The following is a 55,311-nucleotide window of genomic DNA, read 5'->3' as shown; positions in this document are numbered from 1 at the left end:
GCAGACTGCATCATCCAATCCGCGGGGCGAGGGAGGCCAGAAGGACATTCGGCTCCCGGGAGAGCGCGGCATAAGCCGTCCGACCATCGCGCAGGGAAGGCCGAGTGATCGGCACCCACCTGTATGCTGCTGTGCGGTTCTTCTGCGTGTGCATTTTGCGCAGCAGACCGCGGGTGCGTTGTCAGCACCCGGCCTTCCCTGCGCCCTCTTGGATTTGAGGGTGGAGACGCAAGCAAAGCTCGGGCGAAACGCGCCGCGAGAATGCGAAGGCGCGTCTGCGAGTTCAGATGCAGTTGGAAGAGCGATGTCGTTTCCTCATACTCCGTCATTGCGAGCGCAGCGAAGCAATCCAGAGTTTTTCCGCGGAGGGATTCTGGATTGCTTCGCTGCGCTCGCAATGACGACTGAGACAGCGCGCCGCCCACCGCTCTCGTGCCCCGGACGCAGCGCAGCGCTTCCCCGGCGATGCGAGCATCGTCCGGTGCGCTGCGCTGCAGAGCCGGGGTCCATGTCGCGGCGTGTCGCCCTGGGTCCCGGCTCTGCGCCGCAACGCTCGCGCGCTGCGGCTTGTCCGGGACACGACAGGGCGGCAGAGGGGCCACTCACTTGCAGATGACGTCGTCGGGAGAGCGTAAGCTCGGCGGGGGACGTTGTTAACCCGCCAGGATCCGCCGGCAGGCATCGACGAAGACCTCTGCGCCGGTGACGATATCGGCGTCGGCGGTGTTCTCGGTCCAGTGATGGCTGATGCCGCCGATCGATGGCACGAACAGCATGCCCGCGGGCATCACGGTCGCGAGCATCTGCGCATCGTGGCCGGCGCCACTGGGCATGCGAACGCATCGTCCACCGGCCATGGCCTTGGTTGCGGCTTCGATCGCATCCTGAAAGCCTGCGTTCATCATGGCGGGCGCGCCGGTGCGCAGCTTCTCGACGGTGACGGTGCACGGGCCGCTCGCGCTGGCATCATTCGCCATGGTCCGCAGCAGCTGCTCCAGCCTGGCAATTACGGCGGGATCGTCGTCGCGGATCTGGAACAGCATCTCGGCGCCGCCCGGAATGATGCTCGGCGCGCCCGGATCGAGCGTAATCCGCCCGGTGGTCCAGACCGTGCGCGGACCGCAGGCGGCCGGAAAACGTTCGTCGATCGCCACGCAGAACTTGGCGAGCGCGAGCCCCGCATCCTTGCGCACCGCCATGCGCGTGGTGCCGGCGTGGTTTTGCTCGCCGACAAAGTTGATCTGGTACTGCCAGATGCCGACGATGGACGTCACGACGCCAATCGCGAGCTTGCCGCTTTCGAGCGTGTCGCCCTGCTCGATGTGAGCTTCCAGATATCCGACGTGCCGTCCCGGTTCGGTGGTGATGCGCCGGCGTCCCGCGAGGCCCATGTCGGCAAGTGCTTCGCGCATGGTGCGGCCGCTGGTGCGGTCGCGCGCGGCGTCGATGTCGGCTTCGGTGACCTGGCCGACATAGGAGCGCGAGCCGAGGAAATGGCCGAAATGTCCCTCCTCGTCGCACCAGGCGGCGACTTCCACCGCGCCATTGAAGGAAGGATCGGTGTTCAGCACGCGCGCAGCTTCCAGCGCGTAGACGACGCCAAGCGGGCCGTCGAGCCAGCCGGCGTAATTCTGGCTTTCCAGATGCGAGCCTGCCAGCAGCTTCGGCCCGGGCTTGGCGCTGGTGCCGAAGACATTGCCGATGCCGTCCACGGCCGCGGAGAGATTGGCCTCTGGCAGCTTCTGCACGAGCCATTCCAGCGAAAGCCTGTGCGGCTCGGAGAAGGTCGGCTTGTGCACGCCACTCTTGTAGGCGCCAAAGGCGCGCAGCGCATGGAGATCGGCAAGCACGCGATGTCCGTCGGCGCGAGTGTCAGGCATGTTCGGCAACCCTGAGCGCTTCGGTGCGGATCTCCTCGACCAGCCGTTCCTTGAGCTGGACGAATTCCGGCGTCGTCTTGATCTTGTAGGAGCGCGGATGCGGCAGGTCCACATCGATTTCGGCCTTGATGCGGCCGGGGCGCGCGCTCATGACGATGACGCGGCTGCCGAGGAAGATGGCTTCCTCGATGTCGTGGGTGACGAACAGCACCGTTTTCTGGTCGCGTTCCCAGATCCCCAGCAGCATCTCCTGCATCAAGGCGCGGGTCTGGTTGTCGAGCGCGCCGAACGGCTCGTCGAGCAGCAGGATCTTGGGATCGTTGGCGAGCGCACGCGCGATCGCCGTGCGCTGCTGCATGCCGCCGGAGAGCTGTTTCGGCCAATGATTCTCGAAGCCGGACAGCCCGACCTGGCGGATGAAGGCATCGGCGATCCCATGGCGCTCCGCCTCGGCCACGCCGCGCTCGCGCAGGCCGAAGGCGATGTTCTCGCGCACGGTGAGCCAGGGAAACAGCGTGTAGGACTGGAACACCATGCCGCGATCGGCACCGGGGCCGGCCACCTCGCGCCCGTCGAGCGTGACGCGCCCGCTGGTCGGACGGTCGAGGCCGGCGACGATGCGCAGCAGGGTGGACTTGCCGCAGCCGGAGGGGCCGAGGATGGTGACGAAGTCATTGTTGCCGATGACGAGGTCGGTCGGCTCCAGCGCCCTGGTCGGCGCGTTGCCGTGGCGCGCCGGGAAGGTGCGCGAGACCTGCTCGATCTTGAGGATCGTCATGCCAGCCTCCACGGAAACAGCCAGGCGTTGAAGGCCTTGAACAGGAAGTCCGAGAGCAGGCCGATCAGCCCGATCACGATGATCCCGAAGATGATCTGACCGGTGTTGAGCAAGGCCTGGCTGTCGGTGATCATGTGCCCGATGCCCGAGGAGGAGCCGATCAGCTCGGCGACGATGACATAGGTCCAGGCCCAGCCCAGCACCAGCCGCAGGATCTCGGCGATCTCGGGCGCGGAGGAGGGCAGCAGCACGCGGCGGATGATGCCGCGATCGCTCGCTCCAAGCGTATAGGCGGCCTCGACCAAATCGCGCCGCGTCGCGCCGACGGTCACGGCGACCATCAGGATGACCTGAAACACCGAGCCGATGAAGATGACGAGCAGCTTCTGCAATTCGCCGATCCCGGCCCACAGGATCAGCAGCGGGATGAAGGCGGAAGCGGGCAAATAGCGGGCGAACGAGACGAACGGCTCGAGGAAGGCTTCGACCGGCTTGTAGGCGCCCATCAGCACGCCGAGCGGCACCGCGATGACCGCGGCGAGCGCAAAACCGCCGACGACGCGCCAGATCGTCATGCCGATGTCGTAGACGAAGCCTTGCTTGGCGAGGAGGTCATAGCCTTCCTGCACCATGGTCAGGGGATTGGCGAGGAAGGTCTTCGAGACGTAGCCGCCGAGCGTCGCCCATGACCACAGGGCAACGAACAGCACGAAGAACGCAAGGCCATAGGCCACGCGCTGCTTCGATGTAACAGGATCCAGGGGACGCATCGACGATTATCCGGGCAGTGAACGGATCTGCCGGCCCCGCCGCGAGACGGAGCCGGCAGCTCCTGAAGCGACTTACTTGATGAAGCTGGCGTCGTAGAGGTCCTCGACCTTCGGCGCGGACTTGATGATGCCGATCTCGAGCAGAAGCTCGGCGGCCTCCTTGTTGAAGGTCAGGAAGTCGCCGGCGAAGAACTTCTGGTTGGCGGCCTTGTCCTGCCAGCGCAGATATTTCGCCGAATTGCCGAACTGCTCGCCGGTCTGCTTCACGTCGGCGCCCATGATCTCATAGGACTTGGCCTGGTCCTTGGCGATCATGTCGAGCGCCTCGAAATAGCTGTCGGCGAGCGCCTTGGCGGCCTTGGGATTCTCGGTGAGGAATTTCGGCGTGCAGCCGAAGGTGTCCATGACCATCGGATAGTCCAGCGTGGTGGCGATGATCTTGCCCTTGTCGGGGGCGGCGCGCACCGTCGACAGATAGGGCTCGTAGGTCATCGCGGCGTCGTTCTGGCCGGAGACGAAGGCCTGTGCGGCGGCGGCCGGCTCCAGATTCACGACGGTGACGTCCTTCACCGACAGGCCGTTTTTCTTGAGCATCCAGGCCAGCGCGAAATAGGGCGAGGTGCCGGGCGCGGAGGCGGCGACGGTCTTGCCCTTCAGGTCCTTGATCGCGGCGACGTCGTTGCGCACGGCCATGCCGTCGGCACCGTAGCTCTTGTCGAGCTGGAAGATCTGCTTGGTCGCAACGCCGTTGGCGTTCCAGGAGATCCAGGTCTCGACGGTCGTCGCCGCGCACTGGATGTCGCCGGAAGCGATGGCGAGATGACGGTCCTTCTGCGGAATCTTCTTGATGGTGACGTCGAGGCCGTTCTTCTTGAAGATGCCGGCCTCCTTCGCCAGCGTCAGCGGCGCAAAGCCGGTCCATCCGGAGATGCCGACGCCGACCTTGACGTCGTCGGCGAGCACGGGCGTGGCGGCCGCAAGAGCAATGATTGTCGCAAATATCGTCGAATTACGCATGATTGTCGTCCTCTGCCGATCGGTGGATTGACGTCCTGTTGATCTTCATATCGGCCCCGATGGGCCGTTGCTCGAAGCGTTGCACGATTTGTGCCGACATGTTCTCTCAGCCTCCCTTGAACCGTGCGACAAGGCGGTGAGAGTCACCGGGATAGAGCAGGCGCACGGCGGTGATCGTGCGCGCGCTGCGCCAGGTGTAACGGTCGATCACCAGACAGGGCGCGCCGACGGCGATCGCGAGCGCGGCCGCCATATGATCGTCGGCAATGATGGCGCTGATTGTGTGCTCGGCCTCCGTCCACGGGACGTGGTGAAGCAGCCACGAGCCGGGCGGCTCGCGCGAGAAATCCGCGGTCGCGGCGTCAGGCACGGACGACAGGTCAATCAGCCGGTCCTCGACGGCGAACGGCACGTTGTCGGCGCTGTGCCGGCAGGTGACCGCAACCACCTTGCCGGCCTTCTTCACGCCCAGACGATCACGGTCGGCAGCGGTCGCGGGGCGCAGCTTGCGCTGGATCAGCTCATAGCCATAAGCGCGCCCCAGCGCGGTGATCTCGGCGCGGATGTCGGCGATCTTGAGCACAGCCGACATGTGCTGCGGCCGGCGCACGAACGAGCCGGCGCGCCGCCGCCGCTCGATCAGATCTGCCTGCGCGAGCTCCGACAGCGCCTTGTTCACCGTCATGCGCGAGCAGCCGTAACGCGCCACCAGCTCATGCTCGAACGGAATGCGATGGCCGGGCGGCCATTCCCCGGTCAGGATGCGCTTTTCGATGTCGGCGCGAATCCGCTTGTAGAGCGTCGGCTTGTCCGCGGCATCGGTGACGAGGCTCATGCAACGAGCCTCCGCACCGCTGCGTTGAAGCGCTCGCGCGCCGCCTGACGCAGCCTGTGCCGGCCGCCCTCGACAACCTTTTCGCCGCCGGAAAAGACGCAGTCGATCGCGCCGCTGCCCGCCGCGAAGATCCAGCCGTCGATAGCCGCATCGCCCTGGCGTCCCGCCAGCGAGGGATGTGCGGCGTCGAGCGTGACGATGTCGGCGCGCGCGCCGGGCACGAGGCCGATCGTCGTCTGCGCCAGCGCCTGGGCGCCGCCCGCGATCGCATGATCGTACAGCGTGCGTCCGGTCGAGCGGCCGGCGCCGGCAGACAGCACGTTGCGTTCGTGGTGCTTGAGCCGCTGGCCGTATTCGAGCTGACGCAATTCGTCGGCGACGCCGACCAGCACGTTGGAATCGGTGCCAATGCCGAATGCGCCGCCGGCGTCGAGAAATTCGCGGCCGGGAAAGATGCCGTCGCCAAGACTGGCTTCGGTGATCGGGCAGAGCCCCGCGACCGCGCCGGTCGCCGCGAACGCGCTCACTTCCGCATCCGTCATGTGGGTCGCGTGAATGAGGCACCAGCGCCGGTCCAGCGGCGCGTGCTCCAGCAGCCACTGCACCGGGCGGCGGCCCGCCCAGGCCAGGCAATCCTCGACTTCCTTCACCTGTTCGGCGGCGTGAATGTGCACCGGTCCGCCGTTCGCGAGTGGAACGATGGCCGCGAGCTCGTCCGGCGTCACCGCGCGCAGGCTGTGCGGCGCGATGCCGATGTTGGCGCCGGGCAACGTGCTGATCGCCTTGCGCGACGCCGTCATCAGCGCCGCGTACTGATCGACCGAGCAGACGAAGCGGCGCTGGCCGGCCTGCGGCGCAGCGCCGCCGAAGGAGCCGTGCGCATAGAAACTCGGCAGCAGCGTCAGCGCAATGCTCGATGCCTCGGCAGCCTCTGCGATCCGCGCGGCCATCTCCGCGATATCGGCATAGGGAGAGCCGTCGCGGTCGTGGTGCAGATAGTGGAATTCGCCGACGCGGGTAAAACCGCGCTCCAGCATCTCGACATAAAGCAGCGTCGCAACGGCCGCGACGTCGTCCGGCGTCATGGCCAGCGCAAAGCGATACATCGTCTCGCGCCAGGTCCAGAACGTATCGGTGCTGTCGCCGCGCAGCTCCGCAAGCCCTGCCATGCCGCGCTGGAAGGCGTGGCTGTGCAGGCTCGCCAAACCCGGAAGTGCGATGGCGTGGCGCTCGTCGCCGGCGGCAGGGGGCACGCCCGCGGTCACCGCCGCGATCGCGCCGGCGGTGATCACCACCTGCACGTCATTGGCCCAGCCCGAGGGCAGGAGCGCGGAGGCGAAATGCAGTCGGGTCATGATCAATACACGCCGGCTGGACAGAACCACCTTACGATTATATGTCTAGACATATAAGTCAAGCATCCCACCCCAGGGGAAGTGGCATGGCAGAGCGCTTCGACCGGATCTGGCACAATGCCCGTCTCGTCACGATGCGGGCCGACCGTCCTGATCTCGGCGAGATCGAGCACGGTGTCATCGCCGCGCGCGGCGGCCGTATCGTCTACGCCGGTGCGGCGACGGACTTTCCCGCGGATGCGGATGCGAACGAGCGGATCGACTGCGAGGGGCGCTGGATCACGCCCGGCCTCGTCGATTGCCACACCCATCTCGTCTATGGTAGCAACCGCGCGCACGAGTTCGAGCTACGCCTGAAAGGTGCGAGCTACGAGGAGATCGCGCGCGCCGGCGGCGGCATCGTCTCCACGGTGGCGGCGACGCGCAAGGCGAGCGAGGCAGAGCTCGTCGCGAGCGCGCTGCCGCGGCTCGATGCGTTGATTGGCGAGGGCGCTACCACCGTCGAGATCAAATCCGGCTATGGCCTCGATACCGAGACCGAGATGCGGCAATTGGCGGCCGCGCGCAGCCTCGGTCGCCAGCGGCCGGTTGCGATACGCACGTCCTTTCTCGGCGCCCACGCGCTCCCGCCGGAGGCTGATGGCGACAAGGATCGCTATATCGATCTCGTCTGCAAACAGATGCTGCCCACCGTTGCGGAGGCGGGCCTCGCCGACGCTGTCGACGCCTTCATGGAGGGCATTGCGTTCTCGGCCGCGCAGACGGCGCATGTGTTCGAGACGGCGGGAGCGCTCGGGCTACCGGTCAAGCTCCACGCCGATCAGCTGTCGAATCTCGGCGGCGCGGCACTTGCTGCAAGATTCTCGGCGCTATCGGCCGATCATTTGGAGCATACCGACGAGACCGGCGCCGCCGCGATGGCGAAAGCCGGAACTGTCGCGGTGCTGCTGCCCGGCGCGTTCTACTTCATTCGCGAGACGCAGAAGCCGCCGGTTGAGGCTTTCCGCAAACATGGAGTGCCCATGGCGCTAGCGACCGATTGCAATCCCGGCAGCTCGCCGCTGACCTCGCTGCTGCTCACCATGAACATGGGCGCAACGCTGTTTCGGATGAATGTGGCCGAGTGCCTTGCCGGGATCACCCGCGAAGGCGCGCGTGCACTCGGCGTGCTCGATGAGACCGGGACGCTGGAAGCAGGCAAATGGTGCGATCTCGCGATCTGGGACGTCGAGCGGCCCGCCGAGCTCGTCTACCGCATCGGCTTCAATCCGCTGCATCGCCGGGTATGGAGGGGCCAGTGACGGAGCAGGGCGGAGCGATCGTCGTCACGCCGGGAACGGTCAGCCTCGCCGATCTCGCGGGCGTGATTGCGGGCGCTCCCGTCGTGCTCGACCCATCGTTCTGGCCGCGCGTGGAGGCGGCTGCCGAAATCGTCGCAAAGGCCGCGCAAGCCGCTGCGCCGGTCTACGGTATCAACACGGGGTTCGGGAAGCTCGCCTCGAAGCGCATTGCGCCCGGCCAGACCGCGCTGCTCCAGCGCAATCTGATCGTGTCGCATTGCTGCGGCGTCGGCCCCGCGACTCCGGAGCCGATCGTTCGCCTGATGATGACTCTGAAGATCGTCTCGCTCGGCCGTGGCGCCTCCGGTGTACGCCGCGCGGTGATCGAGCAGCTGCAGGCCATGATGGCGCGGGGCGTCACTCCGCTGGTGCCGCAGCAGGGCTCGGTCGGCGCCTCCGGCGATCTCGCCCCGCTCGCGCACATGACGGCGGTGATGATCGGCGAGGGACAGGCCATCGTTGACGGACAAGTCGTGCCGGGCGGCGAGGCGCTGGCATCCGCCGGCCTCGTGCCGCTGACGCTGGGCCCCAAGGAGGGCCTCGCGCTGATCAACGGCACGCAGTTCTCGACCGCCTACGCCGTCTCCGGCGTCCTGCGCGCCTTCGGCCTGGTGCGCGCCGCGCTCGTCACCGGTGCATTGTCGGTCGATGCGGCGATGGCGTCGACGGCGCCGTTCCGTCCCGAAATTCAGGCGCTGCGCGGCCATGCCGGCCAGATCGCCGCGGCCGCCACGCTGACTGCACTGCTCGACGGCAGCGACATCCGCCTGTCGCATCTCGAAGGTGACGAGCGCGTGCAGGACCCCTATTGCCTGCGTTGCCAGCCGCAGGTCGCGGGCGCCGCGCTCGATCTGATCACGCAGGCCGCGCGGACGCTGATCGTCGAGGCCAACGCCGTCACCGACAATCCGCTGGTGCTGGTCGAAACCGGTGAGATCGTCTCTGGCGGCAACTTCCACGCCGAGCCGGTGGCATTCGCCGCCGATGCCATTGCGCTGGCGCTGTCGGAGATCGGCGCCATCAGCGAGCGGCGCATTGCGACGCTGGTCGATCCCGCGCTCAATTTCGGCCTGCCGCCGTTCCTCACTCCCGATCCCGGCATCAATTCCGGCTTCATGATCGCCGAGGTGACGGCCGCCGCACTCTATGCCGAGAACAAGCAGCGCGCAGCTGCCTGCTCGATCGATTCGACGCCGACCAGCGCCAACCAGGAAGACCACGTCTCGATGGCGGCGCACGCGGCGCGGCGGCTGTCCGACATGGCCGACAATCTCGCCGCCATCCTCGGCATCGAGCTTCTGGTCGCCGCCCAAGGCATCACGCTGCGCGCGCCGCATGCGACGAGCAGGCCGCTGGCTGCTGTCATCGCCGTATTGCGCGAGCAGGTGCCCGCGCTGGGTGCCGATCGCTACATGGCCGGTGATCTCGCCAAGGCCGCTGCGCTGGTCGAGGCCGACACTCTGCCTGCTACCGCGCTCACAGCGCTTCCATCCGATCCGTTTCCGAGACTTGATGAGAGGTCCGCATGAACCGCCGACTGGACAATGACCGCACCATCCGCGCGCCGCGCGGCAGCGAGATCAGCGCCAAGAGCTGGCTGACGGAAGCCCCCTTGCGCATGCTGATGAACAATCTCGATCCTGACGTCGCGGAACGTCCGAGCGAGCTCGTCGTCTATGGCGGCATCGGCCGTGCCGCGCGCGACTGGGAGAGTTTCGACCGGATCGTTGTGGCCTTGCGCAAGCTCGAAGCCGACCAGACGCTGCTGGTCCAATCCGGCAAGCCGGTCGGCGTGTTCCGCACCCACACCGACGCGCCGCGGGTACTGATCGCGAACTCCAACATCGTGCCGCACTGGGCGACGCTCGATCATTTCAACGAGCTCGATCGCCAGGGCCTGATGATGTACGGCCAGATGACGGCGGGCTCGTGGATCTATATCGGCAGCCAGGGCATCGTGCAGGGCACCTACGAGACCTTCGTCGAGGTCGGGCGGCGCCATTATGGCGGCAGCCTCGCCGGCAAATGGATTCTCACCGCCGGCCTGGGCGGCATGGGCGGCGCACAGCCGCTGGCCGCGACCATGGCGGGGGCCTCGATGCTCGCGGTTGAATGCCAGCCAAGCCGCATCGAGATGCGCCTGCGCACCGGCTATCTCGACCGCCAGGCCGCAAATCTCGACGACGCGCTGACGATCATGGCGGATGCCGCGAAGACGAAGAAGGCAATCTCGGTTGGCCTGCTCGGCAATGCCGCGGAGATCTTCCCTGAGCTGGTGCGCCGTGGCGTCAAGCCTGATATCGTTACCGACCAGACCAGCGCGCATGATCCGATCAACGGGTACTTGCCAAAGGGTTGGACGCTCGCGCAGTGGGAAGCCAAGCGCGCGTCCGATCCAAAGGCGGTCGAGCGTGCCTCCAAGACCTCGATGGTCGAGCACGTCCAGGCCATGCTGGATTTCCACGCGCAGGGCATTCCGACGCTCGACTACGGCAACAATATCCGCCAGATGGCGCAGGACATGGGCCTGAAGAACGCCTTCGATTTCCCGGGCTTCGTGCCCGCCTATATCCGCCCTCTGTTCTGCCGCGGCGTCGGACCGTTCCGCTGGGCCGCGTTGTCGGGCGATCCCGAGGACATCTTCAAGACCGATGCCAAGGTCAAGGAGCTGATGCCGGATGACAAGCATCTTCACAATTGGCTCGACATGGCCAAGGCGCGCATCAAATTCCAGGGCCTGCCGGCGCGGATCTGCTGGGTCGGCCTTGGCGATCGTCACCGCCTCGGCCTTGCCTTCAACGAGATGGTGGCGCGCGGCGAGTTGAAAGCGCCGATCGTGATCGGCCGCGATCATCTCGACAGCGGTTCGGTCGCGAGCCCCAACCGCGAGACCGAGGCGATGAAGGACGGTTCGGATGCGGTGTCGGACTGGCCGCTGCTGAACGCGCTGCTCAATTGCGCCAGCGGTGCGACCTGGGTTTCGCTGCATCACGGCGGCGGCGTCGGCATCGGCTATTCGCAGCACGCCGGCATGGTGATCGTCGCCGACGGCACGGCCGAGGCTGCGAAGCGCATCGAACGCGTGCTGTGGAACGATCCCGCCAGCGGCGTCATGCGCCACGCCGACGCCGGTTACGACATCGCGATCGACTGCGCGCGCGACAAGGGCCTCGATCTGCCAAGCCTTGCGAAGTAGCGGCGCCTCAGGCCACGACCCTGGCTCCGCGGCCGTCGAGACGCTGGCGTTCGTTCGCCAGGTACTCGGCGATCGCATCAGCCGGCATGGGTTTCGCGAAATAGTAGCCCTGGATGAAATCGCACCCGAGCCGGCGCAGGCTGTCGAGCTGGGCGCGGGTCTCGACGCCCTCGACGACGCAGGCGATCTCCATGTCGTCACAGAGGCCCGCAAGCGATTTGATGATCTTGTGGCTGACCGGGTTCTCGTTGATCTCGGCGACGAAGCTGCGGTCGACCTTGATCTTGTCGAGCGGCAACCGGTGCACGTGGCTCAACGACGAATAGCCGGTGCCGAAATCGTCCAGCGAAATGCCGCAACCCATCGCCTTCAGCGTGGCGATCGACTGCTGCGCGCGGACGAAATCGAAGGTGACGGCAGTCTCGGTGATCTCGAAGTCGATCCGGCGGGGCGACAGACCGCTTTTCTCGATGATCGAGATCAGCGGCAATATGCCCTCGGCGGCACAGACGTCGTGAGCGGACAGGTTGAACGACAGGCGGAGGTCGTCGGGCCAGGTTTTGGCCGTGGCGAGGGCGCGCGCCAGCAGCGCCTGTGTCAAAGGACGGATCAGACCGATGCGCTCAGCGGCGGGAATGAAGTCGGCCGGAGAGACCCAGCCCAGACGGGGACTGTGCCAGCGGGCCAGCGTCTCGAAACCCGCGGTGTGCTCGCTCATGGCATCGACGATGGGCTGGAAAACCAGCTCCATCTCGGCGCCGAAATCGGAGGTGCGCAACAGATTCTCGATCACGCCACGGCTGCGGATCTCGGCCTCGAGCTCGCTCGAGAAGATCACGGTGCGGCCGCGCTGATGGCGCTTGGCGTGATAGAGCGCGTAGTCGGCGCATTCATAGAGCGCTTCCGAGGTCGTCGCGGAGTCCGGGAACGACGCGAAACCAATCGAGCAGGACAGACCGGTATGAGCGGTGTCGAGCTGGTAGGGCAACTTAATCTGACTGGCGATCCGTTCGCCGAGGCGCGTCAGGTCCGCGTCCTCGGGGTCGCCGCAGACGATGAGGCCGAACTCGTCGCCGCCGAGCCGGGCGAATTCCACGCGCTGCGGGCCAAAGCCCTCGCAGACCTCGCGGATGCGCCGGCCCGCCTCGATCAGGACGCGGTCGCCGACCGAGTGACCGTAATTGTCGTTGATCGGCTTGAAGCCGTCGAGGTCGATGATCCCGACCGCGACGCGGACGTGCCTGCGCTCGGCGTCGGCAAAGGCGCTCGACAGCTCGGCGAAGAAGCGGCGGCGGTTCGGCAGCTCGGTGAGGGAATCGAGATTGGCGAGGCGGAAGTTCTCGTCCGAGAGCGCCTGCGTCGCCGCCTGTTGCGCGAGCAGCGACTTGCGGCTGGCGACGAGATCGGCGAAATCGCGGTAATAGATGAACAGCACCGTTACCATCGCGCCGGAAACCAGGAGATTGTTGACGGCCGTCGCCTTCAGCGTCGGCTCGCCCGTGGCGAAGAAGAACAGCACATAAGGCACGTCGACGATCAGCGTCACGATCAGCGCCGCCGAGCGCAGATGCATCAGCGAGAAGATGCAGCCGATCACCGTGACTGCCATGTAGAAGGCGACCTGGCTCTTGGCGAAGGGATCGCCGTAGGGATAGAGCGCGAAGGACCAGGCGGTGAATCCGGCGCTGATCGGCAGGGTCAGCCAGTTGGTCGCGCGCAGATTGCGCAGGATGTCGGCGTCGCTGCGCACCTGGTGACGCTGGCGTAGCCACCAATAGCCGCGCAACCCTGCGAGCACAGTCAGCACGCCGGGCACGATCATCGTCAGCCAGTCCGGCGCCACGTTCACGTAGGTGTAGGCCACCGCGATCGTGTTGCTCATGAGGATGAAGTAGAGCAGCGGGACCTGCTTGGAGAAGGCGCCGAACTGCGCGCGCATCAGATCCGGATTGTCGGCCGGAACGCGAAACAGCCGAACTGCGGCGGCGAGAAGAGACTTCAAATCTGCAACAGGCATTGAAAATACGAGCCCCGGCTACCCTGAAAACGCCGGCGATCTTGCATGATGGGGGTAAAGGGCGCGTTAGATTGATGCGCACCGACGGACCGGATCGGGTCGGGGGCCACAGCATCTCTTCCGTTTGCAGGCGTCGGTGAGGCCGCGTTAACGATAAGGGGCCGCAGAAGCGGGCGCATCGGCTGCAAATTCCGGCAAGAAGCCGCTGCTACGTTCTGCTAACCATGCGTGGCGGCGCAACGTGATGCCCCACCTCACCTCGCTGGGGCGGGTAATCGCATAGGGGCGATCTCCCATGTCGGAATATCAGCCGAGCAGATCGCGGCTTTCGTTGCAGCAGTCAAGGATCAGGCCAGAGCGGCCTGGCGCTCCCGGGCCGGTTCGCGGACTCGTTCGAGTTTCGCAGGCTCGGCGAGCCGCGTGAAACTGCGCTGGCTCGCCTGCGCGGGGCCCTCGACGATGACGCCCTCGCAGACGATCTGTCCGCCGAGCATCCTGAATTCCAGCTTGTCATAGCGCGGCATCGTCTCGCCGGGGGCGGGCGGCAGCAGCCCAACGCTTCCCTGGATGTTCAGCGTGGCTTCGCCGGTGCCGTGAAGCCGCGGATTCCACATCCTGATTCCGCTTTCCGCCCAGCGTTGCCGGATCAGCGCGGTACGATCGAGGGGCTCCGCGGCTCTCGCGCGAACCTGCGGCGCGCTGCGGACTTCCGGAGCAGGCGACACGAGCGCCGGAGCAGGCGCGATCTCGGTGATGACGCTGGCCGTGTCGGCGGGGTCGTGCTCTGCGGAGACCGCTGCGACGGGCGCAGCACTTTCCGCAACTACCGGCGCGATGGCAGCCGCATCGTCCGGCGAGGGACCGCTGTCGAAATCGATCTCGGAGACAGGCTCTGCCAGAACTTCGGCATCGGCAGATGTGACGCACGGCGCGTCTCCGCTTCGCTCGACGTCCACGATCGCATCAGAGGGGCGATCGTCGTCTACAGCAAGGGCGGGGCCATCAAGCGGATCACGCCCGACCGCGACGGGCGACGGCGATGTCTCCACCGCGGCGACGGCCTCGGCCGCGACCGGATCGTTGCTGATGGCTGGCTCGGGAGCATCTTCCGCCGTGGTTTCGATCTCGGCGGCCGAAGCCTTCTCATCGACGACCGGCTCAATGTCGGACGGCGTGTGCCGGGCGGAATCGTCGCCGGCGACGGCCTCGGTCGGCGCTGCCGGTGGGCTCTCCGCGATGACGGAGATCGCGGCATCATCCTCGGCGGACGGAGCCGCGGCCTCGCTCACGGCCTCATCGAGCCGCGAGGCCGTGCTAATTTCGGCGACCTGAGTCGAAGGGGCTTCTGCGATGCCTTGAGCCGCGACATCCTGGGCCGCGGTGTCTCGGACGATGACGGACGAGACGTCTGCCACGGCCGGCGTTGCATCAATGCTACCGCCCTGCGGCACGGGCCGAAGCCGGGTGAACGCCCATTTCACCGCAGGGATACGGCGCAGCAACGATATCAGTCTCGAAAGCACTAGGCGTTGTCCAAGAGATACTCGGCGTGAGGCAATCGCTGATTCGCCAGCAATGTGAAAAACTGCCCCGGCCGTCACACCTCTGTCAATGTAGCCGAGATCAATTGCAGAACATCAACAGGGTGGTCGGTGCCGGTGGGTGACCTGATGAAGTGCCAGTCATCACCGACAGACCAATCGCCGTGAAGTCCGAGCGTCATCGGCCGCCACCGACGTGACGCGACCACGATATGTCCGCGCCGTGTCAAGCACTCGCCTTCAAGGAAGGACGGCGAAGCGGGATTTCGATCTTCCGACTATTTGCCGGCGCCCGCGCTGCCGCCGGTCTGGCTGCCAGTGCTGTTGGTGTTGGTGCCGCCGGCTGATGGTTGCTGCGCACCCTTGCCGTCGCTGGCCTCGTTCTGCATGTTCGACGAGCGTCCGGTCGTCATGCCCTTGGTGGCGGGACCTCGCGAGGAGGGGCCGACGTCGCTCTGGCCCGAGGCGCCCGGGGCGGGTTGTGTCTGCGCGACGGCGCTACCGGTCGCCAGCGCCATGATGCATGCCGATGCCAAGACGAGCTTCTTCATGGGATTCTCCTTGACTTTACATCCCAGACAATCCGCCTGCGCCGGCGACGTTCCTGCCGAATTGCGGCCATCGCTTCAACCCTGAGCGGTTGAACGTTGCTGGTTCCCGTCAACGTCCCAAGCGGCTATTGAGGGACCGTCATTGCTTGCTAGGAACGCCGCATGAGGAAGATTGCCACCCTTGGAGCGCTGCTGCTCTGGTCCACCATCGCGGTCGCGCAGGATCGCGCCATCACGGTCGCCTCGACCACCTCGACGGAACAATCAGGCCTGTTCGGCCATCTGCTGCCGCTGTTCGAGAAAGCCGAAGGCATCAGGGTGAAGGTCGTCGCCGTCGGCACCGGCCAGGCGCTCGACATCGGCCGGCGTGGCGATGCCGACGTCGTGTTCGTCCATGACCGGCCCGCCGAAGACAAGTTCATGTCGGAAGGGCAGGGTGTGAAGCGCTTCGACGTCATGTACAACGACTTCATCGTGGTCGGGCCAAAGAGCGATCCGGCGCGGATATCCGGCAGCAAGGATGTGGTCGAGGCGCTGCGCAAGATCGCGACCGCGAAGGCGCCGTTCATCTCGCGCGGCGACAAGTCCGGCACGCATGCGGCCGAACTGAGGCTGTGGAAAGAGGCGGGTGTCGACCTCAGCTCCGGCAAGGACAGCTGGTACCGAGAGATTGGTCAGGGCATGGGCCCGGCGTTGAACATGGCGTCGTCGTCGAACGCCTATGTTCTGTCGGACCGCGGCACCTGGCTTTCCTTCAAGAACCGCGGCGAGCTCGCCATCCTGACCGAGGGCGACAAGCGGCTGTTCAACCAGTACGGCGTCATGCTGGTGAATCCCGAGAAGCACCCGAACGTGAAGGCGAAGGACGGGCAGGCCTTCATCGACTGGCTCGTCTCGTCGAAGGGACAGGACGCGATCGCCGGCTACAAGGTCGGCGGCGAGCAGCTATTTTTCCCCAACGCGCCCCACTAGCAGGAACGCGACGGTCGACACCGCCACGCTCAGCGCGAGCAGGATCAGTCCAAGGCCGAGCGCCAGCGGCAGGTCGCCCTTGCTGGTCTCCAGCGCGATCGCCGTCGTCATCGTGCGGGTGAAGCCGCGGATGTTGCCGCCGACGATGATGATGGCGCCGACCTCGGCGATGGCGCGGCCGAACGCCGCAAGAAAGGCCGTCAGCAGCGAGGTCCGGCCCAGTGCGAACAGGAGCGCCATGCTGCGCAGGGCCGACAGCCCGTCGATCCGCGCCAGGTCGCCGTACTCCGCCCACAGCAGGCTTGCGGGCCGGTGCACCAGGGCGACCACGATGGGAGCGGCCAGCAGCGTCTGCGCGATGATCATGGCGGCCGGCGTGAACAACAGCCCGGCCGCTCCGAGCGGGCCCGAGCGCGACAGCAGCAGGTAGAGCGCGAGCCCGACCACGACCGGCGGAAGGCCAAGCAGCGCGTTGGTCAGCACGATGATCACCTGCCGCCCGCGGAAACGGGTGATCGCGAGCAAGGCTCCGATCGGCGCGCCGATCATGAGAGCAATGATGCTCGCGGTCAGGCTGACGCGCACCGACAAGGCGACGATGCCGAGCAGCTCGGCGTCGGCTTCGCCGATGAGCGAGAACGCAGCGCCAATGGATCGTGCGAAGTCGTTCATCCGGCCTGACGCTGTTGCGCCGGCAGCAGATCGAGCACCCGTTCGGAGGGACGGCAAAGCCTGACGCCCTTCGGCGTCACGACGATCGGCCTGTTGATCAGGATCGGATGCGCCATCATCGCATCGAGCAGCTGATCGTCGGTCAGCGCGGGGTCGTCGAGCCCGAGCTCTGCGTAAGCGGGCGCCTTGTCGCGAACCGCCTCGCGCACCGAGATCCCCATGCGTGCGATGAGCTGCTGCAGCAATGCCCGCGATGGCGGTGTCTTCAGATATTCGACCACATGCGGCTCGATGCCGGCGTTTCGGATTGTCGCGAGCGTCGTGCGCGACGTGCCGCATTCGGGATTGTGGTAGATGATCACGTCCATTCGAAAAGCCCCCACGCTCAGCAGCAGCTGAGCTGCTTCCGGACCCTCGCGCGGTCTCGCCGCGGCGAGCCGGCAACGGGCCTGTCGCGGACTAGACCACGATTCACGGCGCGATTTCCAGAAGCGGGCGTCGCGTGGTCCCATTCGTGGAGCTCAAGGGCGATCCGAAGCGTCCGGGCCGGCCCGTCTCTCCGCCGGGCGGCGCCGGGCCAAATTCGGGGGTCAAACCGCTTGGCGGGCGGCAAAATCGTGCCGTTTCGCGGCCGAGGGCGGCTTTATTCCGGCCCTGGATGCTTTAAGGAGAGGGCGGATCAGGTCGCGGCCGCGTTGTGGCGGTGCTAGACCCTGGTGCAGGAACAATGGGCCGTGCCGGCTGGCGCGCCCGCAAGGATGAAGGATATGAGGCAATGATCCAGACCGTTGGCATCATCGGGGCAGGGACCATGGGCAATGGCATCGCGCAGGTCTGCGCAGCGGCCGGGCTCTCGGTCGTGATGGTCGACATTTCCGATGCGGCCGTGAACCGCGGGCTTTCGACCGTCGGCGGCAGCCTCGAGCGCCTGGTCAAGAAGGAGAAGATGTCGGCGGCCGACCGCGACGCCACGCTCAAGCGCATCACCGGCACCACCGACCGGGCGAAGCTGTCGGATTGCGACCTGGTCATCGAGGCCGCGACGGAGAACGAGGAGCTCAAGGTCAAGATCCTGAAAGACCTCTGCGCCACCTTGTCGCCGCGCACGCTGGTCGCGACCAACACCTCGTCGATCTCGATCACCAAGCTCGCCGCCGCGACCGACCGTCCCGATCGCTTCATCGGCATGCACTTCTTCAACCCGGTTCCGGTGATGGCCCTGCTGGAGCTGATCCGCGGCCTGCAGACCTCCGACGACACCCATGCCAAGGCGCTCGATTTCGCCAAGCGCGTCGGCAAAGTGGCGATCACCGCCAAGAACAGCCCGGGCTTTGCCGTCAATCGCATCCTGTGTCCGATGATCAACGAAGCGATCTTCGCGCTGCAGGAAGGGATCGCGACCGCGGAAGAGATCGACGCCGGCATGAAGCTCGGCTGCAACCATCCGATCGGGCCGCTGGCTCTGGCCGATCTGGTCGGGCTCGACACCATGCTTTCGGTGATGGAGGTCTTTTACAAGGGCTTCAACGATCCTAAATACCGGCCAGCGCCGCTGCTGAAGGAAATGGTCGATGCCGGCCATCTCGGCCGCAAGACCGGGCAGGGCTTTTACAGCTACGGTACGTGAGTCAGGTTATTTGCGTTGCGACAAAGACGGTCGTGGCGCATTGCGCCTAGCATGACGTAGGCGCCCTTCCTTCTCCCCTTGTGGAAGAAGGTGGCGCGAAGCGCCGGATGAGGGGTTGGTTCCGCAATCTCCATTGCTTGAGGAGTGCGCGGAGACAGACCCCTCACCCGTCTCGCCGCTTCGCGGCGAGCCACCCTCTCCCACAAGGGGAGAGGGAAAGACGAAACGGATGAAGAGAGATATGTCGGATCGACTGAAGGCCGAGCGCGAGGCGGCGGCCGCACGGCGGAGCCTGCTGACGCAGGATGCGATCGAGCGCACCGGGATCACCGAAGAGATGATCGCGGAACTCGTCACCCGCTTCTATGGACGGGTGCGCGAAGATGCAAAGCTGGGTCCGGTGTTTGGAGTCGTGCAGAACTGGGACGAGCATCTCGCCAGGCTCAGGGATTTCTGGTCCTCGGTGGTGCTGATGAGCGGCCGCTATCACGGCTCGCCGATGCGGGCGCATCTGCCGCTCGGCCTGGCTGGTGACCATTTCGACCGCTGGCTCGATCTGTTCGAGCAGACCGCGCGCGAGGTCTGCCCGCCGCCAGCGGCCAGCCTGTTCATCGACAAGGCGCGTCGCATCGCCGACAGTTTCGAAATGGCGTCTGCAACCGTTGCCGGTTCGATCGCCGCGCCGCGCCACGTCCTCAGGCCCTGAGGACACCGGCTGCCTGCAGCTTATGCAGCGGCGGTCGCGCTGCGTTTGCGCAGCGCGACGAAAAGCGCACTGCACCAATTCCGGTATCATCGGTCTGATCTGCAAAATCATCATGCCGATCGCGTGGCGTGACGTTGCAATCGCGAAAACGCTTTGGTTGCATTCGGTCTTGCTCAATCAGCGCGAGCAAAGTCATATTGATGCACTGCGGCGCCAATTCTTCGCCTTGTTTTTGGCAGAGTTCCAGCGCCTGCTTGTGAACATGTCCCGCGCATCGTTCACCACCAATTCCTTATCGTCCGAAAGCTCCAGGGAACCCGACGCCGAGGTCGATGCCGAGCAGACGCGGCGAACAGTCCTGCTCGGCGCGCTCGCCGTCACCGCCTGCCTCGGTTGCTCCGCGCATGCGCGCGCAGGTGAGGATCCGCCCGGGTCCGACGAACGACCCCAGAAAGGCGATGTGCTCGTCTACTCCCAAGGCGACAAGGAGGGAAAGGCGATCACCGCGGCCGATCTGAACGCCGGCGGACCGCCGGTGCATGCATGGCCGAAGGATCCCAACACATCGGTCGTGCGCAGCGGCTCGCGGCTCAACGAGATCCTGATCATCCGGCTCGATCCCGCCGAGCTCGACGAGAAGACCCGCGCGCGGGCCGTCGACGGCATCATCGCCTATTCGGCGATCTGCTCGCATGCGGGCTGCCCCGTCACCGCCTGGGTGAAGAGCGATGTCGGCGACAAGGAGGTGTTCAAATGCATGTGCCACAACTCCGAATTCGATCCGCGCGCCGGCGCGCAAGTCGTGTTCGGACCGGCGCCGCGACGGCTCGCCGCGCTACCGCTGGCGCTGGCTGACGGTTCGCTCAGCATCGCCGGCAATTTCATGGGAAAGGTAGGTGGCGCGCAGCCAGGATGATGGACAGTTGCGGGCCGGGCCCGCGTCACGAAAGGCCGCATCCGCCAACGGCGGACGGGGGACGAACGACAAGAATTCACAACAAGAATTCAGAACGGATGAAAAAGGGGAACGTCCATGAATACTTCCATGACCAGGAAGCAATGGTTACTGTCCGGCTTCGTCGCCTTCACGTGTCTTGCATCCACTGCCGCCGTGTCCGGTCCGATCGAGAACTACTCGCCGGTCACCGCACAGCGATTAGAGAATCCGGAGCCGAAAAACTGGATGCTCTACCGGCGCACCTATGACGGGCACGGCTACAGTCCACTGGACCAGATCAACACCTCGAACGTGAAGAACCTCACGCCGGTCTGGACCTTCGCCACCGGCGTGGTCGAAGGCCACCAGGCGCCGCCGATCGTCAACAATGGCGCGATGTTCGTGACGACCCCGATGGGGCAGGTGATCGCGCTGAACGCGAAGACCGGCGACGAATACTGGCGCTACAAGCGGCAGCTCCCCGACGATCTGTTCCAGCTGCATCCGACCAACCGGGGCGTCGGCTTGTGGGAAGACAAGCTCTACCTCGCCACCACGGACGATCACGTGGTCGCGCTCGATGCCAAGACCGGCAAGGTGGTGTGGGATACCAAGGTCCAGGACTACAGGAAGGGCCAGTACTTGACGCTGATGCCGTTGATCGTCGACGGCAAGGTCATCGTCGGCGGCTCCGGCGGCGAGTTCGGCGTGCGCGGCTATGTCGTTGCCTATGATGCCAAGGACGGCAAGGAGCTGTGGCGGACCTACACCATCCCCGGCGAAGGCGAGCCCGGTCACGACACCTGGCAGGGCGACGATTGGAAGAACGGCGGCGGTTCGGCCTGGATGACCGGCAATTACGACAAGGAGACCAAGACGATCTATTGGGGCGTCGGCAACGCCGCGCCGTGGCCCGGCGACTCCCACCCCGGCGACAATCTCTACACCTCCTCGGTGCTCGCGCTCGATCCGGACACCGGCAAGATCAAGGCCTACCACCAGTATCATCAGAACGATTCCTGGGATTGGGACGAGGTCGAGGCGCCGATGCTGATCGATCTGCAGCGCAACGGCCGCACCATCAAGAGCCTGGTGCATCCGGGACGCGATGCCATCTTCTGGGTGCTCGAGCGGACGCCGACCAAGATCAACTATGTCGCCGGTTGGCCGTTCGTTCATACGGACGTCTGGAAGGGCATCGACGAGACCGGCAAGCCGATCGTGGATCCCGCGCACAAGCCGGTGATGGGCAAGCGCGTTGAGTTCTGTCCGTCGCTGTGGGGCGGCAAGGATTGGCCGTCGGCTGCCTATAGCCAGAGGACCGGCCTCGTCTACGTCCCTGCCAACGAGAATTTCTGCGGCGGATTCACCGGCGAGAAGGTCCCGCTCAAGCCGGGCGAGCTCTGGCTCGGCACCAAGCCGGAGGACATCGGCCTGAAGACGAGGCCGGGAGCGGATCATTTCGGCGAGCTCCAGGCTTGGGATCCCGCCACGGGCAAGAAGGTGTGGCAGCACAACTTCCCCAAGTCGCAACTGTTCGGATCGGTCACGGCGACGGCGGGCGACCTCGTCTTCGTCGGCGGCACGAACGACCGCAACTTCCGGGCCTTCCACGCCAAGACCGGCGAGCTTCTCTGGGAGCAGAAGACCAATTCCGGCATCGTCGGCATGCCGGTGTCCTACGAGATCGACGGCACGCAGTACATCGCGATCCAGTCGGGCTGGGGCGTGGACGCGCAGCGCATCCAGGACGCGCTGGTGACCAACAACATCGGCATCGAAGCCAATGTGCCCCAAGGCGGCGTGGTCTGGGTGTTCGCATTGAAGAAATAGCTCCGCGGGCGGATCGAAGACAGCGGAGCAGCAGGGGGGTGGGAATGCGGCGGACGGCAACGTCCGCCGCATTTTTGTTTGTGTACTGGGATTGCCCGCGGGCCGCATACGCGTCGTCACGCCCGGGCTTGTCCCGCCTGCGCGGCCGTAGCCGCCTCGGCGCGGCGAAGGGCCGGGCGTCTACGTTCGTCGTGCCGCGCAAAAAGGCCGTAGATGGCCGGGATAGCCCGGCCATGACGGCATGAGGTCGCACAAGCTTACTTGCCCTGGCGATCCACCTTGTCCTTCTCCTTCTGGTTCATCTCCTGAACCTTCGGATCCGGATTATGCTGCCCGGTGGTCTGGGTGGTCGAGGCGGGCGGGGCATTGGCGTTGGGCAGTGAGGTCTGGTCCGGCGTGCTGGGACGGGTGGCCGAGGTCGGCGGCGCGGTATTGCTCTGGGCAAATGCGCCTGCGGCCGTCAAAAGAAAGGCGCTCGACAGCGACACTGCGAGCGCCTTTGAGAGTTTGGTCATCGATCTGCTCCTGTCAGATCGATGGAAACGGCCCGAGGCCGCTTCCGTTCCGTCCTACGCCTCCAGCTGCTTGCCGATCGGCAAGCTCCGGATACGCTTGCCTGTCGCCGCGAAGATCGCGTTGATCAGCGCCGGCGCGAAGGGCGGGACACCGGGCTCGCCGACGCCGCTCGGCGGCGTGTCGGGTCCGGGCGGCACGATGTAGACGTTGGTCACCGCAGGGGATTCGTCGATCCTGACGAGCTGGAAGTCGTCGAAATTCTTCTGCTGCACCTTGCCGTCCTTGAAGGTGATCTCGCCGTATTTGGCGAGACTGAGGCCCATGATCGCCGCGCCCTCGATCTGCGAGGCGATGCGCTCGGGGTTGACATAGGTGCCGCAATCGATCGCGGTGTCGACCCGGGGCACCGTCAGCTTGCCCTTGTCGTCGACGGCGACCTCAACGATGGTCGCGATGTAGCTGACGAAGCTGCGGTGCACCGCGATGCCCAGACCGTGGCCCTTCGGCACCTTGCGACCCCATTCGCCCTTCTCCGCGACCAGATCGACCACCTTGCGCAGGCGCGCGGTGTCGATCGGGTAGCTGTCCTGGGGCTCGCCGTAGTTCCAGAGGTCCTTCACGTTCGGCTTGACGATGCGAGGCGAGCCGATCAGCTCGATCAGCATGTCCTTCTGGTCGCGGCCGGTCGCCTGCGCGATCTCGCCGACCATCGATTGCACCGCAAAGGCGCGCGGGATGTTCGAGACCGAGCGGAACCAGCCGATGCGGGTGCGTGCGGCTGCTTCCGGATTCTCGCAGGAGATGTTGGCGATCTCGAACGGCAGGTCGGCGAGGCCCATGCCGATCTCGAACGGGGCCTGATGCACGGCGCCGGCGGCAAAGGTCGAGGCGATGCTGGGAGCCACGCTGCGGTGGCGCCAGGCGATCACCTTGCCGCTCTTGTCGAGGCCGGCTTCGATCCGCTCGACCGAGACGGTGTGCAGGAAGCCGTTGTGAATGTCGTCTTCGCGCGTCCACTGCACCTTGACCGGCACGCCAAGCTCCTTCGACAGCAGGGCGGCTTCGAGCGCGAAGTCGCATTTCGACTTGCGTCCAAACCCGCCACCCAGCAGCGTGACGTTGACCGTGACATTGCCTTCGGGAATGCCGAGCGTCTTGGCGACGTCCTCGCGGGTGCCGCCCGGGCTCTGCACCGGCGCCCAGATCTCGGCCTTGTCGCCCTTGACGTCGGCGACCGCCACCGGCGGCTCCATGCTGACATGAGCAAGATGCGGCAGGTAGTACTCGCCGACGATCACCTTGTCCGCGCCCTTCAAGGCTGCCTCCGCATCGCCCTCCTTGCGCACGACGAGGCCGGGCTTGCGCGAGGCCTCCTCGAGCTCCTTGCGATAGGCGACCGAATCATACTTGCCGTTAGGGCCGTCGTCCCAGGTCAGCTTCAATGCGTCACGGCCCTTGATCGCCGCGCCGGTGTTGCGCGCGATCACGGCGACACCCCCGAGCGGCTGGAACTTGGACGGCCACGGCCAGCCTTGAACCTTCATCACCTTCTCGACGCCGGGGACCTTCAGCGCCGCCTCCGGATCGAACGAGACGAGCTTGCCGCCGGTCACCGGCGGGCGCGCGATCACGGCATATTTCATGCCCGGCAGCCGCACGTCGGCGCCGTAACGCGCCTTGCCGGTGGTGATGTCGTGCAGATCGACCATGCCGATCTGGCCCTTGGTGAGGTAGCGGAAGTCCTTGGGGTCCTTCAGCTTGAGGCCTTCGATTGCTGGCACCGATTGCTTGGCGGCGTCGGCTGCGAGCTCGCCGAAGCCGAGCTTGCGGCCGCTGGCGCCGTGGACGACCTCATGATTGACCGCCTTGACCTCGGTCGCCGGCACGCCCCAGCGCTTCGCCGCAGCCTGCTCCAGCATGGTGCGGGCAGCGGCGCCGATCTGGCGCATCGGGATCAGATAGTGCCGCGTGCTGCGCGAGCCGTCGGTGTCCTGGTTGCCGAACTTGACCTCGTCGCCGTGGGCCTGCTGCACCTTGACCCTGTTCCAGTCGGCCTCCATTTCCTCGGCCACGATCAGCGGCAGACTGGTGCGCACGCCGGTGCCCATCTCCGATCGGTGCCCGACGATGGTGACGATGCCATCCGGGGCCACCGAAACGAACACGCGCGGATCGACCACGACGCCGTGCGGCATCTTGCCGGCGCCGGTCTCATAGGCGAGCGCCTGGCGCGACATCACGGGGGCGGCGAGGACGAAGCCGCCGGTGACGCCGAGCCCCTTCAGGATGCTGCGGCGCGAGACCTTCTCGACCCTGATATGCTTCTCGAAGCCGCGAAGCTTGCGGGGATTGTCGATGAAATTCATGTCACACTCCCGTCGATGCGAGATGGACGGCGTTCTCGATGCGCTGGTAGCAGCCGCAGCGGCAGATGTTGCCGGACATCGCCTCCCGGATCTGGTCATGCGAGGGCTTCGGGTTGTCCATCAGAAGCGCGGCGGCCTGCATGATCTGGCCGGCCTGGCAGAAGCCGCATTGCGGCACGTTGACCTGGCGCCAGGCCTTCTGCACCGGGTGATCGCCGTTCGGGTGCAATCCCTCGATCGTGGTGACCTCGCGTCCGGCGACGTCGTTCACCGACGTGACGCAGGCCCGCACGGCCTGCTTGTCCACGATGACGGTGCAGGAGCCGCACAGAGCCTGGCCGCAGCTGAACTTGGTGCCGGTCAGCCCGACCTCGTCGCGCAGGAACCAGAGTAGCGGGAGATCCGGGTCGCCGTCCCAGCTCTGTTCCTGTCCGTTGATCTTCACCTTGATCATGGTCATCCCTCGCTCTTCATAAGCATGCCAAATTGAAAATTCGCCGACGCCGGTCGGCGCAATGCCAGTTGCATCGCATCCCGGCCCACGATCCCGCACGGGCAGATCCCGGCAGGGGGCAGGAATACGAATCTCGATGTCCGGATGTGGTCGATACCTCCCGTTTGTTCTTGTTTGATTGTATGTCGCGCGGCATCGTGACGGCGCGATCGTAGCAGAGATCGCGCCGGCCCGGCGTTCACAGCCGGGTGTTCTCACCGGGAAAAGACTGCATCGATGATTTGTCAAAAGCAGGGCGCACCGGCGCGCCGCGTGCACGTCGCGTTCGCAAAACGTGACTGCGGCTAAAAAGGCTTCGTCCGCCAGCAAGACTGCACGGACGAAGCAGGATGCCTCAGTCGAGGGAGGGAGAAACGCAGACGCCGGGACTTCGAGACGGAAGTCGGAGGCGCTACGCAGTCATTCAGAGACCAGGACTGAGGGAGCTCGTCACCCTCATGGCCACGTGAGTTGCAGAGGCGGCGGCATCGCCGCGATCGTCCCGGCACCGGGGCCCGTCCGCTTCGCTGGCGCTGGTCGAGGCCATCGAGCGGACGGGGGCCGGCGAACGTCTAAAGCGCGATGCGACTAGGATGAATGGTCATCGCGCTTTAGGGTGTTGTTTAAGCATGATCTTTTCGGAAAACTGCTGCGCACTTTTCCGGATCATGCTGGCCTTGCTCAGGCGGCTTTGGCTTTGGCGACGTGGGTCGCGATCGCGTCCATCAGCGCCGGTGACAGGCAATCATAGGGCTCGAGCCCGATTTCCTTCAACCGCGCACGAATGCCGGACATCTGCTCCGGCTTCACGCCCGATTCGATCACGGAGGAGACGAAGGCGGCGAATTGCGGCGCCTGCGAGCCCTGCTCCTGGAATAGCTCGGGATGGATGAAATCGAGGCCGTAGAACGGGTGGCCCTTGTTCTCGATGCGGCCGTACATGTGGGTGCCGCAGGCCTTGCAGGCGTAGCGCTGGATCACCGCGGAGGGGTCGACGATCTGGAGCTTGTCGCCGTTCTCGAGCACGGTGACGTTCTGGCGCGGCACCACGGCGACGACGGAGAATGTCGCGCCCTGCGGCTTCCAGCACTTGGTGCAGCCGCAGGCGTGGTTGTGGGCGACGTCGCCCTTGATGCCGACCTTGACCGGATGGTCTTTGCATTTGCAGACGAGCGTGCCGCCGGCAAAGCTGCCGCTGCCCTGTTTGAGGCCGTTGTCGATCGAGGGGTGGAGTGCAACAGTCATGGGTCGATCCTCCTTGGGGTGACGGTTTCGGGCTAGAACACGACGACTGAACGGATGGATTTGCCCTCGTGCATGAGGTCAAAGCCCTTGTTGATCTCCTCGAGCTTGAGCACGTGGGTGATCATCGGATCGATCTGGATCTTTCCGTTCATGTACCAGTCGACGATCTTCGGCACGTCGGTGCGGCCGCGCGCGCCGCCGAACGCCGTGCCGCGCCAGTTGCGTCCGGTAACGAGCTGGAACGGGCGGGTGGAGATCTCCTTGCCGGCTTCGGCGACGCCGATGATGATCGAGGTGCCCCAGCCGCGGTGGCAGGCTTCCAACGCCTGCCGCATCACCGTGGTGTTGCCAGTGCAGTCGAAGGTGTAGTCGGCCCCGCCGTCAGTGAGGCCGACGAGGTGCTGGACGATGTCGCCGGTCACCTTCTTCGGGTTGACGAAGTGGGTCATGCCGAACCGCTTGCCCCACTCCTCCTTGGAGTCGTTGATGTCGACCCCGATGATCTTGTCGGCGCCGGCCATCTTGGCGCCCTGGATCACGTTGAGGCCGATTCCGCCAAGGCCGAACACGACCACGTTGGCGCCCGGCTCGACTTTCGCGGTGTTCACGACGGCGCCGACACCGGTGGTGACGCCGCAGCCGATGTAGCAGCTCTTGTCGAACGGGGCGTCCTCGCGGATCTTGGCGACCGCGATCTCGGGCAGCACGGTGAAGTTCGAGAACGTCGAGCAGCCCATATAGTGGTAGATCGGCTTGCCCTTATAGGAGAAACGGCTGGTGCCGTCGGGCATCACGCCCTTGCCCTGCGTCGCGCGGATCGCGGTGCAGAGATTGGTCTTCTGGCTGAGGCAGCTCTTGCACTGCCGGCATTCCGGCGTGTAGAGCGGAATGACGTGATCGCCCGGCTTCACCGAGGTCACGCCGGGGCCGATCTCGCGGACGATGCCCGCGCCCTCATGCCCCAGGATCGACGGGAAGATTCCCTCGCTGTCGAAGCCGTCGAGCGTATAGGCGTCGGTATGGCAGATGCCCGTCGCCTTGATCTCGACCAGGACCTCGCCGGTCTTCGGGCCTTCCAGGTCGACCTCGACGATCTCGAGCGGCTTCTTGGCTTCGAAAGCGACGGCGGCACGTGTCTTCATCGGTAGCTCCTCAAATTCTCATCAGACGCCAGGAAGTGGTCTTGGCAGTCCTCGTAGCGTTCACTTCTTGCCCATACAGGCGTCTTCCGCCTTGGTGTAGGCCTCTGTCTTCTCCTCCTTCTTGGAAGGACGCTGCCGGCCCCATGCGTCGGTGGAGCGCGCGCGGAGATAGACGTAGAGATCGTCCATGTAGCAGGCGACGTTCGGATTGTCGCCGAAGGCCGGCATGACGTTCTCCTGTGCGGTGGAGACGTTCTTGCGACCGGAGGCCACCACGCCGAGGAAGTCGCCGTAACTCATCGTCTTGACGGAATCCTTGAGCGCGGGCGCGTAGGTGGAGCCCATGCCGTCAGGCCCATGGCAGACGTGGCAGTCGGAGTGATAGCGGCGGTACCCGGAATAAGTGAACCAGTCCACGGTGCCATCGGCCGAGATCTTGTAGGTCGGTATTCCCTCTTTATCGAGCCACTTGCCGTCGTCTTCCTTCTTCACCGCGGCCGGATCGCCCGGACCGTCCGCGACCGCAATTCCTCCGGACGCAACCAAGATCGTCGCAGCAATGACAGAGCAGATTCTACGCAAGAGATTCATCCTTGAAGCAGCCCCCGGGGAGACGAGCCGGCGCGTGGATGGATCCACGCGCCGGAGCGATGCTGATGGGCCTAGTTTGGCAACGAGAACACGGTCAGCGTACCGCCGAGCGCCGTGTAGTTGCTGAGAGCCGCGTAGCCACCGACGGCACCGAGACCTGCGGTCGGATCGGTCAGGCCTGCGGCGAGACCAATGCCAGCCCAGCCGCCGACGCCGGAGAGCACGGCGATATACTGCTTGCCGCCGTTCTCATAGGTGGTGACGTTGCCGATGATGCCGGAGGGAGTCTTGAACTTGTAGAGCTCCTTGCCGGTCTTGGCGTCGACCGCCTTCAGGTAGCCTTCGAGCGTGCCGTAAAACACCACGCCGCCGGCGGTTGCGAGCGCACCCGACCAGACCGAGAACTGCTCCTTGTTCGACCAGACGATCTTGCCGGTCTTGTTGTCCCAGGCGATGAAGTTGCCCATGTGGCTTTCACCCGCGGGCGGGTACATCGAGAGCGTTGCGCCCACATAGGGCTGGCCCGCGGTGTAGCTCACCTTGAACGGCTCGTAGTCCATGCAGACGTGGTTGGTCGGAACGTAGAACAGCTGCGTGTCCGGCGAGTATGCCGCCGGTTGCTGGTCCTTGGTGCCCAGCGCGGCCGGGCAGATGCCCTTCGTGTTCTTGTCCTCACCGCCCGCTTCCGTCGAAAACTGGCTGACCACCTTCGGCCGGCCGTAGGTCGGGGAGTTCTTGTCCATGTCGACGCCCGAGGTCCAGTTCACCTTCGGATCGTACTTTTCGGCGACCAGCAGTTCGCCCGTCACGCGGTCCATGGTGTAGGCAAGACCGTTGCGGTCGAAATGAGTCAGCAGCTTGCGCGGCTGGCCGTTGACCGGCTGATCGGAGAGGATCATCTCGTTGACGCCGTCATAGTCCCATTCGTCATGGGGCGTCATCTGGTAGACCCACTTGGCGAGGCCGGTGTCAGCGTTACGAGCCCAGATGGTCATCGACCATTTGTTGTCACCGGGGCGCTGCTTCGGGTTCCAGGTCGAGGGATTGCCCGATCCGTAATAGATCAGGTTCAGCTCGGGATCGTAGGAGATCCAGCCCCAGGTGGCACCGCCGCCAATCTTCCACTGGTCGCCCTGCCAGGTCTTGAGGCTCGAATCCTTGCCGACGGGCTTGCCGAGCGCGGTGGTCTTCTCGGGATCGACCAGGATCTGGTCATCCGGCCCGCCCGAATATCCGCGCCAGACTTGCTTGCCGGTCTTGATGTCGTAGGCGGTCATGTGCGCCTGAACGCCGAACTCGCCGCCGGAGATGCCGACCATCACCTTGTCTTTCACGACGAGCGGGGCCGACGTGCCGGTCTCGCCCTTGGCGGGATCGCCGTTCTTGACGCTCCAGGCGACCTGACCGGTCTTGGCATCGAGCGCCACGAGCGTGGTATCGGCCTGATGCAGGAAGATCTTGCCGTCGCCATAGGCCACGCCACGGTTGACCGTGTCGCAGCACATCACCGGAATGACGTTCGGATCCTGCTTCGGCTCGTACTTCCAGATAATCTTGTTCTCCTGCGAAAGGTCAATGGCGTAGACCTTGTTCGGGAACGGTGTATGGACGTACATGATGTTGCCGATGATCAGCGGGCCGCCTTCGTGGCCGCGCAGCACGCCGGTCGAGAAGGTCCAGGCAACCTGAAGCTTGCCCACGTTCTGTGCGTTGATCTGGTTGAGCTTGGAATAGCGGGTATTGGCGTAGTCGCCCGCCGGCATGACCCAGTCTTTCGGGTTCTGCGACATCTTCATCAGCGCGTCATTGGCTGAGGCGCTCCCGACGGCGAGAGCCGCCGCGGAGCCAAGAAAGGTCGCCAGTAGCACCTTGCGCATAGTCATTCCTCCGTTGGTCTCGTTATTTTTCCGAAGCAATATTGATTCACCGGACGTCTCGTCCGGCGTCTGCTCGTGCAGGGCGGTCACGATCGGGACCAGAAACGATGCTGTGCTGTTTCCTCCTCCTGATGAGAGCCACGGGTCCACGTGCAGGAGCGGCCCGTTCTTGTTGTTCCTGCCGCAATTCCTAACGACTTCGCCATCGGGAAACTTGCCCAAGAGAGAACCCGGTTTGCTCGACAGCGCACGGAGGAAAAGATTTTGATTTTGCAGTAGCGAATTCAGCGGCTTCCGTGCGGCATGGAGGCACTTTCAACGCTCAGGTTCCCCTTGACGGCGGTGCAACTAAGGCGGAGGATTAACTTTCAAGGGTGGCAATGGAACGATGGCGCTCGTGCCAAGAGACCGCTCAAATTCGAGGTAAACGTCACGCAATCACGGCTGAGGGCTTCAGCAAGCACTGGTCGCGATTCGCGTCGAATCTCCGGATCAAAACAGTGGCTGGATTAATGTCCGACACCATTCACACGCTCTCGACGACCGGTATGACGCCGAAGCGCCAGATCCAGAGCTGGATCGACGGGCTGACGAGCCTGTGTGGGCATTTCGACGTCGATCCGCTGGAGGCGTCCTCGCTCGAAGGCCGCATCGACTACACGAGCGTCTCGCGCCTGAAGCTCTGCCAGATCGAGGTGAGCCAGCATCGCATCGCGCACACGCTGGCGCGCGCCAAGGCCAATGAGCATCCCTACATCAAGATTCACTTCCAGACCTACGGCGTGTCTTACTTCGAGCAGGAAGGCCGCCACATCGAGATCAACCCCGGCGATATCATCGCCTATGACGTCTCCTGCCCGCATTCGATCATCAGCCCGGCCTTCACCCGTCACGACGTGGTGATCGTGCCGAAGGCGCTGCTGCGCGACCGCGGGTTCCCCTCGCAGCGGATGCCGGCGTGCAAGTTGTCGGCGAGGACGGGCACGGGACGGATCGCCCACGATTTCGTCCATGCGACCTTCGACGAGGCGGCCAAGCTTTCGGCGAACAGCGCGGTCGGCGTCGCCGATTCGCTGATCGACCTGCTGCTGCTGCCGCTGCGCGAAGCCGACACGATGTTCGACCGGGTCGGGCCCGAAGCGATGTATGTGCGCGCGCAGTTCTTCATCCGCGAGCATCTGCGCGATCCGGATCTGTGTATCGACCAGATCTCCGCCGAGCTCGGTTGCTCCAAGCGCTATCTGCACATGCTGTTCTCGGAGCGCGGCACCACGGTGAGCGACTACATCTGGCAGGCACGGTTGCAGAACTGCCGCCAGGAGCTCGAGGCTCACGCCGGCAAGACCATCACCGACGTCGCGTTCTCCTGGGGCTTCTCCAGCTCGTCGCATTTCAGCCGCGTGTTCCGGAAATATTTCGGCGTGGTGCCGTCCTCGATCCACAAGGCGCAGCAGAGCGCGGCGAACTCGAACGAGCATTAGATCGGACGCTGCCGAAGCCGCTGCCGCGATCAATTCGCTCGATGGACCAAATCCCGCTCACGCCGACGCAGACATGTAGGGAATGCTGGCCAGGAGGGCGGCAAGCAGCACGGCGTTGCAGAGCATTCCGCTCCAATGCAGCCTCCGCAGCCGCCCCGCGGCACCGGTATCGCCAGCTTCGCTGGCGCTGAGCTGTTCGTCCATCCGCTGCAAGAACCAGCCGCGGCCGCCGATCGCGACAGCTGCAAGCAGGCCGATGCTGATCGCGGCGAGCGGACGACCATCGAGCAGCAAAGCCACCGTCGCGATGAGTCCCGCAACGCGCATCACCAGAAAATGGGCGTTGAACATTCCGCGCAGCAGCAAGCCGATCGGCCGGATGTCGAGCTTCACCAGCAGGAAGGCGGGCGAGGCAAGCGTGAAATAGCCCATCGGAAAAAGCAGGATGATCAATACGGCGACGGCGACTGCATCCGGTGTCATGCGCTCGGCCCTCGTTGTCCGCAGAGATGCGCAATCATAGCAGCAGAATGCGTGTCCAGCACTGGACTTTGGTCGAGTCCCGGGCCGCGAAGACCGACCGGCGCCTGCCCGGAGACTCAGGCCGGCTCGAGGCCGAGGGACTTCGCACTCTCGATCCAGATCGGCAATTCGCGTTGATAGAGTTCGTTGGTCTCCTTGAAGCCGATGGCAGGCTCGAGCACGAAGGTGGTGAGAACCTCCTTCACTTTCGGATCCTTGTTGGCCGCGACGCAGAGCTCCGCGAGACGGTCGACGACGGCTTGCGGCGTTGCCTTGGGCACGGCCCACCCCGAAAAGCCGCTGACGGTGAAGAATTTCGACGTCGCGCCCTGCTCGGGAAGGGTCTTGATGGCCGGAATTGCGTCGACCTTCTTCGAATGCACCGCGAACACGGTGCCGCGGTCGCTTTGCAGGACCGACTGGGCCGCCGTGTAGCTTCCCATCGCGACATCGAGCGTGCCTTCGAGCATCCCGGTCCACATCGGGGCCTCGCCGCGGTAATGGATCGGCTCGATGTTGAGACCGTACTGCTTGTTGAGCTCGTTGATCGTCATGTGCGGGGCCGAGCCCGCGCTGTAGGTGCCGAAATTCACCTTGCCGCTCTTGCGCGCGAAGGCGACGAAATCCTCCAGCGTCTTGACCCCGGTCTTCGGGTTGGCCACCAGCAACAGGCCGGCGCCCGGAATGACGCTGACGAGGGTCAGATCCTTGTCCATGTCGTAGCCGGGATTCTTCATCACCACCCGGTTCATGATGTAGGTGGTCGAGATCGAGCACAGGATGGTGTGGCCGTCGGGCTCGGCGCGGGCGACCTCCGCCGTGCCGATCGCACCGGAAGCGCCGGGCTTGTTCTCGACGACCACGGTTTTGCCGACCTGCTTGGAGATGAATTCGCCGTAGGCGCGCGCGAGCAGGTCGGTCTGCCCGCCGGCGGGATAGCTGCAGATCATGCGAATCTGCCGCGACGGCCAAGGGCCTTGTGATGCAGCCTGCGCCGAGGCGCCGCGCGAGATGAACGGCATCGCGAATGCGCCGGCTCCGGCGGCGATGAAGTGGCGGCGATCGATTTTCTTGGACATGATTCTCTCCCGGTTCCGGGCAGGGTACTGCACCAGGCTGGCGCTGCCACGCGCGTCAGGCGAGACAGATTGGCGCATTCGCCACACCTTCCCGTTCGCGACGTCAGAGCAGATTCGTGCCCCGGACACGGCGCAGCGCGACTTCCGCGGTGCGCTGCAGAGCCGGGGCCCATTCAGCAGCGAATTGCGTGGCCTGCTGGGTCCCGGCTCGGCGGAGCGTCACTGCGTGCCGCACCGCGTCCGGACACGAGAGACTCACCGCTGGATGATCTTGGTCCAGACGTCGCCCAGAATGGCGGGCTCGCGCGGCGGTAAATAGGTGAGGCCGGCCTGCCTGCCGAATTCGGCGATCTTGCCCTCGGCGGCGAGGGCGCTCAACGCCTTGTTGACGGCCTCGATCAGCGCGCCATCGCTGGCAAGCCCGACATAGCCGCGATTGGCGCCGATCGGATAGTAATAGCCGGACGCCGTGAGCGCCGTGTCGGGGTGCGCGGCGCGGTGGGCGTCGAAGCGCGCAAGGTCGATCAGCGTCGCGTCATGGTCGCCGCGCTGCAGCGCGCCGAGGAGATCGTCGCGGCCGGGAACGAGATGGGTGATGCTGTCGATCAGCCGCCCCTTGTCGAAGGTCATCAGGATGGCGTCGCCGAGCGAGCCGCTTTCGACGACCAGGCGAAGCCCGGCGAGATCGCCGATGTCGCCGATCTTGCGGCCGCTTGCCTTCGGCCCGAGCACCACTGTCATCGGCGAATACACGTAAGGCTGGCTCGGCGCGAGCACGCCGACGGCGACGCGGCGTCGCCGGTCGTCGCGCGTGGCCCCGGCGAAGCCCGGCAGGCGCGCCGTCTTCATTCCGGGGGCAACCAGCGAATCCTGGGTCAGTGCGTAGCCGCCGACCAGCGAGCAGCGCCCATCCGAGAGCAGCGCATTGGCCTCGAGCTGGGGACTCGAATCCTCGTCCAGCTTGGTCTCGAACCACTGGATCGTCAGCGTCCGTCCGAGCCGCTCGGCCACCGCCTGCGCCAGCAGCACGTCGAAGCCGGCATCCGGCTTGCCGCGGCGATGCATCGAGAGCGGCGGTCGGTCCTCGTCGAGACAAATCCTCAGGGGATCCTCGGCCGCAAGCGCGGCCGACGCCATCGTCGAGAGCAGCGCAGCAACGCTCCATGCGACGGCCCGGCTCCTCATGGCTTTCTCCGGCTGGAGACGAACGCCCAGAGATTCCCGATCTCGTCGTCGGAGAGGATGTCGCCCCAAGGCGGCATCTTGTTGTTCTTGCCGTTCTTCACCGTGGTGACGAAGCGCGTCTTGTCGTCGGGAATGGCGCGCAGGTCCGGCGTGATGGTGCCGGAATTCATCAGGTTGGGGCCGTGGCAGTGCGAGCATTTCGAGGCATAGGTCGACTTGCCGTGGTCGATTTGAGCCTGCAGTGGATTGCCGTTCGCGTCGTCCGCGGCACGGACGGTCGCCGCAAGCGCGACCGTCAGCACCGCGACGGTGGCGAGGCTCGCCACCGTCTTGTGAAGCATTTCTCTCAGCATCGTGCCTGCGTTTATTGCTTGACCGCGAAGACCCACAGCGAGCCGCCGGGCGGCACCTTGGCAAGCCGCTCGTCACCGGAGAACAGCGAGTAGACGCCGCCGTAGCCGCTGGTCACCGCGACATATTGCACGCCATCCTGCTGCCAGGTGACCGGCTGTCCCTCGATGCCGGAGCCGGTCTGGAATTGCCAGAGCTTCTTGCCGGTGTCGGCATCGAAGGCCTCGAACTCGCCGGTCAGGGCGCCCGAGAACACGACGCCGCCCGCGGTCGACAGCACGCCCGAGAAGCGCGGAATGTCGCTCGGCGCTTCCCATTTCGACTTGCCGGTCATGGGGTCGATGGCCTTGAGATGACCGCGCGGTCCGTCCCCGAACTCCCAGGGATCGCTCAGGTCCATGCCGAGATACCATTCACCCTGCTTGAAGGTGACGGGCTCGGCCTTGTACTTGCCGCCGAAGTTCAGCGTGTTGGCGTAGGCAAGGCCGGTCTGCGGATTGAACGACATCGGCTCCCAGTTCTTGCCGCCGAGGATCGACGGATAGACCGTCACCTTCTTGCCCTCGCGCGCATCCTTGGCGACGTCGGTTTCGACCGGACGGCCCGTCTTCATGTCGACGCCGGTCGCCCAGTTCACCTTCACGTAAGGATTGGCCGCGAGCAGTTTGCCGTTGGTGCGGTCAAGCACGTAGAAGAAGCCATTGCGGTTGGCATTCATCAGCACCTTGGCCGGCTTGCCCTCGACGTTCATGTCGGCGAGGACCATCTCGGCGACCGCGTCGTAGTCGAACGGATTGTTGGGCGAGAACTGGTAGTGCCACTTGATCTTGCCGGTCTTGGGATCCATCGCCAGCACGGAGCAGGTATAAAGATTGTCGCCCGGCCGTACCGCCGCGTTGAACGGGCCGGGATTGCCGGTGCCCCAATAGACAGTCTTCAGCTCGGGATCGTATGAGCCCGTAATCCAGGTCGAGCCGCCGCCGAGCTTCCAGGTGTCGCCTTTCCAGGTGTCGCCGCCGGGCTCGTCTGGCGAAGGAATCGAGTGAGTGCGCCAGAGGTGTTTGCCGGTTGCCGGGTCCCACCCATCGATGAAGCCGCGCGTGCCGAACTCGGCGCCTGAGACGCCCGTGATGACGACACCCTCGGCGACCAGCGGGGCGATGGTCATCGAATAGCCTTCCTTGATGTCGGCCGCCTTCTGCCGCCACAGCTCCTTGCCGTTCTTGGCGTCGATGGCGACAACGTGGGCATCGAGCGTGGTACGGAACAACTTGCCCTCGTGAATCGCGACGCCGCGGTTGATGATGCCGCAGCAGACGATGCGGGGCGTCTCGGCCGGATATTCGATCTTGCTCTTCCAGATCTGCTTGCCGCTCTTGGCATCGACCGCCATGGTGGCGTTGTGCGTGGTCACGTAGATGACGCCCTGATAGACGATGGGCTGGGATTCCTCGCTACGATCGTCGTTGAAGCTGTAATTCCAGATCGGGACGAGGTTCTTGACCGTATCCTTGTTGATCTGGTTCAGCGTCGAGAAGCGCTGAAGATGGTAGCCCATCCCGTAATTGAGAACATTCGATGTGTCGGTCGCGCCCTTGACCAACTGCTCGGTGGTCTGTGCACTTGCACACGTCGACGCAAGCATGACGAGGCCCGCGGCCATCGCAAAGCGTTTCATCCGTTCCTCCCAATATGCGCGCCTTTTGACGCTGCAAGCACAAATCTCCGCCCGAATGCAGAACGCGTCAATACGAAAGTCGTAAGTGTGGTGCCGATATCGTTGGACGCCCGCGCCGGTCACTTCATGAAAACCGGTCGACTTGTGCAGAGACGCTGGGAAAATTCCGCGCCACGAAGCGGCTCCGATCCAGGGTGGTCTGGCCGAGCCGCAAGGTTTCCGTGAGTTGTAGCGCGCACAAGTTGTAATTCAGGACTTGAACCGGACCCGCTTGCGGACTTATCTCGTTGCTGGTCCGTCCCGCACCGGGGCTCTTGGTCTGGAGGTCTTGATGATTTCGCGTCGCTCAGTTGCACTTGCGCTCTCGCTTGCATTGTTGTCCGGTCCGGCGTGGTCGGCCTCCGGCAATGCGGTCAAATTGTTCGATACCGACAACGACGGCACGCTCGATCTGGCGGAGGTCAAGAAGGTGGCGGCCGGATTGTTCGCAAAGCTCGATCCGGATCGCGACGGCACGCTCGATGCCCGCGAATTGCGCGGACGGTTGACGGCGAAACAACTCGCCGCTGCCGATCCCGACCGCGACGGGACACTGACGCTCGACGAATACCTGTCCGTGGTCGAGCAGCGCTTCAATGCGGCCAATCCCGACCGGGATGGAACGCTGGATGCGAAAGAGCTGAACTCGCGCGCCGGCCGTGCGCTGTTGCGATTGATGCGCTGAGCGGGCAATCGGAACAAACGTGACGAAGGCGGCTTTTGCGAGCCGGCACTGGGAACATCAGGCAGCTCGGTCTGTTCTCTCCGCGATATCCCGCCCGGCGCCGGGGCCGCGCGGCGGGAGAAGAGGAGATGCAGATGACCACGAAACGTACCGTTCTTGCCGCCTGCGCGATCCTGACCCTGAGCGCCGGCCTCGCCGTCGCCGGACCGTGCAACACGGGCAGTGCCAGCACCAATAAGGATGCCGGCTCTGGTCCGGTCACCGTTGGCGCAGCGCAATCGCACTCGTCCGGTTCAGCCGGCGATTCCAGCCAGCATCCGCCGACCAGCACGATGAATCGTGCGAGCGGCGAAACGCCGGCCTCATCCGAAGATGCGCAGCGGCAAATGCAGAGCGAGCCGACGGCGGCTCAGCGAGCCGACGGTGCCAAGCCGAGCGGCTCGGCAATGGCCGGCAAAGACTGCTGACGGCGCGGTGTCGTTCGTGTCGATTCGACGCGCGGTGCGTCGCACAGCCGGCGTCCCCGCAGGTCGTGCTTGACCAAGAGCGAACTGGCTTTGTCCGAGAGAGAAATGCAGCCGCGAAGAATCGACACAGACGCGCTCGGCAGACGAATCGAGGCTTGAACTGCACCTGACGCAGCCCTAGGTTTTGCGCCGCGCGATGTCGCGCTCAATACCTTGGGAGACCCCGAATGGCTTGGAAAGCTCCGAAGATCGTGGAAGTGCCGGTCGGCATGGAAATCAACATGTACGCCTGCGCTTCGCGCAAGTAGGACTGACGACCTGCCGCGGCTTCGATGGCAAACGCCGTCGAAGCCGTGGTAGTGTCGGAAATGCGCGCGAGAGCCAACAGCTTCTGGACCATTGCTGCCTGCGCGGTCGTGCTGCTGCCGGTATGCGTCCGCGCCGAGGATGGCTTCGATACCGAGCACATCTTCGGTTTCATGATCGGCACCGATATCGGCAATCCCGGCGAGCGCGAATTCCAGAGCCAGACGACGGGGCGCTTCGGCAAGGGCGGCGGTACATATCGCGCCCTCGAGCACGAATTCGAGATCGAGGTCGTGCCGCTGCCGAACGTCCGCATCGAGATCGGCGGCACCGCGAGCTTGCACGACATCTCCGGCGTTCCCGATATCGACGACCGCCGCCAGTTCAATGTCCAGGGCGCCTCGCTCGATCTGCGCTACCGTCTGCTCGACCGCGCGCGTGCGCCGTTCGGCCTCACCATCGCCGGAGAGCTCCATGGCGACCGGATCGACGAGACCAGCGGCGCGAAAGGGCGGATGTACGGCACGGAATTCACGCTGGCGTTCGACCGCGAACTCGTTCCGAACTTCGCCATCGGCGCTCTCAACCTGATCTATCAGCCGGAATGGGCGCGCTTCGAGGTGACGGGCGTGTCAGAGAGGAGCTCGACGATCGGGGCGGCATTGGCGGGCCTGGTGCGTGTGCGGCCCAATGTGCTGCTCGGCGGGGAGCTGCGCTACTTCCGGCAATATGACGGCATCGGCCTTGGCGAGCTTTCGGGCCAGGCCCTGTTCGTCGGCCCGACCGCTTATTTCCAATTGTCCAACCGCTCACGCCTGACCATGAGCTGGAGCATGCAGGCCTGGGGGCGCCCGGCCGGATCGGGCGGAAATCTCGACCTCGTCAATTTCGAGCGCCATCAGGCCCGGATGGTGTTCGGGGTGAACTTCTAGCGAAGACGGTCGTCATGCCCGGGCTTGTCCCGGGCATCCACGTTCTTTGTACCGCGCGGCAAGGTGGCCGGGACAAGCCCGGCCATGACGACGGAGGCTTCGGCGTTCTGCTTCGTGTCAGGGAGATGAGAAGCGGTTCCCGCCCTATTCCCCTGCAAAGTGAAACTTCCCCCTCCGCGGAACGTATCCTTTCGTGCTAATCTCCATCGCCCCGTGAGAGGATCCCGGCATGAACGCGATTGACCTGGTGGTGACTGTGTGTGCGGTGCTCTCGCCTGCGACCTGCGAGGAGCAGCATCTGTTGTTCAACTATTCGGGGTCGCCTCGTCAATGCATGATGGCCGCGCCGCCCTATATCGCGCAATGGGTCGGTGAGCATCCGAAGTGGCAGGCGGTGCGCTGGCGCTGCGAATACCCGCACCCGAACGACAAGGCGTGAGGCGTCTCGCTACTTGGTGCAGTCCTTCAGATCCTTGTCGGCGATCGAGAACACTGCGTCGGCCCTGATCTCGATGTCGCGGACCACGCATTGACGTCCGCTGGGATAGCCGACCTTGGCGTCGTAGCGGCCGGGCTCGACGCCGGCGATGCGTAGCCGCTCGTCGTGGTCAACCTCCTTGTCCTTGTCGTTCAGGCACTGGTTCGGACCCCAATCGGTCTTCCCGGCCGGTGAGAGCTGGAATCCGGAGATCGTCTCCGTGGTCAGGTTCCAGAGCCTGATGCCCTTGCCCTTGGCCTGCGCCAGTGCGGCGTTCGGCACCGCAACCAGGAGGAGGCCGATCGCAATCAGCGTTCGCCGCATGGGTGAATCTCCCTCGATATGTCGGTCCAGTTGACCACGCGTTGTCATTTCGATTCAAGCGGCAAGGCCGCGAGCTCGGCCCTGATGCGGCCGAGATCGGCTTCGCTGCGCATCGCGCGCGGAATGGCGATCGGCACCTCCTGCACGATATGCGCGGGGCGTGGCGACAAGACCAACAGGCGGTCGCCGAGCCGGATCGCATCGTCGAGACTATGGGTCACGAGCAGTGTCATCACCGGACGCCGCGCCACCAGCATTGCAATCTCGTCGCGCAACCGGCCGGCAAGGGCGTCGTCGAGCGAGGCAAGGGGTTCGTCGAGGACCAGCAGGTCGGGCTCGACGGCGAAAGCGCGGGCGAGTGCGACGCGCCGGGCAAGGCCGAGCGACAACTCGCCGGGAAAGTGGCTGCGATGCGCCTCCAGCTCCAGAATCCTGAACAGCTCCGACAGCTTCGCCTCGGTCACATCGGGGGCCGCCAGCCGCACATTCTGCTCGACCGAACGCCAAGGCAGCAGCCGGGGCTCCTGGAACACCATTCCGATCCGTGCCTGCGGCGGCCGCGCGATATGGCCCCTGAAATCGTCATCGAGCCCGAGGATGATGCGCAGCATCGTGCTCTTGCCGCAGCCGGACGGACCGATGAGCACGCCGACCTCGCCGGGGCAAAGCGCGAACTTGAGCGGCGCGAGCACCTCGTGGGTCCCGCCCGCGGCACTCGTGAACGTCTTGCCCGTGATGTCGACCTCAAGCCGCACGGGGCCGCCACCGTGTTGTGCGGGCTTCGAACGGCTGCACCAGCAAGGTTTCGATCACGAGCACGACCGCGGCGAATGTCAGCGAATAGGCCAGCAGCCGCGGCGTGTCGAACAGCTGGAAGGCGACGCCGATCTCGAACCCGACGCCGTTCGGACGTCCGAGCAGCTCGGCGACCAGCACGATCTTCCACACCAGCGACAGCCCGGAGCGGGCGGCGGCCGCGATATAGGGCGCAAGCTGCGGCAGCACGACATGGCGGAATGCGCGCCAGCGCGGCATCGCGAACACGCTTGCCATCTCGTCGAGCGAGCGGTCGAGCGCGCGGGTGCCCTCGCGCAAGGTGACGACGGCGGTCGGCAGCTTGTTGATGGCGATCGCCGCGATCGCGGCGGTCTCGGTCAGGCCGGCCCAGATATAGGCCAGCACGATCACGACCAGTGCGGGCAGGTTGAGCAGAAGGATCAGCCAGGGATCGCCGAGCCGGTCGGCAAGCCTGACCCGGCCCATCAAATAGCCGATGGCGCTGCCGAGCGACATCGCGAGTGTGAAGGCGAGCGCGACGCGCGCCAGCGTGGCGCCGAGATGCAGGAACAGCGCGCCGGATGAGGCTTCCGCAATCATCACCTCCAGTACTGCCGGCGGGGACGGCAGCTTCGCGCCGCCGACGAACAGCGCGGCAATCCACCAGGTCGCGAGGAGCAGGGCGAAGGAGAGAAGACGCAGCACCTCAGTCTCCAGGCACGGCGTGGTAGAACGTGCCGGGATCGAGCTCGGCCGCGGGGCCGACGAGATCTCGGCCACCGATCTCAGCCAGCACGCGATACAGCACGCGCGCGTCCTGCTCCTCCTCGGCGATGCTCCGGCGTGGAATACCGTCGCGATAGCGCTCGCGATAGGTCTTGAGCAGGGTGACATCGCTCGTGCCGGTCAGCGGCGCGATCTTGTCCCAGGCCGCATCCGAGCTGACCAGCAATTGCTTGGCCTTGCGGGTCATCGCGATGAAGCGCGCCACGGCGTCGCGATGGCTCGCGGCCCAATTCTCGTCGAAGACGTAACCGACCGCGGAGACGGCGCCCTTGGCGCCCAGCTTCGGTAGAATGTCTTCGATGCCGGCGAGGCGCCTGAAACCCTTGGCTTCGAGCTGGGCACAGAAATTCCAGAAGTTGAGGCTCGCCTCCATCTCGCCGTCGAGCGCCTTGGCGGCGAGCAGGGGCGGGGCGCCATAGACGACGGTCGCCTCCGACTTCAGGTCGATGCCGTCCTGCTTCATGCGCGCCTGCAGCAGGAGCCAGCTCTTGTCGATTGCTCCGCCCGCGACAGCGAGCTTGCGGCCCTTCAAGTCGGCAAGCGACTTGATCGGTGATGACGCCGGCACCATCACTGCGCCGAGCGCACTGGAGTAGGGATAGAAGGTGAGCTTGGCACCGAGCGCCCGCTCGCGCGACACCCACAGCCAGTCCGACAGGATGATGTCGGCGCTGCCTGCGCGCATCGCGATCTTGCCGGCCTCGGTGCTCGCGAGCTCGGTGACCTCCAGCGCGAGGCCGGCTTCCTTGTCGAGCCCGCTGGCGCGGATCGCGGCCAGCTCCCAGGAGAATGTTCCGGTCTTCTGCACCGCAAGGCGGATGGTCTCCGCGGCGTGGCCGGGTGCGACGAGCGTCAGCGCCAGCGTCGCCGCGACCGCCAATGGTCGACCAAGTGCCCTTATCAGACCAAGTGCCCTTATCAGGCCAAGTGCTCTCATCACCTTGTGAGCCGTTTCCTCTGACAGAATGCTTTTCAGGACAATACGCATAGCATAGCTTCGATCGCAACCAGCGGGAGGATGCGCATGAAACTGGCCGGACAGCTACGACCGATTGTCGCCGCATTGACGGTGCTGGCGGCGACGGCGTGCGTGGCGCAGGCCGAGGATGCCAACGATTATCCCACGTCGGCGCGCGCGGAGTACGTCTATGGCTGCATGAAGGCCAATGGCGAGAGCCGGCAGTCGATCGAGCAATGTTCCTGCTCGATCGACGTGGTGGCCTCGATCATCCCCTATGAGCGCTATGTGACCGCGGAGACCGCGCTCAGCATGTCGCAAGTGCGTGGCAATCTCGGCGTCCAGTTCCGCACCTCGGAGCAGGCCAACACGGCGATGAACGATCTGCGGCGGGCGCAGGCGGAAGCCGAGGTGCGGTGTTTCTGACAGCGCATCATGCCAGCCGTATTCGTCATGCCCGGGCTTGTCCCGGGCATCCACGTTCTTTGGGAAGGCGTGCAGTTCGTGGATGGCCGGGACATAGGCGAGCAAAGCGACGCCGTCCTTCGGCCGGCCATGACGATCGAGAGACTTAAGTCCCCGGCTTCTCGACGTCCCATTCGTTGCGGAACACGTGTCCCTCCGTGTCCCTGGCTTCCGCGCGGAAACGCTTGGCGCCGTTGGAGACGTAGGTGAAGCGCAGATTGGGATCTTCCGAGATCGAGATGCCACCTTCCATCGACAGCACGGGGCTGTCGTCCTGCGTCAGCTTCAGCTGGTTGATGAAGAAGGCGGGAATATAGAGCTGCGTGACCTGGTCCATCTGCAGGCCGGAATTGTTGGGATGGCCGATCATGATCTGCGCTTCGCGGACGCGGCTCGCCGGCGCCTCCTCGCGCGCGAATTGCCGGTAGCGCATCTTGCCGAGCCGGCTGTTGGCTTCCTCGACATTCTTTCCCGCCGGCGCCGAGCAGCCGCCGGAGGCTTTTACGTAGACCTTCGAGACATAGAGCTGGCCGTCGCTGAGCTCGGCCACCGCGTGGACGTCGGTGTAATTGTTGACACGCACGCGCGTCGAGATCTCGGTGACATTGGCGTCGGCGCCGAGCTCGAACTTCGCCGCCATCGGCGCCGGGTTACGGTCGATCACGAGCGTGATCGAACGGATCCGTCGGCTGTCTGCGGGCGACAGCTTGCTGCGCAGGGTCACCGGCACGATCGCCGCATCCTCGGCGCGATACGGCATCTCGATGCCGATGACGGCGCTGCCGTCATTCATCGGACGGCCATTGAAGATGTCCTGCACCAGGCCCGGCCAGGGATCGTAGGCTTCTTCGGCCTGCACCGGCACGGCAAAGGCAATGCCGAGCAGTGCGGCGATCAGTGGCAGGCGGCGTGTGCATCCCGTCATGGCCATGGTCCTCTGAGTCAGCGAAGCCGATCTCGTCCCCGGATGTCAGCGAAGCCGATTTGCTTATGTTAGCGCGCCGGCTACTCCCATTCAATTTCCGAGAATGCTGCAGTTGCGTTCCGGGCGTTGTAATCGCCAAACAGCTCCCAGCGCGGTCGCTCCTCGGCAGCCGCCTTGTCGGCGGCGGCCCGGATCGGCTCGCCTTTCTTGTTCGAGGCGCGGACGTCGGACAGCAGCGTTGACAGGTAACGCCGTTCGTCGGCCAGCGCGGCGGGCCAGTCGCTCACGGGGCCGTGACCGGGAACGACACGCAGCGCCGGAATCGTCTCCAGCTCCTTCAACGTGTCGAGCCAGCCGCGGATGCTGCCGTCCATGACCGGAATGTGGCGGAGAAAGACGAGGTCGCCTGCAAACAGGGTCTTGGTCGTCTCGTCGTACACGGTGACGTCGTTGTCGCTGTGTCCGGCCCGCCAGGCGCGCAAGGCCAAACGGCGCGACCCGAGATCGAGCGTCATCGTGTCCGAAACCAGGAGGGTGGGAGCAATGATCTTCACGGGATCGATCAGCTCGCTGCCCATGATGCGGCGAAAATTGTCGAGATAGTGGGGTCCGCGCGTCGCGAGCGCCTGGGGCAGCTTGCCATGGCCGACGAAGCTTGCGCCTGCGGTGGCGAAGGCCGCGTTACCGAAGACATGGTCGGGGTGGCCGTGGGTGTTGATGACATAGCGGATCGGCTTGGGCGTACGGGCCCGCACCGCCGCCAGCAGGGCCTCGCCTTCGCGCACGCTGCCGCCGGTGTCGATGACAGCCACGGCATCATCGCCGACGATGAAGCCGACATTGGCAATGTCGCCCTCGTTCTCACGGCTCATCAGGGCAATGGCCCCGGAGTGTACGAAGATTCCCGGCGCGACTTCGCTCACAGGCAATTCGGCCGCCCCGGCCCGTGCTAGCGTTGCTGTCCCCAGCAGGGACAAGGCTGCGATCACTCGAGCGATGCGAGACACTTTTCCGCCTCAGTTCAAAGGATGGCCTGCATTGCACTGCAACAAAGAAACCCAGCAAGGTTTGGCAAAACATGGCGCGTCATGCGTTGCATGGATAGCATTCAAACAAAACGAGGAGGAAGCGCGATGACGGAGGCCGGACGACATCGTCGCTGGTTGTTTTCACTGTGGGTCCTGGTTGCGTCCTGCGCGCTCGGCGATGTCGCCATCGCGCAGACCAATGACAGCGGCGACCTCTCGTTCGAGCTGGTCGACCCGAACGTGCTACGCGTCTGTGCCGATCCACGCAATCTGCCGTTCTCGAACGAAAAGGGCGAGGGATTCGAGAACAAGCTGGCCGAGCTGTTTGCAGACAGGCTCAAGAAGAAGCTCGACTATGTCTTCTTCCCGCAAGCCACGGGTTTCGTGCGGATGACGCTGGGCGCGCATCGCTGCGACGTCATCATGGGCTTTCCGCAGGGCGATGACGTCGTGCAAGGCACCAATCCCTATTATCGCACCACCTATGCGCTGGTCGCCAAGACCGGCAGCGGACTCGACGGCGTCGATACGCTGGAGGACCCGAAGTTGAAGGGCAAGCATGTCGGCATCGTCGCCGGCACCCCGCCGGCGACCAACATGGCCATCGCCGGCCTGATGAGCAATGCGAAACCCTATCCGCTGATGGTCGACACGCGCTTCGACAATTCGGCGCAGGCCATGATCGACGACCTCGCGGCCGGCAAGATCGACGCCGGCGTGCTGTGGGGTCCGATGGCCGGCTACTACGCGAAGAAAGTCGGCTCGCTTCATGTCACGCCGCTGGTGAAGGAGACCACGGGGCCGAAGCTGGTCTATCGCATCGGAATGGGCGTGCGTCCCGCCGACCAGAACTGGAAACGGCAGCTCAACAAGCTGATCCAGGAGAACCAGGGCGAGATCAACAAGATCCTGCTCGACTTCGGCGTTCCGCTGCTCGACGAAAGCGATCGGCCGCTCAGTGCGGAGACGGCCAAGAAAACGCCGTGAGGCAGACGCCATGAGGCGGCTTCCCGCCATTGTGCTCGTCGCTGCCGTGCTGGCGGCGCCGGTTCAGGCGCAGCAGCAGGAGCCGTTCGAGCCTGAGAATTTTCGCGCCGACAATTATCGCGCGCCGGTGCCGGCGACGCTGGCCGGCGCGCGTGTGCTGACCACGGCGGCAGCCGAAGCGATCTGGCGGGCGAAGAGCGGCGTCTTCATCGACGTGCTGCCGCGCCCACCGAAGCCGAAGAATCTTCCGGAAGGCACGGTGTGGCGCGATGCGCCGCGCAGGAACATTCCTGGCAGCGTCTGGCTGCCGGATACCGGCTACGGCACTTTGCCAGCGGCCATGGATGATTATTTCCAGCGCGGGCTCGCTCGTGTCTCGGGCGGCGACAAGGCCGCGCTGCTGGTGATCTATTGCCTCGCCGATTGCTGGATGTCCTGGAACGCCGCCAAGCGCGCGCTGGCTTATGGCTATTCCAACATCGCCTGGTACCCCGACGGCACCGACGGATGGGAGCGGGCCAAGCTTCCGACAGAAGAGTCGCAGCCGGAACCGCGACCCGAGCAATAGGCGAGTGAGCGCAGGCCGTGTTGCCTCTCCGCGCTTGCGGGAAGGCAAAGCAGGCTACTGCTTCTGCAGCTTCGTCAGGGTGCCGGTGCCGTTATTGTCGGTCGCAGAATAGTTCACCCTGTCGCCGGCATGAACGGCGTCCAGCATCGCGGCGTCCTTGGCCTTGTACTCCTGGAGCGCGCCGGCAGTTCCGGTGCTGGCGCCGACCGTGCCCTTCTGCGTCTGCTGGATGGAGATCGTGCCGTTGAGCCGATCGATCCGCATCACCATGCCGGTCATATCGTCAGCAACAGCGCTGGTTGCGAGCAGGCTGAGGGCCGCAGCGCCCGCCCAGATAAACTTGGTGGTTCCCATCGAGGCCTCCCGACGTCCTGGAGTTCACTTCGACAAGCCATCCTAGATCGATTTGGTTCCGCCGGATAGCCGCGGCGAGGGTTAACGATCTAACGCTATTGCGGAACTTGCGAGTGCCGTCAGGGAAGCTGACGCTATTCCATCTCCTGTTGAATCACGCGGCCGAGCGCGAACAGGCGCTGGTCGATCGTGGTTGGAACCTCGCAGACGAACCGCACCACCTTGTTGCGGTCCTCGAAAATGCGGGTCTTCCAGATCAGCTCGTTGCTGAGCGCCTCGACCTTGGCCTCGTCCCGCGGCGTGGCGCCCTGAAGTGCCTGGAGCTGGATTGTCTCCTCGCGGATCTTCTCGGCGGCCTCGCGCTGCTTGCGGCTGACGCGTTCGAGCCCGTTCATGACCTGCGAGCGCTGGGCGTTGAGGGTATCGAACAGGCCGGCGAACAGCAGCTTTGCGTTGGTCGTCTTGTCGGCGGAAGAGGCAGCCAGGAAGTCCTTCACCAGCTTGGCGGCCTCATCCATCGGGGTCTTGCGCGCCGACAGCTTTGCGACCAGCGCGGTGATTTTCGCGTCGTTCTTCCACCTGGTCTCGGCGTCGTCGAGCGCGGGCCCCGCCCAGACGGCGGCGAGCGAGATCTCCGGCACCTTGGCCTGCGTGCACGGCCAGTTGGGATGGCGCGGATCGGCCGCGCGGGCGACCGTGCCCGACAGCGCGAGCGCCACAACAGCCATCGCCAGAATCTTCATCCCTCGCCTCCTGCGGGCCCCCGTCGCGCCAGCCCGCGCGAGGGATCATAGGCCAGAATTGCACCGATCATGAAGACGATTGTGCATGCTGCGACCACCGCCAGCGCGATCCAGTTGATCTGCCCGTAGAGTGCAAAACGTATCAGCTCGACCGCATGGGTGAACGGATTGGCCTCGCAGAGATAGTACAGATAGGGACTGCCCTCCTGCACCCGCCAGAGCGGATAGAGCGCGGAGGAGGCGAAGAACATCGGAAAGATGACGAAGTTCATGACCCCGGCGAAGTTCTCCAGTTGCTTGATCCCGGACGAGATCAGCATGCCGAGCGAGCCCAGCATCAGCCCGGACAGGATCAGCGCCGGCAGCACGGTGAGATAGCCCGACGACGGCGGCGTGATGTCCCAGAACCAGGCGATCAGAAGGAACGCATAGACCTGGAGCAGCGACACCGCGGTCCCCGCCAGCAGCTTGCAGAACAGCAGGAACCCGCGCGGCAGCGGACTCACCAGCAGCGTGCGCATGTTGCCCATCTCGCGGTCGTAGACCATGGACAGCGAGGACTGCATGCCGTTGAAGAGCTGGATCATCGCCATCAGCCCGGGCGCGATATAGACCTCGTAGAGGATGTAGGTCTCGTAGGGCGGGATGATGGAGATGCCGAGCACCTGGCGGAAGCCGGCGGCGAAGATGAACAGCCATACCAGCGGCCGCACCAGCGCCGAGACGAAGCGCTCGCGCTGATGCAGGAAGCGCAGGCCCTCGCGCCAGACGATGCCGGTGAGACAGGTCATGTACTCGGCGAATGAGAAGCCACGCGGGGCCTCGCGCGCCGTGATGCTGCTCATGCGCCGCCTCCCGGCATCGCTTGCGCACCGGTCAGGCGCATGAAGGCGGTGTTGACGTCCTGCGCGCCGGCCTCCGTGACGACGCGGCTCATCGGCCCCTGCGCCAGCACCTTGCCCTGGTGCAGCACCACGAGGTCGTCGCTGGGCATGATCTCGTCGAACAGGTGCGTGGCCCAGAGCACGCCGATGCCTTGCTCCGTCACGAGCTGGCGGACCTGGCCGATGATGTCGGCGCGCGCCTTGACATCGAGGCCGACCGTCGGCTCGTCGAGCAACAAGAGCCGCGGCCGGTGCAGCAGCGCACGCGCGATCTCCAGCCGCCGCATCTGTCCGCCCGAGAGATCGCGTACCTTGCTGCCGGCGCGCTCTTCCAGCCCGATGCGGCCAAGCAGCTCGGCGCTGCGCGCTGCGGCGTCGCTCCGGCCGATGCCGTGGAGTGCGGCGTGATAGAGCAGGTTCTGCGTCAGCGACAGGTCGAGGTCGAGCGTGCGCGGCTGGAACACCACCCCCAGCAGCCGCAGCGCCTCGCCGGGACTCTTGCTGATGTCGTGACCGAAGATGACGACACGGCCGGACTGGATGCCGAACAGGCGCGTGATGAGCGAGAACAGCGTGCTCTTGCCGGCGCCGTTGAGGCCGAGCAGGGCTGTAAAGCTTGCCGGCTGCACATCGAAACAGACGTCGATCAGCGCCCGGCGCGACCCATAGGCATGGCTGAGGCCGTCGATCGACAGCGCCGGCACCGCCGCTGTTTCCAGCCTCGGCGCCTCCTGTGGTTCGGGACTCGGCGCAGGGCTGGTCATGGCGCGATCGCGACGCCCCAGGGCAGTTCGCCCACCTGAATGGTCTTGATCACCTTCTGCGCGGCGACGTCGATGACGGAGACGTCGTTCGAGACGCCGTTGGTGGTCAGCAGATATTTTTCATCGGGCGTGAACGCCATGTGCCAGACGCGCTGGCCGACCAAGAGATATTTCGTCACCTTGCGCGAGGCGACGTCGACCACGGCGATGCGGTTGGCAGGGCCGAGCGCGACGAAGGCGGTCTTGTCGTCCTTGGTCATGCCGATGCCGACCGGCTGGATCGCCTCTTTCCGCAGGCCCGGAATCTCGAACGTGACCTTGCCGATCACCTCGTGCTTCCTGGGGTCGATGATTGAGACGGTGCCGCCGATCTCGGAGGACACCCACACTTCGGACGAATCGTGCTTGAATTCGGCATAGCGCGGCCGGGCATCGACCAGCACGTTGGCGACGATCTGGCGCGTGGCCGTGTCGATGAAATGCGCCATGTTGGTGGTTTCGGAGGTGTTGATCAGCGTCTTGCCGTCGGGGCTGATGGTCATGCCCTCGGGCTCGACGCCGACCTGGATGTCGCCGAGCCGGGTACGCTTCTCGAGATCGATCACGGTGACCGTGTTGTCGTTCTCGTTGGCGACGTAGAGGGTTTTTCCGGCCGCATCCTGGGCGAACAGTTCAGGATCGGGGCCGGAGGGCAGGCTGTCGACCACGACTTGCGTCTTGGCGTCGATCACCTGGATGGTGTCGTCGTCGCCGACCGCGACCATCACGAACTTGCCGTCGCGCGTAAAATCGATGCCGCGCGGGCGCTGGCCGACCTTGATGGTCTTGGTCACGGTCCAGCTGTCGGTGTCGATCACCGAGACCGTGTTGCTCTTCTCGTTCGAGACATAGGCAACGAAGGCCTGCGCGGGCGCTGCCGCCAGCGCCAATCCGGCGAGAAGCCCCACACGCCACATGCGTGGCATTCCGCTGCGAGTTGGCTTAACCTCCCCCGCAAGCGGGGGAGGGGGCGCAGCGTCGTCGCGGTGGCAGCTCGATCTCATCTCACATCGCTCACTTCAATTTGCATTTGCTTTCCGGACGATCATAGCCGAGCGTGTCGAGCTCGGAGACCTGGTGTAGGAACCCCTCCTGCGGCGAGACCGACACCACCATGCGGCCGTCAACCAGGAGGATCGGCTGGCGCAGCTGCAAATTCCAGTCGCGCAGGGTCAATCGCGTGCCCTTGAAGGCGGCGACCGAGAAATCCGGGGCCTTGATGAAGTCCGTGACCTTCTTGACGTCACCTGAATTGGTGCGCGAGGTGGCTTCGCCGATCATGCGCACCGCGGTCCAGGCCTGCATGTCGCGCGCGGTCATGCGCCGCGAATTCAGCTTCATGAAGCGGTTCTGCATCTGGATCGCGCCCCACTGGTCCTGCGATGCGTCCCAGCTGCGCGGCACCAGGCCGGCCGAGCCGGCGACGGGGCGCGGATCCCAGGTGCGATAGGGCAGGTAGCCGGCGAACACCTCGCTCTCGTCGGCAGCGACCAGCACGTCGTAGGCCGGCGCGCCTTGCGTGAACACCGGCATCTGACGCTGGATCAGCGTGACGCCGCTGTCGGTGCGCCGCGCGCCGCCCTTGTCTTCGAAAGTCTTCTCCTGCACGATCTTGGCGCCGAACCGTGCGGCGGTGCGCCGCAGCGCGTCGGCAAACAGCTTGTCCTCGTCGTGCGAGCCGACCACCAGCAGCCAGCGCGACCACTTCTTCCAGACCAGATATTGCCCGAGCGCATCGGCCAGCATTGCGCGCGTCGGCGCAGTGTGGATCACGTTGGCCCGGCAATCGGCCTCGCGCAGCCGCTCGTCGATCGCCCCCGCATTGAACAGCAGCGTGCCACGCTCGCGCAGGGCATCCGAGACTTTCAGCAGCGCATCGGCCGGCAGGTCGGCGATGATGAAGCCGTTCTTCTCTGCCAGCGCGGTCGCGGCCTGCACCGGGTCGTCGCCTTCCTTGATGCGGCGCTCTTCCAGCGCGAACCGCTGGCCGAGGAATTTTCCGGTGGTGTTGTTGTCATCGATCGCGAGGCGGGCGCCGGCGAGGCCGTCATTCTCCGCGGGCTGATCGAGCAGCGACAGCGTCGATCGGGGAGCGGCGAGGCCGAGATAGCCGACGCCGATCAGGACAGGCTCCGCCGCGAGCGCGCTCGTCGCAGCAAGACCAATGCCGATCAGACCGGCCAACCATCGGATCATGTTTCCTCCGGACGATCTCCCCGGCTTGACCCCAGGTGGAGAATTGTCTCTGCTTCAAGCATGACCAATTTGTCAGGGCATGCAACCCCGCATTTCGTCCGCGCGCTGGCGGCGTCCGGAATCACGATCATGCGAGCATCGATGATGGCCGCCGCTTTGCTGTTGACGCCTTCGGTCGCGCGCGCCGACCCGCCGAAGCTGGCCGTTTTCGATTTCGAGCTGATCGACACCAGCCTGCCCGGGGAGTTCTACGGCTCCAGGCCCGAAGAGGCGCGGCTCCTGCGCATCAGCGAGCAGCTCCGCAAGGAATTGACCGATTCCGGCAGGTTCCAGGTGCTGGACATCGCGCCGGTCAGGGACGCCGCCCGCCGCGCCAACTTGCAGGCCTGTGGCGGCTGCGATCTCAAGCTCGCCGGGCAATTGGGAGCGGAGCTCGAGATCACCGGCATGGTGCAGAAGGTCTCGAACCTGATCATCAACCTCAACGTCTACCTGCGCGACGTGAAGACCGGCGCCATGATCACCGCGGCGAGCGTCGACATGCGCGGCAACACCGATGAAGCCTGGACGCGCGCGATGAGCTACCTGATCCGCAACCGCTTGCTCGCGCCAAATTACGGCAGGCGGGAGTAGGGGACTCTTACCCTTCAGGGGAGGGTAAGAAGGCCTCACCCCTTCAGCTTCTCCGCATGCCAGTGCAGGTGATCGCCCATGAAGGTCGAGATGAAATAATAGCTGTGGTCATAGCCCGCCTGACGCCGCAGCGTCAGCGGGATGCCTGCCTTGGTGCAGGCGGCTTCGAGCAGCTCCGGCTTGAGCTGCTCCTTCAGGAAATTGTCGGCTTCGCCGACGTCGACCAGAAAGCCGGAGAACTTGGCGCCGTCCTCGATCAGCGCCACCGTGTCGTGGCTGCGCCAGGCCTCCTTGTGCGGTCCGAGATAGCCGGTCAGCGCCTTGATGCCCCAGGGCACGAGCGAGGGCGCCACGATCGGCGCGAATGCGCTCGCGGCGCGATAGCGGTGCGGGTTGCGCAGCGCCACCGTCAGCGCGCCGTGACCGCCCATCGAATGACCCATGATGGATTGCCGCTTGGCGTCGACGGGAAAATTTCCCGCCACGAGCTTGGGCAGCTCGTCTGTCACGTAGCTCCACATCCGATAATTGCGCGCGAACGGCTCCTGCGTGGCGTCGACATAGAAGCCGGCCCCGAGCCCGAAATCATACGCATTGTTGGCATCACCGGGAACGTCCGGCCCGCGCGGTGAGGTGTCGGGCGCGACGAAGATCAGGCCGAGCTCGGCACAGGCCTTGCGGAATTCGCCCTTCTCGGTGACGTTGGCATGCGTGCAGGTGAGGCCGGACAGATACCAGACCACGGGCAGCTTCGCGCCTTCGGCATGCGGGGGAACATAGACCGAGAACACCATGTCGGTTCCGGTCGCCTGGCTCGCATGGCGGTATACGCCTTGCACGCCGCCGTAGGATTTGTTGGTCGAGACAGTCTGAATCGTCATGCCCTAGCTCCGTGGCATCTCACCACATCAACATTGCAACGCTTGTGTGAGCGAAAGTGTGGCGGCGGCCCGCGTCAGGCGACACCGCTGTCGATCGCCAGCCGCACCAGCTCGACCGAGGTCTTCACGCCGAGCTTCTGCCGCATGATGGAGGAGGTGTTGGCGACCGTCTTGTACGACGATTGCACCAGCCAGGCGATCTCCGACAGGCTCTTTCCGGCGCTGAGCAGCCGCAAAATCTCCATCTCGCGCGCGTTCAGCTTCGACAATGGGCTTTGCGCCAGCGTCGGCCCGGCGAAGGCGATGCTGCGTGCGATCGCGCTCGGCAGGTACGTGCCGCCGCCGCCGACGGCGCGGATCGCCTCGACGAGGTCGTCGGGATCGCCGGTCTTGGAGACGTAGCCCTTGGCCCCGCATTCGATCGCGCGCGCGGCGAAGGCCGGGTCGTCATTCATGCTGAACATGATGATGCGGGCCTCGGGCGCGCGTTCGAGAATGCGGCGCGCGAGCTCGAATCCGGAGACGGTCGGCAAATTGATGTCGATGATGCAGAGGTCGGGACGTTCGACGATGAAGACGCATTCGCCGTCTTCGGCGTCGGCGGCCTCCAAAATCTCGATCTCGCCCTCGTCGGCCAGCACGGCGCGGCAGCCGGAGGCGACGATGGGATGATCATCCACGATCAGAATGCGCATAGGCGTTCCCCGTGACAGCGTTTCCTGCGACGAACTTGCCTGCTCTGCGCCGCATGATACCGACCTGGGACAGGCGCGTGAGCGATGTGTCCGAGCTCGCCTCATGCAACCCGGCCGGGATTGCTGTACGCTTCCGATTAGATATCCGCCGCTCCGCCCCTGTCAACGTCATCGGACAGCGGCGGGCAGAGCTTCGCGAGGCACGAGCGATACCCATGTGGCAAAATCTATCCTTGCGCGGGCGCATCAACCTCCTGCTGGCGCTGCTGCTGGCGCTGGGGCTCGCCGTCAATATCGGCCGCCAGATCGCGGAGGCAGGTCCCCGCGTGCAGGCCGAGGACCAGAGCGTGATCCGCCTCGCGCGCGAGTTCATCGAAATGATCGTGGCCGACCTCAACGAAGCCCCCGATCCGGACGCCAGGCTGAACCAGATCGCCCGCGATCTCAGCCGTCTGCGCCATGTCAGCATCACGCTCCGGGATGCCGCCGGCCATCCGCTGACGCCGCCGCGGGCCGATGCCGATGCGGACACGCACGGGCCACCAGCCTGGTTCGTCAGCCTGGTTCATCCCGACCAGACCGCGGTGAGCGTTCCGGTGACGGTCCATGGCCGGCCCGGTTCGCTCCTGATCACCTCGCATCCCGATGACGAGATCGCGGAGATCTGGGACGGCATCGTGACCCAGCTCGAGGTCGGCTCGGCGATCGCGCTGGCGCTGTTCCTGTTGATGATGAATGTGGTCGGCCGGGCGCTGGCGCCGCTGCAGTCGCTGGCGGAGGCGATGGGGAAGCTCGAAGGCGGACATTACGAGGCCCGCGTCACGCCGGGCGGTGCGCCGGAGCTCGCCGCGATATGCACCAAGCTCAACCACCTTGCCGCAACGCTTCATGAGGCGGTCGAGGACAAGCGGCGCCTCGCCGAGCGAGCGGTTTCGCTTCAGGACATCGAGCGCAAGGAGATCGCGCGCGAGCTCCACGACGAGTTCGGGCCGTATCTGTTCTCGTTGCGCGCACATGCCGGCGCGCTGGCGAAGCAGGCGGACGGACGGGTTCCCAATGCGGAAGCCGTGCGAAAACACGGCAGCGCCATGCTGGAGCAGATCAACGCGCTGCAGCAGTTCAATCGCCGCGTGCTGGAGCGCCTCCGCCCGGTCGGGCTCGCCGAGCTCGGCCTGCGCCAGGCGCTGGAATCGCTGTCGCGGCTGTGGCGGGAATCGCATCCGGATGTCGCGGTCGAGACCGTGATCTCACCCGCGCTCGGGCCCACCGGCGAGACCGCCGATCTCACCATCTACCGCATCGTGCAGGAGGCGCTCACCAATGTGTTCCGCCACGCCGGCGCGACCTCGGTCAATGTCGTCATCGAACCGGCGGAGCAGACGGCTCACGACGGCCGCTCCTGCGCCCGGGTGCGGGTCAGCGACAACGGCCGCGGCATGGAGCCCGGCCAGAAGCTCGGCTTCGGCCTCGTCGGGATGCGTGAGCGGATCCTGGCGCTGGGCGGCACGCTTAATGTCGTGTCCGGTGACGGAGGGGTGACGGTGGAGGCCTTGGTACCGACGGCCGCGTCCTGATCCGAATTGATGTCGCGCGCCGCGCCGGGTCAATTCGAACCGTCTGCGCCGCCCGCGAGCTCGTACGCACGGCGGAGCAGGTCGCTGGTGCGACGGATCCCGAGCTTGATCCTCGCCTGCTTGACGAGCCGCGCGACGGCGCGCGGCGTGATGTCCAGCTCTTCGGCGATCGCAGAGTAGGCGTTTCCCTGGCCGAGCAGGCTGAGCGCCTCTCTTTCCCTGCGCGTCAGTGTGGCGGCCTTGCCGAATTCGACGTGATCGGGCAGGGGC

Annotated in this window: 57 protein-coding genes (1 of these 57 running past the window's edge); 19 read left to right on the top strand and 38 right to left on the bottom strand. The window is 65.1% G+C overall.

The features are described from left to right. Positions 1–653: 653 nt before the first annotated feature. The 6 genes from K410_RS0127350 to K410_RS0127325 all read right to left on the bottom strand — a co-directional run bounded on the left by K410_RS0127350 (position 654) and on the right by K410_RS0127325 (position 6,635). On the bottom strand, positions 654–1,880 hold the full coding sequence (locus tag K410_RS0127350) for a Zn-dependent hydrolase (RefSeq protein WP_028137825.1): 1,227 nt from the start codon (positions 1,878–1,880) through the stop codon (positions 654–656). Next, positions 1,873–2,658: an ABC transporter ATP-binding protein gene (locus tag K410_RS0127345; RefSeq protein ID WP_028137824.1), complete on the bottom strand. Its 786-nt coding sequence runs from the start codon at positions 2,656–2,658 to the stop codon at positions 1,873–1,875. The genes K410_RS0127350 and K410_RS0127345 overlap by 8 nt, the downstream gene beginning before the upstream one ends. Next, positions 2,655–3,428: an ABC transporter permease gene (locus K410_RS0127340; RefSeq protein WP_028137823.1), complete on the bottom strand. Its 774-nt coding sequence runs from the start codon at positions 3,426–3,428 to the stop codon at positions 2,655–2,657. Before K410_RS0127340 ends, K410_RS0127345 begins: the two co-directional genes overlap by 4 nt. A gap of 72 nt (positions 3,429–3,500) precedes the next feature. Then, positions 3,501–4,445 (bottom strand): ABC transporter substrate-binding protein, encoded by a 945-nt coding sequence (locus K410_RS0127335; RefSeq protein ID WP_028137822.1) that lies wholly within the window; start codon positions 4,443–4,445, stop codon positions 3,501–3,503. Positions 4,446–4,551: 106 nt separating this feature from the next. After that, a complete protein-coding gene (gene hutC / locus K410_RS0127330; RefSeq protein WP_028137821.1) occupies positions 4,552–5,280 on the bottom strand; it encodes a histidine utilization transcriptional repressor HutC in 729 nt (242 codons plus the stop codon). Then, complete coding sequence (locus K410_RS0127325) at positions 5,277–6,635, bottom strand: formimidoylglutamate deiminase (protein WP_028137820.1); 1,359 nt, start codon at positions 6,633–6,635, stop codon at positions 5,277–5,279. The genes hutC and K410_RS0127325 overlap by 4 nt, the downstream gene beginning before the upstream one ends. A gap of 86 nt (positions 6,636–6,721) precedes the next feature. Between K410_RS0127325 and hutI the strand changes: the two genes are divergently transcribed. The 3 genes from hutI to hutU are packed head-to-tail and all read left to right on the top strand — an operon-like array spanning position 6,722 to position 11,171. Then, positions 6,722–7,936: an imidazolonepropionase gene (hutI, locus tag K410_RS0127320; RefSeq protein ID WP_028137819.1), complete on the top strand. Its 1,215-nt coding sequence runs from the start codon at positions 6,722–6,724 to the stop codon at positions 7,934–7,936. Beyond that, positions 7,933–9,504 carry a histidine ammonia-lyase gene (gene hutH / locus K410_RS0127315; protein WP_028137818.1) on the top strand — a complete coding sequence of 524 codons (1,572 nt, stop codon included), beginning with the start codon at positions 7,933–7,935 and terminating at the stop codon, positions 9,502–9,504. Before hutI ends, hutH begins: the two co-directional genes overlap by 4 nt. Next, entirely contained in the window at positions 9,501–11,171 is a 1,671-nt protein-coding gene (gene hutU / locus K410_RS0127310) for a urocanate hydratase (protein ID WP_028137817.1), read from the top strand. The genes hutH and hutU overlap by 4 nt, the downstream gene beginning before the upstream one ends. 7 nt (positions 11,172–11,178) lie before the next feature. On the opposite strand, the gene K410_RS0127305 is transcribed toward hutU, so the two are convergent. The 3 genes from K410_RS0127305 to K410_RS0127295 form a co-directional block, all read right to left on the bottom strand. Beyond that, positions 11,179–13,188, bottom strand: a complete 2,010-nt coding sequence (locus K410_RS0127305; protein WP_028137816.1) for a putative bifunctional diguanylate cyclase/phosphodiesterase — start codon at positions 13,186–13,188, stop codon at positions 11,179–11,181. A 347-nt stretch (positions 13,189–13,535) separates the two neighbouring features. Continuing rightward, a complete protein-coding gene (locus K410_RS0127300) occupies positions 13,536–14,690 on the bottom strand; it encodes a hypothetical protein (RefSeq protein ID WP_028137815.1) in 1,155 nt (384 codons plus the stop codon). A 317-nt stretch (positions 14,691–15,007) separates the two neighbouring features. Continuing rightward, a complete protein-coding gene (locus K410_RS0127295; protein WP_028137814.1) occupies positions 15,008–15,280 on the bottom strand; it encodes a hypothetical protein in 273 nt (90 codons plus the stop codon). A 162-nt stretch (positions 15,281–15,442) separates the two neighbouring features. On the opposite strand from K410_RS0127295, the gene K410_RS0127290 reads away from it, so the two are divergent. Beyond that, the gene (locus tag K410_RS0127290; protein ID WP_028137813.1) at positions 15,443–16,252 is read left to right on the top strand and encodes an ABC transporter substrate-binding protein; all 810 of its coding nucleotides are present in this window, start codon (positions 15,443–15,445) and stop codon (positions 16,250–16,252) included. Here the strand turns inward: K410_RS0127290 and K410_RS0127285 are convergent. Both K410_RS0127285 and arsC read right to left on the bottom strand, forming a co-directional pair. Next, positions 16,226–16,924, bottom strand: a complete 699-nt coding sequence (locus K410_RS0127285; RefSeq protein WP_028137812.1) for an ABC transporter permease — start codon at positions 16,922–16,924, stop codon at positions 16,226–16,228. The genes K410_RS0127290 and K410_RS0127285 overlap by 27 nt on opposite strands. Beyond that, entirely contained in the window at positions 16,921–17,292 is a 372-nt protein-coding gene (gene arsC / locus K410_RS37330) for an arsenate reductase (glutaredoxin) (protein WP_049820337.1), read from the bottom strand. The genes K410_RS0127285 and arsC overlap by 4 nt, the downstream gene beginning before the upstream one ends. 359 nt (positions 17,293–17,651) lie before the next feature. Between arsC and K410_RS0127275 the strand changes: the two genes are divergently transcribed. From K410_RS0127275 to K410_RS0127260, 4 genes are all read left to right on the top strand, one after another. Further along, entirely contained in the window at positions 17,652–18,551 is a 900-nt protein-coding gene (locus tag K410_RS0127275) for a 3-hydroxybutyryl-CoA dehydrogenase (protein ID WP_155253717.1), read from the top strand. 241 nt (positions 18,552–18,792) lie between these two features. Continuing rightward, entirely contained in the window at positions 18,793–19,257 is a 465-nt protein-coding gene (locus K410_RS0127270) for a group III truncated hemoglobin (protein WP_049820336.1), read from the top strand. A 262-nt stretch (positions 19,258–19,519) separates the two neighbouring features. Further along, on the top strand, positions 19,520–20,173 hold the full coding sequence (locus tag K410_RS0127265; protein ID WP_028137809.1) for a QcrA and Rieske domain-containing protein: 654 nt from the start codon (positions 19,520–19,522) through the stop codon (positions 20,171–20,173). A 129-nt stretch (positions 20,174–20,302) separates the two neighbouring features. Continuing rightward, positions 20,303–22,027 carry a methanol/ethanol family PQQ-dependent dehydrogenase gene (locus K410_RS0127260; protein ID WP_028137808.1) on the top strand — a complete coding sequence of 575 codons (1,725 nt, stop codon included), beginning with the start codon at positions 20,303–20,305 and terminating at the stop codon, positions 22,025–22,027. 257 nt (positions 22,028–22,284) lie between these two features. Here K410_RS0127260 and K410_RS0127255 read toward each other — a convergent pair whose 3' ends face one another. From K410_RS0127255 to xoxF5, 7 genes are all read right to left on the bottom strand, one after another. Beyond that, positions 22,285–22,542, bottom strand: a complete 258-nt coding sequence (locus K410_RS0127255) for a hypothetical protein (RefSeq protein WP_028137807.1) — start codon at positions 22,540–22,542, stop codon at positions 22,285–22,287. Between the two features lie 54 nt (positions 22,543–22,596). Beyond that, positions 22,597–24,909: a xanthine dehydrogenase family protein molybdopterin-binding subunit gene (locus K410_RS0127250; protein ID WP_028137806.1), complete on the bottom strand. Its 2,313-nt coding sequence runs from the start codon at positions 24,907–24,909 to the stop codon at positions 22,597–22,599. A gap of 1 nt (position 24,910) precedes the next feature. Next, positions 24,911–25,363, bottom strand: coding sequence for a (2Fe-2S)-binding protein (locus tag K410_RS0127245; RefSeq protein ID WP_028137805.1), 453 nt, complete (start codon positions 25,361–25,363; stop codon positions 24,911–24,913). Between the two features lie 720 nt (positions 25,364–26,083). Further along, the gene (gfa, locus tag K410_RS0127240) at positions 26,084–26,647 is read right to left on the bottom strand and encodes an S-(hydroxymethyl)glutathione synthase (RefSeq protein WP_028137804.1); all 564 of its coding nucleotides are present in this window, start codon (positions 26,645–26,647) and stop codon (positions 26,084–26,086) included. 32 nt (positions 26,648–26,679) lie between these two features. Then, entirely contained in the window at positions 26,680–27,789 is a 1,110-nt protein-coding gene (locus K410_RS0127235) for an S-(hydroxymethyl)glutathione dehydrogenase/class III alcohol dehydrogenase (RefSeq protein ID WP_028137803.1), read from the bottom strand. A 60-nt stretch (positions 27,790–27,849) separates the two neighbouring features. After that, positions 27,850–28,380 (bottom strand): c-type cytochrome, methanol metabolism-related, encoded by a 531-nt coding sequence (locus K410_RS0127230; protein ID WP_155253716.1) that lies wholly within the window; start codon positions 28,378–28,380, stop codon positions 27,850–27,852. 71 nt (positions 28,381–28,451) lie between these two features. Next, the gene (gene xoxF5 / locus K410_RS0127225) at positions 28,452–30,257 is read right to left on the bottom strand and encodes a lanthanide-dependent methanol dehydrogenase XoxF5 (protein ID WP_028137801.1); all 1,806 of its coding nucleotides are present in this window, start codon (positions 30,255–30,257) and stop codon (positions 28,452–28,454) included. Between the two features lie 512 nt (positions 30,258–30,769). Here xoxF5 and K410_RS0127220 point away from each other — a divergent pair. Beyond that, positions 30,770–31,738, top strand: coding sequence for a helix-turn-helix domain-containing protein (locus K410_RS0127220; RefSeq protein ID WP_028137800.1), 969 nt, complete (start codon positions 30,770–30,772; stop codon positions 31,736–31,738). 57 nt (positions 31,739–31,795) lie between these two features. Here the strand turns inward: K410_RS0127220 and K410_RS0127215 are convergent, their stop codons facing one another. The 5 genes from K410_RS0127215 to K410_RS0127195 all read right to left on the bottom strand — a co-directional run bounded on the left by K410_RS0127215 (position 31,796) and on the right by K410_RS0127195 (position 36,553). Then, on the bottom strand, positions 31,796–32,221 hold the full coding sequence (locus tag K410_RS0127215) for a hypothetical protein (RefSeq protein WP_028137799.1): 426 nt from the start codon (positions 32,219–32,221) through the stop codon (positions 31,796–31,798). A 116-nt stretch (positions 32,222–32,337) separates the two neighbouring features. After that, positions 32,338–33,339, bottom strand: coding sequence for a Bug family tripartite tricarboxylate transporter substrate binding protein (locus tag K410_RS0127210; protein WP_028137798.1), 1,002 nt, complete (start codon positions 33,337–33,339; stop codon positions 32,338–32,340). Between the two features lie 255 nt (positions 33,340–33,594). Continuing rightward, the gene (locus tag K410_RS0127205; protein WP_028137797.1) at positions 33,595–34,524 is read right to left on the bottom strand and encodes a substrate-binding periplasmic protein; all 930 of its coding nucleotides are present in this window, start codon (positions 34,522–34,524) and stop codon (positions 33,595–33,597) included. Beyond that, positions 34,521–34,877, bottom strand: coding sequence for a c-type cytochrome (locus K410_RS0127200; protein ID WP_028137796.1), 357 nt, complete (start codon positions 34,875–34,877; stop codon positions 34,521–34,523). The genes K410_RS0127205 and K410_RS0127200 overlap by 4 nt, the downstream gene beginning before the upstream one ends. A gap of 11 nt (positions 34,878–34,888) precedes the next feature. Next, positions 34,889–36,553 (bottom strand): methanol/ethanol family PQQ-dependent dehydrogenase, encoded by a 1,665-nt coding sequence (locus K410_RS0127195; protein WP_028137795.1) that lies wholly within the window; start codon positions 36,551–36,553, stop codon positions 34,889–34,891. A 331-nt stretch (positions 36,554–36,884) separates the two neighbouring features. On the opposite strand from K410_RS0127195, the gene lanM reads away from it, so the two are divergent. The 5 genes from lanM to K410_RS0127170 all read left to right on the top strand — a co-directional run bounded on the left by lanM (position 36,885) and on the right by K410_RS0127170 (position 39,421). After that, entirely contained in the window at positions 36,885–37,277 is a 393-nt protein-coding gene (gene lanM / locus K410_RS0127190; protein ID WP_028137794.1) for a lanmodulin LanM, read from the top strand. 128 nt (positions 37,278–37,405) lie between these two features. Then, positions 37,406–37,744: a hypothetical protein gene (locus K410_RS0127185; RefSeq protein WP_028137793.1), complete on the top strand. Its 339-nt coding sequence runs from the start codon at positions 37,406–37,408 to the stop codon at positions 37,742–37,744. A 227-nt stretch (positions 37,745–37,971) separates the two neighbouring features. Further along, positions 37,972–38,052 (top strand): pyrroloquinoline quinone precursor peptide PqqA, encoded by an 81-nt coding sequence (pqqA, locus tag K410_RS37325; RefSeq protein WP_008562446.1) that lies wholly within the window; start codon positions 37,972–37,974, stop codon positions 38,050–38,052. Positions 38,053–38,076: 24 nt separating this feature from the next. Next, positions 38,077–38,982 carry a DUF6662 family protein gene (locus tag K410_RS0127175; protein ID WP_028137792.1) on the top strand — a complete coding sequence of 302 codons (906 nt, stop codon included), beginning with the start codon at positions 38,077–38,079 and terminating at the stop codon, positions 38,980–38,982. A 229-nt stretch (positions 38,983–39,211) separates the two neighbouring features. Continuing rightward, complete coding sequence (locus K410_RS0127170; protein ID WP_028137791.1) at positions 39,212–39,421, top strand: hypothetical protein; 210 nt, start codon at positions 39,212–39,214, stop codon at positions 39,419–39,421. Positions 39,422–39,430: 9 nt separating this feature from the next. Here K410_RS0127170 and K410_RS0127165 read toward each other — a convergent pair whose 3' ends face one another. The 4 genes from K410_RS0127165 to K410_RS0127150 are packed head-to-tail and all read right to left on the bottom strand — an operon-like array spanning position 39,431 to position 42,284. Continuing rightward, positions 39,431–39,784 (bottom strand): hypothetical protein, encoded by a 354-nt coding sequence (locus tag K410_RS0127165; RefSeq protein ID WP_028137790.1) that lies wholly within the window; start codon positions 39,782–39,784, stop codon positions 39,431–39,433. Positions 39,785–39,828: 44 nt separating this feature from the next. Beyond that, positions 39,829–40,539 carry an ABC transporter ATP-binding protein gene (locus tag K410_RS0127160; protein ID WP_028137789.1) on the bottom strand — a complete coding sequence of 237 codons (711 nt, stop codon included), beginning with the start codon at positions 40,537–40,539 and terminating at the stop codon, positions 39,829–39,831. Continuing rightward, on the bottom strand, positions 40,529–41,266 hold the full coding sequence (locus K410_RS0127155; protein WP_028137788.1) for an ABC transporter permease: 738 nt from the start codon (positions 41,264–41,266) through the stop codon (positions 40,529–40,531). Before K410_RS0127155 ends, K410_RS0127160 begins: the two co-directional genes overlap by 11 nt. A gap of 1 nt (position 41,267) precedes the next feature. Beyond that, on the bottom strand, positions 41,268–42,284 hold the full coding sequence (locus K410_RS0127150) for an ABC transporter substrate-binding protein (protein WP_245269588.1): 1,017 nt from the start codon (positions 42,282–42,284) through the stop codon (positions 41,268–41,270). Between the two features lie 87 nt (positions 42,285–42,371). On the opposite strand from K410_RS0127150, the gene K410_RS0127145 reads away from it, so the two are divergent. After that, positions 42,372–42,731 carry a hypothetical protein gene (locus K410_RS0127145; protein WP_028137786.1) on the top strand — a complete coding sequence of 120 codons (360 nt, stop codon included), beginning with the start codon at positions 42,372–42,374 and terminating at the stop codon, positions 42,729–42,731. A gap of 145 nt (positions 42,732–42,876) precedes the next feature. Here the strand turns inward: K410_RS0127145 and K410_RS0127140 are convergent, their stop codons facing one another. Next, complete coding sequence (locus K410_RS0127140; RefSeq protein WP_028137785.1) at positions 42,877–43,695, bottom strand: quinoprotein dehydrogenase-associated SoxYZ-like carrier; 819 nt, start codon at positions 43,693–43,695, stop codon at positions 42,877–42,879. 80 nt (positions 43,696–43,775) lie between these two features. Further along, the gene (locus K410_RS0127135) at positions 43,776–44,702 is read right to left on the bottom strand and encodes a quinoprotein relay system zinc metallohydrolase 2 (protein WP_028137784.1); all 927 of its coding nucleotides are present in this window, start codon (positions 44,700–44,702) and stop codon (positions 43,776–43,778) included. Between the two features lie 126 nt (positions 44,703–44,828). Here K410_RS0127135 and K410_RS0127130 point away from each other — a divergent pair, with 126 nt between their 5' ends. Both K410_RS0127130 and K410_RS0127125 read left to right on the top strand, forming a co-directional pair. After that, entirely contained in the window at positions 44,829–45,710 is an 882-nt protein-coding gene (locus tag K410_RS0127130; protein WP_028137783.1) for a substrate-binding domain-containing protein, read from the top strand. A gap of 10 nt (positions 45,711–45,720) precedes the next feature. Continuing rightward, the gene (locus K410_RS0127125) at positions 45,721–46,278 is read left to right on the top strand and encodes a PQQ-dependent catabolism-associated CXXCW motif protein (protein WP_028137782.1); all 558 of its coding nucleotides are present in this window, start codon (positions 45,721–45,723) and stop codon (positions 46,276–46,278) included. A 54-nt stretch (positions 46,279–46,332) separates the two neighbouring features. On the opposite strand, the gene K410_RS0127120 is transcribed toward K410_RS0127125, so the two are convergent. The 6 genes from K410_RS0127120 to K410_RS0127095 form a co-directional block, all read right to left on the bottom strand. Then, complete coding sequence (locus tag K410_RS0127120; RefSeq protein ID WP_028137781.1) at positions 46,333–46,632, bottom strand: copper-binding protein; 300 nt, start codon at positions 46,630–46,632, stop codon at positions 46,333–46,335. Between the two features lie 134 nt (positions 46,633–46,766). After that, positions 46,767–47,375 (bottom strand): BAR domain-containing protein, encoded by a 609-nt coding sequence (locus K410_RS0127115; protein ID WP_028137780.1) that lies wholly within the window; start codon positions 47,373–47,375, stop codon positions 46,767–46,769. After that, positions 47,372–48,220: an ABC transporter permease gene (locus K410_RS0127110; RefSeq protein ID WP_028137779.1), complete on the bottom strand. Its 849-nt coding sequence runs from the start codon at positions 48,218–48,220 to the stop codon at positions 47,372–47,374. The genes K410_RS0127115 and K410_RS0127110 overlap by 4 nt, the downstream gene beginning before the upstream one ends. Then, complete coding sequence (locus K410_RS0127105) at positions 48,217–49,023, bottom strand: ABC transporter ATP-binding protein (RefSeq protein ID WP_028137778.1); 807 nt, start codon at positions 49,021–49,023, stop codon at positions 48,217–48,219. Before K410_RS0127105 ends, K410_RS0127110 begins: the two co-directional genes overlap by 4 nt. After that, entirely contained in the window at positions 49,020–49,988 is a 969-nt protein-coding gene (locus K410_RS0127100; RefSeq protein WP_028137777.1) for a YVTN family beta-propeller repeat protein, read from the bottom strand. Before K410_RS0127100 ends, K410_RS0127105 begins: the two co-directional genes overlap by 4 nt. Before the next feature lie 88 nt (positions 49,989–50,076). Further along, entirely contained in the window at positions 50,077–51,258 is a 1,182-nt protein-coding gene (locus K410_RS0127095) for an ABC transporter substrate-binding protein (RefSeq protein ID WP_028137776.1), read from the bottom strand. Between the two features lie 60 nt (positions 51,259–51,318). Here K410_RS0127095 and K410_RS0127090 point away from each other — a divergent pair, with 60 nt between their 5' ends. Then, on the top strand, positions 51,319–51,891 hold the full coding sequence (locus K410_RS0127090) for a DUF3280 domain-containing protein (protein WP_028137775.1): 573 nt from the start codon (positions 51,319–51,321) through the stop codon (positions 51,889–51,891). 35 nt (positions 51,892–51,926) lie between these two features. Here K410_RS0127090 and fghA read toward each other — a convergent pair whose 3' ends face one another. Then, positions 51,927–52,772, bottom strand: a complete 846-nt coding sequence (fghA, locus tag K410_RS0127085) for an S-formylglutathione hydrolase (RefSeq protein WP_028137774.1) — start codon at positions 52,770–52,772, stop codon at positions 51,927–51,929. 74 nt (positions 52,773–52,846) lie between these two features. After that, positions 52,847–53,467, bottom strand: a complete 621-nt coding sequence (locus K410_RS0127080) for a response regulator (protein ID WP_018320706.1) — start codon at positions 53,465–53,467, stop codon at positions 52,847–52,849. Between the two features lie 215 nt (positions 53,468–53,682). Between K410_RS0127080 and K410_RS0127075 the strand changes: the two genes are divergently transcribed. Next, on the top strand, positions 53,683–55,041 hold the full coding sequence (locus K410_RS0127075; protein ID WP_028137773.1) for a histidine kinase: 1,359 nt from the start codon (positions 53,683–53,685) through the stop codon (positions 55,039–55,041). A 29-nt stretch (positions 55,042–55,070) separates the two neighbouring features. On the opposite strand, the gene K410_RS37320 is transcribed toward K410_RS0127075, so the two are convergent. Continuing rightward, positions 55,071–55,311: the final stretch of a response regulator transcription factor gene (locus K410_RS37320; RefSeq protein WP_049820334.1), read on the bottom strand. Its footprint extends 419 nt past the window's final position; 241 of the gene's 660 nt are visible here — the last part of the coding sequence; its start codon lies beyond the right edge, outside the window; the stop codon is at positions 55,071–55,073.

Origin of the sequence: Bradyrhizobium sp. 22, from assembly GCF_000482425.1 — a bacterium.
In the GTDB taxonomy this organism is placed as follows: domain Bacteria; phylum Pseudomonadota; class Alphaproteobacteria; order Rhizobiales; family Xanthobacteraceae; genus Bradyrhizobium; species Bradyrhizobium japonicum_B.
Note: the sequence above shows the minus strand (reverse complement) of the source record. Positions and strands in the feature narration are given on the sequence as shown.

Coding starts and splice junctions, on each gene's coding strand:
- K410_RS0127205 (WP_028137797.1), bottom strand. CDS start 34,524: ATGAGGAGCCGGGCCGTCGCATGGAGCGTTGCTGCGCTGCTCTCGACG.
- K410_RS0127110 (WP_028137779.1), bottom strand. CDS start 48,220: ATGAGCAGCATCACGGCGCGCGAGGCCCCGCGTGGCTTCTCATTCGCC.
- hutU (WP_028137817.1), top strand. CDS start 9,501: ATGAACCGCCGACTGGACAATGACCGCACCATCCGCGCGCCGCGCGGC.
- K410_RS0127150 (WP_245269588.1), bottom strand. CDS start 42,284: ATGAGAGCACTTGGCCTGATAAGGGCACTTGGTCTGATAAGGGCACTT.
- K410_RS0127175 (WP_028137792.1), top strand. CDS start 38,077: ATGGCAAACGCCGTCGAAGCCGTGGTAGTGTCGGAAATGCGCGCGAGA.
- K410_RS0127210 (WP_028137798.1), bottom strand. CDS start 33,339: ATGTCCAAGAAAATCGATCGCCGCCACTTCATCGCCGCCGGAGCCGGC.
- K410_RS0127260 (WP_028137808.1), top strand. CDS start 20,303: ATGACCAGGAAGCAATGGTTACTGTCCGGCTTCGTCGCCTTCACGTGT.
- K410_RS0127220 (WP_028137800.1), top strand. CDS start 30,770: ATGTCCGACACCATTCACACGCTCTCGACGACCGGTATGACGCCGAAG.
- fghA (WP_028137774.1), bottom strand. CDS start 52,772: ATGACGATTCAGACTGTCTCGACCAACAAATCCTACGGCGGCGTGCAA.
- K410_RS0127345 (WP_028137824.1), bottom strand. CDS start 2,658: ATGACGATCCTCAAGATCGAGCAGGTCTCGCGCACCTTCCCGGCGCGC.
- pqqA (WP_008562446.1), top strand. CDS start 37,972: ATGGCTTGGAAAGCTCCGAAGATCGTGGAAGTGCCGGTCGGCATGGAA.
- K410_RS0127080 (WP_018320706.1), bottom strand. CDS start 53,467: ATGCGCATTCTGATCGTGGATGATCATCCCATCGTCGCCTCCGGCTGC.
- K410_RS0127165 (WP_028137790.1), bottom strand. CDS start 39,784: ATGCGGCGAACGCTGATTGCGATCGGCCTCCTCCTGGTTGCGGTGCCG.
- K410_RS0127185 (WP_028137793.1), top strand. CDS start 37,406: ATGCAGATGACCACGAAACGTACCGTTCTTGCCGCCTGCGCGATCCTG.
- K410_RS0127100 (WP_028137777.1), bottom strand. CDS start 49,988: ATGCCACGCATGTGGCGTGTGGGGCTTCTCGCCGGATTGGCGCTGGCG.
- K410_RS0127325 (WP_028137820.1), bottom strand. CDS start 6,635: ATGACCCGACTGCATTTCGCCTCCGCGCTCCTGCCCTCGGGCTGGGCC.
- K410_RS0127350 (WP_028137825.1), bottom strand. CDS start 1,880: ATGCCTGACACTCGCGCCGACGGACATCGCGTGCTTGCCGATCTCCAT.
- K410_RS0127275 (WP_155253717.1), top strand. CDS start 17,652: ATGGGCCGTGCCGGCTGGCGCGCCCGCAAGGATGAAGGATATGAGGCA.
- K410_RS0127115 (WP_028137780.1), bottom strand. CDS start 47,375: ATGAAGATTCTGGCGATGGCTGTTGTGGCGCTCGCGCTGTCGGGCACG.
- K410_RS0127295 (WP_028137814.1), bottom strand. CDS start 15,280: ATGAAGAAGCTCGTCTTGGCATCGGCATGCATCATGGCGCTGGCGACC.
- arsC (WP_049820337.1), bottom strand. CDS start 17,292: ATGGACGTGATCATCTACCACAATCCCGAATGCGGCACGTCGCGCACG.
- K410_RS0127290 (WP_028137813.1), top strand. CDS start 15,443: ATGAGGAAGATTGCCACCCTTGGAGCGCTGCTGCTCTGGTCCACCATC.
- K410_RS0127120 (WP_028137781.1), bottom strand. CDS start 46,632: ATGGGAACCACCAAGTTTATCTGGGCGGGCGCTGCGGCCCTCAGCCTG.
- K410_RS0127245 (WP_028137805.1), bottom strand. CDS start 25,363: ATGATCAAGGTGAAGATCAACGGACAGGAACAGAGCTGGGACGGCGAC.
- K410_RS0127145 (WP_028137786.1), top strand. CDS start 42,372: ATGAAACTGGCCGGACAGCTACGACCGATTGTCGCCGCATTGACGGTG.
- K410_RS0127125 (WP_028137782.1), top strand. CDS start 45,721: ATGAGGCGGCTTCCCGCCATTGTGCTCGTCGCTGCCGTGCTGGCGGCG.
- K410_RS0127340 (WP_028137823.1), bottom strand. CDS start 3,428: ATGCGTCCCCTGGATCCTGTTACATCGAAGCAGCGCGTGGCCTATGGC.
- hutI (WP_028137819.1), top strand. CDS start 6,722: ATGGCAGAGCGCTTCGACCGGATCTGGCACAATGCCCGTCTCGTCACG.
- K410_RS0127305 (WP_028137816.1), bottom strand. CDS start 13,188: ATGCCTGTTGCAGATTTGAAGTCTCTTCTCGCCGCCGCAGTTCGGCTG.
- K410_RS0127335 (WP_028137822.1), bottom strand. CDS start 4,445: ATGCGTAATTCGACGATATTTGCGACAATCATTGCTCTTGCGGCCGCC.
- K410_RS0127200 (WP_028137796.1), bottom strand. CDS start 34,877: ATGCTGAGAGAAATGCTTCACAAGACGGTGGCGAGCCTCGCCACCGTC.
- K410_RS0127230 (WP_155253716.1), bottom strand. CDS start 28,380: ATGAATCTCTTGCGTAGAATCTGCTCTGTCATTGCTGCGACGATCTTG.
- K410_RS0127235 (WP_028137803.1), bottom strand. CDS start 27,789: ATGAAGACACGTGCCGCCGTCGCTTTCGAAGCCAAGAAGCCGCTCGAG.
- K410_RS0127270 (WP_049820336.1), top strand. CDS start 18,793: ATGTCGGATCGACTGAAGGCCGAGCGCGAGGCGGCGGCCGCACGGCGG.
- gfa (WP_028137804.1), bottom strand. CDS start 26,647: ATGACTGTTGCACTCCACCCCTCGATCGACAACGGCCTCAAACAGGGC.
- K410_RS0127250 (WP_028137806.1), bottom strand. CDS start 24,909: ATGAATTTCATCGACAATCCCCGCAAGCTTCGCGGCTTCGAGAAGCAT.
- K410_RS0127140 (WP_028137785.1), bottom strand. CDS start 43,695: ATGACGGGATGCACACGCCGCCTGCCACTGATCGCCGCACTGCTCGGC.
- K410_RS0127090 (WP_028137775.1), top strand. CDS start 51,319: ATGACCAATTTGTCAGGGCATGCAACCCCGCATTTCGTCCGCGCGCTG.
- lanM (WP_028137794.1), top strand. CDS start 36,885: ATGATTTCGCGTCGCTCAGTTGCACTTGCGCTCTCGCTTGCATTGTTG.
- K410_RS0127170 (WP_028137791.1), top strand. CDS start 39,212: ATGAACGCGATTGACCTGGTGGTGACTGTGTGTGCGGTGCTCTCGCCT.
- xoxF5 (WP_028137801.1), bottom strand. CDS start 30,257: ATGCGCAAGGTGCTACTGGCGACCTTTCTTGGCTCCGCGGCGGCTCTC.
- K410_RS0127215 (WP_028137799.1), bottom strand. CDS start 32,221: ATGACACCGGATGCAGTCGCCGTCGCCGTATTGATCATCCTGCTTTTT.
- hutC (WP_028137821.1), bottom strand. CDS start 5,280: ATGAGCCTCGTCACCGATGCCGCGGACAAGCCGACGCTCTACAAGCGG.
- K410_RS0127285 (WP_028137812.1), bottom strand. CDS start 16,924: ATGAACGACTTCGCACGATCCATTGGCGCTGCGTTCTCGCTCATCGGC.
- K410_RS0127265 (WP_028137809.1), top strand. CDS start 19,520: ATGTCCCGCGCATCGTTCACCACCAATTCCTTATCGTCCGAAAGCTCC.
- K410_RS0127075 (WP_028137773.1), top strand. CDS start 53,683: ATGTGGCAAAATCTATCCTTGCGCGGGCGCATCAACCTCCTGCTGGCG.
- K410_RS0127105 (WP_028137778.1), bottom strand. CDS start 49,023: ATGACCAGCCCTGCGCCGAGTCCCGAACCACAGGAGGCGCCGAGGCTG.
- K410_RS0127255 (WP_028137807.1), bottom strand. CDS start 22,542: ATGACCAAACTCTCAAAGGCGCTCGCAGTGTCGCTGTCGAGCGCCTTT.
- K410_RS0127130 (WP_028137783.1), top strand. CDS start 44,829: ATGACGGAGGCCGGACGACATCGTCGCTGGTTGTTTTCACTGTGGGTC.
- K410_RS0127095 (WP_028137776.1), bottom strand. CDS start 51,258: ATGATCCGATGGTTGGCCGGTCTGATCGGCATTGGTCTTGCTGCGACG.
- K410_RS0127195 (WP_028137795.1), bottom strand. CDS start 36,553: ATGAAACGCTTTGCGATGGCCGCGGGCCTCGTCATGCTTGCGTCGACG.